The organism is Pseudomonas sp. FW300-N2A2 (assembly GCF_017351735.1).
GTDB lineage: Bacteria > Pseudomonadota > Gammaproteobacteria > Pseudomonadales > Pseudomonadaceae > Aquipseudomonas > Aquipseudomonas migulae.
Genome location: NZ_JACNDU010000032.1, coordinates 1 through 57,080, shown reverse-complemented (window position 1 = coordinate 57,080; position 57,080 = coordinate 1). Strand labels below are relative to the sequence as shown.

Genomic DNA, 57,080 nt, shown 5'->3' with positions numbered 1-57,080 from the left:
CACCAAACAGCACCAGCAGCAGGATCTGCACCAACAGTCGATCGTTATTGATCATCCACGTCTCGAAAAAAGTCAGTCAGCCAATAAGAGTAGGCGAACGCGGCAAGCACGTCCGCCTGTCACAGCTTATCGCAACAGTTCGATGTGCAGGCCAGAGCCTTCGACGCTGCCGGTTTCCATCCTGGCCGTACGCACACCCTGGCCGATCAGGGCCTGGCGCCAGGCTTCGGCCTTCGGCCCAGACACACTGACCCGCAACGTGGTGTCCAGGTTCAGTCCACGGGAGATCAGACGCAGCCAGGTATCGTCAGGGTCGCCGGTCAGCTTGGGGAAATCGAGCTCGCCGGTGCTCTTGAGCTCTCGAAGCAAGGTGGCGGAAGTCGGCAGCAAATCACCCAGCGGTGCTGCGGCGTCGAACTGCTCGACGTGCAAATAGGCTTTGCGATTGCCGCGAGTGATGCTGTAAAGCGCCACCAGGGTGTTGTCCCGCGGCGCCGCCAGACGCAACAACAGGTAGGCCTGCTGATCGTCGGCCCCATAGAGCTTGGCATTGCCGAAGACCTCATTGGCCCACAGGCTGCTCTCGCCGCAATCACGGGCCTGGCACCAGAACAGCAACTGGGCGTCCTGCTTCTGCAAGGCTTCGCGAGCGGCCGTGAAGGCTTCGGTGGAGGAATGCTCCGCAGGCAGCTCGTAGGTCACCGACGTGGTTTGGCCCCGGGCGCTGACCTGACCGTCGAAGCGCAACTGCCCGCTGATCTTGCGGATCGAGCCCAGCGGGTAGATCCGTTCGAGTTCAGCCGTGGGGCGATAGTCGACGATCTGCGAATCGGCCAGGCGCGGCACGATCGGCAGGTCCTGACTGCCCGGCACATCGGCGGCAAACAGCGAAGGACTGAAACAACACAGCATTAGCAGACTGAGTGATCGCATGGACAGGCTCATCGGATCAGCATGGCCTGGGCACCCTTGACGACACTGGCGTCGTCGATGCGCTCGGGCACCAGCAAACCGCGCTGCACCGCCGGGCGCGCCGCCATCGTCGCCATCCAGCGTTGCAAGGCCGACAAGCCGTCCACTGCCACACCGGACCACTCGTGACCACGGACCCACGGATAGGTCGCGATGTCGGCAATGCTGTATTCGTCCGCCAGAAACTCTACGTCTTGCAGGCGCGTGTCGAGCACTTCATACAGGCGTCGGGTTTCATGCTGATAACGGTCGATGGCGCCCTGGAGCTTTTCCGGAAAGTAACGGAAAAACACGTTGGCCTGGCCCTGCATCGGACCGATTCCACCCATCTGGAACATCAGCCACTGCAGCACCACCGAGCGCCCCTTCGGGTCCTTGGGCAACAGCTTGCCGCTCAGTTCTGCCAGATAAATCAGGATGGCGCCGGATTCGAACACGGCAAAATCGCCGTTGGCGCGATCGACAATCGCCGGGATCCGGCCATTGGGGTTGATCTTGAGGAAGTCCGCGGACTTCTGTTCCTTTTTGTCGAAACTCAACGCATGCACCGTGTAGGGCAGGCCGAGTTCCTCGAGCACGATAGAGACCTTGTGGCCATTCGGGGTCGCAGCGGTGTAGAGATCTATCATGGTTGTCTCCCATTTCAACCCGCCCAGCCTCGACAGTTGCCCGGCGCAAGTCAAGGAACGGCGAAGAACCGATTGAAACAGTCTGCGACAAGGTCGGCACCGGATTCGTCATTCAGGTGCAAATGATGACCGCCAGGCAGCTGTTCACGGCTAAAGGGTAGACGCTCCAGCAACTCGGGATGTTTGGCGAGCATGCCGTCGGCCGCGACGACCAGCAGCGCAGGACAACTGACGCGCTGGACGAAGGCCATGGCTTGTTCGGTGGTCAGACGCAGCGGCGATGGCAGCGTCAGACGGCTATCGGTGCGCCAGGTGTAACCGCCCGGCACTGGCATCAAGCCGCGTTGCGCCAGCAATTCGGCGGCCTCGCGACTGACCGCCACCAAACCTTTCATACGCGCTTCGATGGCGCGATCCAGGGTGTTGTAGACCGGTTTGCTTTTCTCTCGCAGGTCCAGTTGCGCTTGCAGGGCCATGCCCATGCGCTCGGCAGCATTTTCGCCTTTGTCTGTAGGAGGAATGATGCCGTCGATCAAGGCCAGGTGCGTAACCCGCTCCGGCAGCGACCCGGCGATGATCAGCGAAGCGATCGCCCCCATGGAGTGCCCCATCAGCGCAAAACGCTTCAAGCCCAGCTGTTCGGCGACTTGCAGCACGTCATGGGCGTAGTCCCACATCGCGTAGCCGGCCCCCGACGGGCGATGCCCGGAATGACCGTGACCGGCCATGTCCAGCGCGATGATGCGCAGCCCTTTGAGCTTCGGCGCCAACCGGGCAAAGCTGTTGGCGTTGTCCAGCCAGCCGTGCAAGGCAATCACCGGCAAACCGTCTTCGGGGCCGAACAGGTGCGCCGCCAGCTCAATGTGCGGCAGGCTCAGGCGGACTTCTTCGACGGCATGGTTCATGCGCAATCCTGCTGATGACGAGCGTCCCAGCGGCTGAACAGGTTTTTCAGCAGCGTGGCGGTGTCCTGGGGACGTTCGAGGGGAAACATGTGGCCGCCGGGCATGGTCAGGGATTCGCCCAACGGCATGCGCCCGACAGAATTGGCGTGATGGCGCATCACCACGCGGCTTTTGTGCCCACGCACCACCGCCAGCGGCACTTTCAGTTGCCGTGCGCGACCGGGACTGGTGTGGGGTACGCCCCGGTAGATGCTGATTTCCGTGGCGGGGTCGAAACGCAGACGCAGTTTGTCGCCAACCTGATGCAGGCCATGTTGCAGGTAAGCATCGAAACATTCAGGGTCGAAACCGCGAAACAGCGTTTTACCGGCGAAATAACGGCGGGCACTCTCGATATCGGCGAACTCTTCGCGACGCCCCAATGTGCGGCCGGCCGGGGTCAGGCGGTCGATAAAACCGAAACGCTTGGCCGCGAGGATCACCCATTGATCGGCGCGGGTCAGCACCGGCGAATCGAGCATCACCACGCCGCGATACAGCTCGGGACAACGCAATGCCGCGTGCAGGTGCAGCACGCCGCCGAAGGAATGGCCGACGCCCCACACCGGTTCCGCCTGTTGCTTGAGGTGATGAATCAGCTCGTCGACCAGGTTGTGCCAGTTGTCATCCGCCGGGAAACGCGGGTCATGGGCATGCTGCTCCAGATGCGTCACCTGATACTCGGGCGCCAGCGCCGCGAACAACTTGCCGTAGGTCCCGGAAGGGAACCCATTGGCGTGGGCGAAAAATATCTGCTGCGACATACCGGTCGTTCCATCAAACGAAAAACAGAACCCGATTGTCCGCAAGCCCACCGGGAACCGCAATGACCGTAACTGCCAGGAATGATGACAGTCGTGCCGTGGCTATGAGCGGCACGTTGGGTCGGACCTGTTATTTATGACAGTTGACAGTCAATCCTCATGACGCGGATAAGAGCACTGTCGCCAAGCCTCAGGCAATGCCTGTCATGACCCACGCCAACACGCCCGCTATTGCAGTGATCGACTCCCGCGGTCTGGGTGTGCGTGCAGTGGCGTATCACCGCCGCGACAACTCTGCAGCCGAAAGCTGCATCACCCAGCAGGTCCACAATGTTGCCGGGCGTGCCGTGCTGAGCCGCGATCCACGGTTGTTTCGTTTACATCAGGCAGGCCAGAGCGCCGCCAATCAAATCAACGCGTTCAGCCTGTCGGGCGCCCTGTTGTTGTCCGAAAACACTGATGCCGGCTGGCGCCTGGGCTTGCTCGGCGAGGACGGACAAGGCGTCGAAGGATGGGATCAGAAGCTCACCCATAGCCGCCTGCACTACGACGGGCAGCGCCGGCCGATCGCTTCATTCGAGAACGCCCACGGTGAAGCGCAACGCTGCATCGCGAGGTTTGCCTACGCGGCTGCCAGCGCCGATGAAAGCCTTAACCTGTGTGGCCAACTGATTCGCCAGGACGACACCGCAGGCACTTTGCGCTACCTCTCGTTCGGCATTGGCGGCACACCGCTGCAACACAGCCGTACTTTTGTCGAAGATCCGCATTGGTCCGTGGATTGGCCCGCGACGGAAAGCGAACGCGATGGTTTTCTGGAGGATGATCCAGCGATCACTCGCCTTCACTGCAACGCCGTGGGCGACCCCATCAGGCAGACCGACGCAAAAGGTAATACTCAAGCGTTCATTCAGACCCGTGCAGCCGAGCTGAAAGAAGTTTGCCTGACACTGGCCGGGCAGACCGAGGAAAAAACCCTGGTCAGTGACATCCAGTACAACGCTTTCGGTCAGGTCGAGCGGCAACGTGCAGGGAATGGCGTTGTTTCGTGTGCGACTTTTCGCCCTGAAGACGGGCGACTGGAACATCTGAAGGCTTACGTGCCAGATCAACCTGCGATCCAGGACCTGACTTACGAGTACGACGCCACAGGCAATATCACGGGCCTGACCGACACTGCCGACCCGACTCGCTATCACCGCAACCAGCGGATCGAACACACCCATCGCTACCGTTATGACAGTCTTTACCGACTGATAGCCGCCACCGGCCGACAGCTTCGCAATGCCAGCGGCGGGCCGCAGTTACCGGCGTTCCAATCTGCACCCGACCCCGGACAACTGGAAAATTACACGCGTATTTACACCTACGATGCCGCCGGCAACCTGCAGGTCATGCAGCATCAGGCCGACAGTGCCAGCCGCACCGAACGTACAGCCATCGCCGCTTTCAGCAATCGCAGCCTGCCTCAAAAGACCAATGGCGAGTTACCCGACGACAACGACATTTCCGCCGGTTACGACCTGAACGGCAACCGCATGACCCTCCAACCGGGACAAGACTTGCTGTGGGATTTACGCAACCAATTGCGCCAGGTCGATCGAGTGGTGCGAGAGGACGAGCCTGACGACACCGAGATTTACCTCTATGACGGCAGCGGCCAACGCCTGCGAAAGATCCGTCAGGCCTACACCGGCACGTTGACCCGCATCCACGAAACCCGCTACCTGCCGGGTGTGGAAATTCGCTCGTGCGCTGACGAAATCCTTCATGTCATCACGGTGGAGGCCGGGCGCGGCAAAGTGCAGGTACTTCATTGGGAGAAAAAACCTGCGTCAGGCATTCCCCAGGACCAGCATCGCTACAGCTTCACCGATCATCTGAAGTCCAGCACCGTCGAGCTGGATGAAGCTGCGCGATTGATCACGTGGGAAAGCTACTACCCGTACGGTGGAACCTGCTGGTGGGCGGGGCGCAGCAAGCTGGAAGCCCGTTACAAAACCATTCGTTATTCAGGGCAGGAACGGGATGCCACGGGTTTGTATTACTACGGGTTTCGCTACTACATGCCTTGGTGTCAGCGGTGGCTGAGTGCGGATCCTGCGGGGACCGCTGACGGGTTGAATCTGTATGCGATGGTTCACGCAAATCCGGTGGGGCATGTAGATATCGCCGGACTGATAGATGACCACACGCTACAAACCAGTAACCTGCGCGATGCGTCTTCATCTGCCTTTGTGCGTGATTTCTTTTCCAGGAGTATGTCCGGCCTGGCGCAAATGTCGACCAATGCGGCGTTGAACACCTTGCCAGCCAGTCGTGCTACCAACGCTGCACTGGAGACAACCGCCGGCCTGCTTGATGGGATTGCCGTCGGGATTGTCGGTGGTGGTTTGGCTGCACGGTTTCATCGCAACGCAATGGTATTCGGTGCCATAGTTGGCTTTTTGACAGGCGCTTTACCGGCCGCGTTGAGTCATGACAGTGATTCAACGGACGAATCAGAGGTAGAACTGAACCAGACAGCCATCAACCGAATAGGCGCAACGGTAGGCGCTGTCACTCGAGAACTCTTACAACAGATACTCAGGGGGCATGGAGCAAACTTTCCCTGGGGCGATGTCAGCCTGGGAGATCGGGCGCCGACCGTTCATCGAACAGTCTTGGCCTATGCGGTAACTAACACACTCAATGGCGCGCTCGGTCGATTTGTCCCAGAGTCCATTCGCAGTTGGCTAGGTCCTTTGATTGAGGGGGCGGATGGCGTTGTTGGCACGTGGCTGCGGGGAAATCATCCAGATACAAACTATACAGCTGGTACTTCGCCGATTCAGAGTCCACCGCTCCTCGATACAGCCTTAGGGGCGACCGGCAGGGTTACCTCCAGCCTGTTCATTTACGGCGTGAATACCGCGGTTGAAGCTGCGACGGCCAGCATCACCGGCCTGAGTGCCTCCGAACGCGGGGATTCGGTGAACATGCTAAGTGGAGCCATCGCCGGAGCCTTCATCGGGCTCGCTGACTATCGAGCTGTGGTCATGCCAGCCGCTCTGGACGGATACAGTGTATTTGATCCGCAGGCCGCAGCTCGCATTAGTCCAGACGTCCAGTCAACGGCGCCTAGATTCAGCAGCCGTTCTGTCGTCCGGCGCCATAGCGTTCATGACATCTGAAGCCGTCAGTCCAGACCCGGTTCGAAAGGATTATCGGGCCGGCGGGCTCTCCCCCAACGGCACCACCGCCATGGTCAACCGCGACACACAACTGGCCTTGCCCTCATCGCTGGTCAACCGAATGTCCCAGACATGGGTCGTGCGCCCGATGTGAATCGGCTTGGCCACCGCCGTCACCCGTCCGCTGCGCAGCCCCCGCAAATGGTTGGCGTTGATCTCAAGGCCTACGCAGTAAAACTTGCTGGCATCGATGCACAGATAACTGGCCATGGAGCCGACTGTTTCAGCCAACACCACCGAAGCACCGCCGTGCAGCAAACCATAAGGCTGGTGAGTGCGGTGGTCGATGACCATGCTCGCGGTCAGGGACTCTTCGTCGAAGGCTTCGAAGCGGATATCCAGCACTTCGCCGATGGTGTTTTTCTGAATCGCGTTCAACTGCTCGATGTTGGGAGTGGTACGCCACAAACTCATTGCACACATCCTTTGTTGGTTTTGTTCGTGGCTCAATCCTGCCACAGCACCGCTTCGCTATGCTCGCTCCATTCTTCGAACCGGGGGCCGTAAGCCGCTTCGATCACGTTGCGCTTGATCTTCAGGGTTGGCGTCAGGAAGCCGTTTTCCACGGCCCAGCTGTCTTTGACGACAACGAGCCGGCGCAGGCGCTCATGTTTGTCGAGGGCGCCGTTGACCTCTTCGAGAAGTTTTTCCAGGCTTGAATGCAGGCCGGCACGCGCGGTTCCGCCGGCGTCCTGCTGCCCGACTGCCGAGAGCACGCACAACCCCAGCGGCGCGCTCAACCCATCGCCGACCACGCACACTTGCTCGATGCGTGAATGCACCGCCAAACGGTTTTCGATCGGTGCCGGTGCCACGTACTTGCCTTTGCTGGTCTTGAAGATTTCCTTCAGGCGGCCGGTCAGGCGCAGGTTGCCTTCGGCGTCCTGTTCGCCCTTGTCACCGGTGCGCAGGAAGCCGTCCTCGGTGATGGTGTCGGCGGTTTTTTCCGGTTCCTTGAAATACCCGAGCATGGTAGCGCCACTGCGCACCAAGACCTCGCCCGATTCGGCGATCTGCACTTCAACGTCGGGGCAAGGCTTGCCGATCCAGCCCGGTTTGTTGTCGCCGGGCCGGCCGATGTGGGAATAACCGCAGCTTTCGGTCATGCCGTAGACCTCCAGCACGTCCAGCCCGAGTTTGCGGTACCACAGCAACAACGTCTGCGGCACCGGCGCGGCGCCGGACAACGCGACGCGCAAGGCGTCCAGCCCCAGCCCGGCGAGCACTTTGTGCCCTACCCGTTTGCCGATGAAGGGCAGCCCGAGCAGGAAGTCGAGGCGTTTTGCCGGGATCTTGCCGTACACGCCCATCTGGAATTTGGTCCAGATGCGTGGCACGCCGAACAGCGCAGTCGGCCGCGCCCGCTGCAAATCAGTCAGGAAGGTGTCGAGGCTCTCGGCAAAGAACACGGTTTGCCCGGTGTAGATAGACGCCAGTTCGACGAACATGCGTTCGGCGACGTGGCACAGCGGCAGGTAAGACAGCAATCGATCCGACTCATTGAGGCCGAACAACTGCGTGCCACGGGTGGTGGCGAACCCCAGATTGCCGAAGCTGTGCATCACGCCTTTGGGCATGCCGGTGGTGCCGGAGGTGTAAATGATGGTCGCCAGTTGGTCAGCGACAGGTTTGGGGTCGTCCTGGATCGGTGAGCAGGCTTGCAGGTCGGACCAACTGAAATCGAAGGTACCCGGCGGGTGCAACGGCAGGCTGATGGTCGGCAAGTCGGGATTGACCCCGCGGGACATGCCGGGCCAGTCGTCGAGTTTGCCGATGAACGCCAGCGCCGCTTCGGAGTGTTCGAGTACTTGCGCGACGGATTCGGCAGTGAGGTTCGGGTACAACGGCACCGACACATGCCCGGCCATCCAGATCGCCAGGTCGGCGATGATCCAGTGGGCGCAGTTTTTCGAGATCAGGGCGATGTGGCTGCCTTGCGGCAGTTCACGGGCGCGCAGCCAGTGCGCGGCGCAGCGAGCCTGATGGCCGACGTCTTCCCAGGTCAGGGTCTCGACCTGGCCACCACCCGTGGGCTGGACCAGAAAGCGCTGGCGGGGATGACGGGATTCGCGCTCGTAGAAGACGTCCAGCGGCAAACGAAAAGCAGCAGACATGCGACTCGCTCCTTTATTTTTGGTCTGGAGCAAGCGTAGTCAACCAAGCGGTTGCTTGGTTGACTATTTCATTACAAAAAATCAGTACTGCAGCCGAACACTGTAGGAGCGAGCGGTGCGGCGGTCCGACTTGCCCGCGAAGGGGCCCTTGAAGGCGCTAAAAGCTTCGCGGGCAAGCCACGCTCCTACAAAAGCAAAAGCAGCAAAAAGTGTTATGGGTGCTTGAGGCTGTTGAGCTTCATCGATCCGATCAACAACTCATTGTGCTCAAGTTCGGCCAGGCCGGCGGTGCTGACTTTTTCCGGTGGATAGCCGGCGCCATGTTGCAGGTAGCTCAACAAGTTACCCACCAGCGGGTTGTGACTGACCAAAAGGACGTCACTCACCGACACCAACTGCTCGGCCACTTTGTCCGGGTCGGTTTCCGGGGTCAGCCAGTCGACTGTACGAATCTCCGGTTCGAAGCCCAGAGCCTCACGGACCAGTTGCGCAGTTTCCTGCGCTCGCAGGTAAGGGCTGGCATAGATCGCGGTGACGGGCTGCCCCATCAACCGCGCAGCGCTGCGCAGCACTTCTTCACGACCGTGGGCAGTCAATGTCCGTTCGGAGTCCGGACGCGAGCCGTAAGGCTCGGCTTCCCCATGACGCAATACCCAGAGTTTCATAGCTTGGGTTCCTCATCTCGGGCCGGATGCGGCGCAGGCGCCACGACGTGTGGCGCTTCACCTTCCGGTGTACGCGGCGTCGGCCAGTCGGCGAACGGCCAGGGTTTCTGGTCGCTGTGAAACGTGCCGAAACGACCGATCTGCGCCAGGAACTGGCTCAGGCTGTCGCCGAAATTCATCAGGCTGGCGCTCGGGGCGCCATAGATCAAACGATAGACCAGTTGCACCAGCACCACGGCGCCGAGGATGAACTGCGCCACCTGCCAGACCAGCAGGAAGACGATCATCCACAACACCCGCAGCAGGATGGATTCGTATTGGGCTTCTGTTTTCGGATCGTTCATGTCTCGCTCTCCTGCTCCTTATGAGGAGCGTGATCAGTTAAAACCACTGGTGGAAATAAAGTCGACGTCGGTTTTCGGTTCGCCACGCATCAGCAGTTCAATGACCTGATTCAGCGTGCGCCCTTCGAACAGGATCGCGTGCAGCCCGGCGACCAGCGGCATGTAGACGCCAACTTCCTGGGCCTTGGCCTTGAGCACTTTCAGGGTGTTCACACCTTCGGCGACTTCGCCCAGGCGTGTCACCGCGTCTTCCAGGCTCAAGCCCTGACCGAGGGCGAAGCCGACCTGGTAGTTACGGCTTTTTGGCGACGAACAGGTGACGATCAAGTCCCCCACCCCGGCCAGTCCCAGGAAGGTCATGGGGTTGGCGCCCTGATTCACCGCGAAGCGGGTCATTTCCGCCAGCGCCCGGGTGATCAGCATGCTCTTGGTGTTTTCGCCCATACCCAGCGCCACCGCCATGCCGGCGATGATCGCGTAGACGTTTTTCAGCGCCCCGCCCAACTCCACGCCGAAACGGTCGGCGCTGGCGTACACGCGAAAGGTGCGCCCGTGCAGCGCTTCCTGAACCCGTTGGCAGAGTTCTTCGTCTTCGCTGGCGACTACCGTGGCGGTCAGCGCGTGCTCGGCGATTTCACGGGCCAGGTTCGGGCCGGACAGCACGCCGATGCGCGCTTGCGGGGCGATTTCTTCGAGGATCTCGCTCATCAGTTTAAAGGTGTGGGCTTCGATGCCTTTGGTCAGGCTCACCAGCAATTTGCCGCTCAAGCGATCGGCGTGCGGAACCAGCACCGCGCGCAGCGCGCTGGAAGGCAGCGCGACAAAACACAGATCGCAGGCGTCCAGCGTGGCTTGCAGGTCGGTGACTGCTTCCACTCCCGGCAGAATCTTGATGCCCTTGAGGTAACGCGGATTCTCGCGATTGACCCGAATGGCCTCGGCCTGCTCGGGGTCACGCATCCACTGCCGGACCTGATGCCCGTTCTCGGCCAGCAGATTAGCCACGGCGGTACCAAAACTTCCGCCTCCCAGGACCGCAATTGGGCGCTGTTCAGTCATATGCAATCCGTTAATCCATACCAATGGCGATGTCGGCATTATACGGAGCGGCCCAGTGGCGGCCAGCCCCCGCGTCAATTACCGGCACTTGTAGAAAGAAGACGGATAAATCCGAGGAAAATGCCGGCATCGTGACTGAAAAAGTCGACCCGCTCGGTTAACATGCGCGCCCATTAATCGCTATCAAGGATGTGTTGTGTCGTTTGGCCCCGCTGCACCTCGCTCTCCGCTGGTCCTGGCGCTGATATTCAGCCCGCCATTGCTGGCCGACGACCTGTTTCTCGACAACGAGCCTGTGCCGCAAGTGCTGACGGCTACGCGTCTTAAACAATCGCCGGCGGCGGTTCCGGGAAGCATGACGGTGATCGACAGCGAACTGATCAACGCCAGTGGCGCCCGTGACATCAGTGAATTGCTGCGGCTGGTGCCGGGGATGATGGTCGGCAACATCAGCGGCAATCAGGCGGCGGTGAACTATCACGGCACCAACGCCAGCGAAGCGCGGCGCATGCAGGTGCTGATCGACGGGCGCTCGGTGTACCGCGCTGGCCTGGCCACGGTCGACTGGAGCGACATTCCGGTGGCCATGGAAGACATCGAGCGCATCGAGGTTTTCCGCGGCCCGAACACCGTCAGCTATGGCGCCAATGCGTTGATGGCGGTGGTCAACATCATCACCCGCAACCCGGCCGACAGCCATGGTACGCGGGTCAAAGTCACCCGTGGCCAGCGCGGCATCGATGACTTTTACGCCAGTCAGGGCGTGGGTTGGGATGGTGGAGACATGCGCCTGTCGCTGTCCGGCCAGCAGGACGACGGCTTTGACTCGGACCGCAGCGGCGCCGATTACCGCGACAGCCGCCGCTTGAACCGCTTCAACCTCGCCGTCAGCCAGACGCTCAACGAACAGCAAAGCCTCGATTGGCAATTGAATGCCAAGGACGGCAGCAACCAGCGGCCTTATACCTACCGCCCGGTGTTTTCGGGGATTACTGCCGCCGGGAACAATTCCGACGTTGTGGCCAAGGACTATGCCGGTTCCCTGCGCTGGAACCTCGATGTTAATCCTGATCACAGCCTTTATATCCAGGGCTCGGCCCAGCACTGGGATCGTCAGCAGACCTGGCGCGCCTGCGACGCCGAGGTTTCGTTCAGTCCTGAACTGACCGAACTCTGGCAGCTCAATCCGAATTACACCGAGCGCCTGGCGCGCAACATCGAGCGCTACGTCGGCCTCGGCGCACCGTCCGGCACGCCGGCAGAAAAAGCCTTGGCCAGTAAAGTGCTGGACCAGTGGCGCAACGGCGCCCGCCAAACCTTGTGCGGCGACATCGACCAGAGTACCCGCGAGACGCGCTACGACCTCGAACTGCAAGACACCCTCAGTCTGTCCGACAGTCTGCGACTGGTCAGCGGCCTGAACTATCGTTACGACCGGGCAGATTCCGAGACCTACTTCAATGGCACGCTCGACGACACGACATGGCGCGCGTTCGGCCAGCTCGAGTGGCGCGCAAGCGAACACTGGCTGTTACAGGGCGGTGCAATGTTCGAAGACACGCAATTGATCGGCAGCTCGCTGACGCCGCGCGTGGCGGTCAACTATCTGATCAATCCGCGCCACGGCTTGCGTGCGGTGTATTCGGAAGCCATCCGCTCGCCGGACATGTTCGAGAACAACGTCAACTGGAGTTACCGGGTGACCAACCTGCAACCCGCTGCCTACGGCCAGAACAGCGCCCGCTATTTCGTCAAGACCCGCGGTCCCGGCAATCTCGACCAGGAACACATGCGCTCGCGGGAATTGGGCTACAACGGCTACTTCGCCGAGTGGAGGCTGGCGGTGGACGTGAAGGTGTTTCACGACGAAATCACCGGCATGATCAGCGAGCCGCTACGCAACAATCAGTACATCGCCAGCAACGCCAACAGCTCGCGCTTCACCGGTACGGAAACCCAGCTCGACTGGCGCCTGAGCAGTGCCGATCGCTTGCGCCTGACCTACGCCTACGTCGATGCCGAGGCGAGCAACCCGCTGGATGCGCAACAGACCGCGCGCAACAGCGGCTCCGCCGGTTGGCTGCACGATTGGGGCCACGGCTGGAACAGCGCGCTCTTCTACTATGGTGACGACGCGCTCAACGGCTATCGTTTTGAGCGGGTCGACACGCGCATCGCCAAGCGCGTTGGCCTGGGCAAGGCCAGCCTGGAACTGGCCGGCGTGCTTCAACAGCGCCTGGACAATCAACCCACGACGTTCATCGACAACCGCTACGACGAGCGGCGAGTGCTCTACTTCAGCGCGGAGCTGGCGTTCTAAATGTTGCGCTCTCTATCACGGATGATGCCAAACCCTGGCCGCCTGCTGGCCGGGTTGTGCCTGGTGTTTGCCGGGTGGCTGGGTAGCCTTTCGGTCAACGCTGCCGAGATTCTGCTGGCCGGCGCCGACGACAGCGCGGGCATGCAGTCTTTCGCCAAGGCCCTGAGCGACCTGCGCCCGGCTGACAACGTTCGCTTTCAGCCACTGGCCAATCTGCCGACACCGGACAAATTGCCCGCCGGCACCCGGTTGATCCTGCTGGATCTGCCGAGCCTCGACTGGCGCCTGCAAGACGCCCGAGGCCCGGCGACGCTGGTGCTGCGCATCAGCCGCCTGCAAGCCCGCCAACGCCTGGGGGCAACTGTGCCGGCGCATTTGAGCCTGTTGTGGAGCGACCCACCGCTGGATCGACAATTACGCCTGACCCGAATCCTGTTGCCTCAGGTCAAACGGGTCGGGGTGCTTTACGACAGCCACAGCGAATTTCTCCTGGGCGAACTGCGCGAGATCGCCAAGCCCCTGGGTTTCGAAATCGTCACCGAGCGCTGGGACAATACCCATGACAGCCGACCGTTGCAGACGCTGCTGAAAAACAGTGACGTGCTGCTGGGCCTCGACGATCCCGACCTGTACAACCCCAAAACCGCGAAAAACCTGCTGCTCAGCAGCTACACACGGCAAACCGCACTGATCGGCCCCAACGCCGGGTTCGTCAAGGCCGGAAGCCTGACCAGCACCTACAGCGACCAGAGCGACTGGCTGGCGATTCTCGACGATCTGCTCGACCGGCCACCGGCCACGTGGCCGCGCACGCACTACGCCAATCGCTTCAAAGTGTTGAGTAACCCACAAGTGGCTCGTTCGTTAGGCATTGAACAGATTAATGAAGCGTTGGTCGCAACACAGCTGGCCGAAGGAGAACGCCGCCCATGACTTTCCGTCGTCGTTGGGACATCAACACGCGAACCCAGATCATCAGCCTCGGCCCTGCCCTGCTGCTGACCTTGCTGCTGATCAGTTTCTTCACCTTCGTGCGGATCCAGGACCTGCGTCAGGAGCTCAATCACACCGGCCAACTGATCGCCAACCAACTGGCGCCGGCCGCCGAGTACGGGGTGATTTCCGGCAACAACGAGGTGCTTGAAAGTTTGCTCAAGGCCACCCTGGCCACGCCCAATGTGCGCTTTCTGGAAGTCCAGGACAGCGCCAACCGGATTCTGGTGTACGTCGAGCACCCCTCGGAAACCTACACCCGTTCGCAGCAGGTCGAAGTGTTCCAGGCGCCGGTGCGCTTGCAACGCATCGCACTGCACAATGATTTCTTCCAGGCCAGCAAAGCCACTGGTGCCGCCCCCGCCGAGGATTATCTGGGGCGGGTGATCGTCGGCCTGTCGAATGACGCCTTCAGCAAGCGCCAACAGGAAATCCTCTTCAAGGCCGGTGTCCTCGCGCTGTTCGCCTTGCTGTTCACCTTCCTGATTGCCCGGCGCCTGGCCGGCAGCCTGTCGCAGCCGATCCGCGACATCGGCAACGCGGTCAAGGCGATCCAGAGCGGCGACTACAAAACGCCATTGCCGATTGTCGACGACACCGAACTCGGCGCGCTGTCGCAGCACATCAACAACCTCGCCAGCGGCCTGGAACAGGCCAGCCGCGAACAGCATCAGGCCATGGCGCAGTTGATCCAGACGCGCGAAGAGGCGGAAAAAGCCAACAACGCCAAATCGGACTTCCTGGCGATGATGAGCCATGAATTGCGCACACCGATGAATGGCGTGCTCGGCATGCTGCAACTGCTGGAAACCACCGATATGACCGCGGAGCAGGTTGAGTACGCGGCGCTGGCCTCGGAGTCCACCGAGCACTTGCTCAAAGTCATCAACGACATTCTCGATTTCTCGCGCATTGAACGTTCGGAGCTGGAACTGGAGCACATCCCGTTCAACCTCGCGGACCTGATCGGCAGTTGCGCCCAGTCGTTCTCGCACAGCGCGATGCAGCGCGGGCTCGACCTGGCGTTGCTGATTCCCGAGGACATGCGTGACTTGCAGGTGCAGGGCGACCCGACGCGGATCCGGCAAATCCTGGTGAACCTGGTGGGCAATGCGCTGAAGTTCACCGAAAAAGGACGCGTCAGCATCGAGCCGCAGTGGCAGTCGCTGGATCACGAGTTGTTGTGGTTCACCTGCACCGTGCGCGACAGCGGGATTGGTATCTCGGCCGAAAGCCTGGAATTGATGTTCAACGCGTTCCAGCAGGCCGACAGTTCTATTTCAAGGCGTTACGGCGGCACCGGGCTGGGGCTGCCGATTGCTCGCACCCTGGCAGAACGCATGGGCGGAACCTTGCGCGCCCAGAGCGAGGAAGGTCGCGGCTCGGTGTTCACCCTGGAAATCCCGCTGGCGCTGTATAAACAGAAGCTGCCGGTACTGACACCGCGCACACCGACCGGCAGCGGTGACGGTGAAGGGCGCAATGTGCTGTTGGTCGAGGACAACCCGGTCAACCAGACCGTTATCGAAGCAATGTTGCGCAGTCTGGGCTTTACTGTCAGCGTCGCCACCGACGGCGCTCAAGCGGTGCGAAGTGCCGAAAGTCTGATTTTCGAAGCGATTCTGATGGACTGCCGACTGCCGATCATTGACGGCTACGAGGCCACCCGCCAGATCCGCCAATTACCCGGCTGCACTGACCTGCCGATCATCGCGCTGACCGCCAACGCCTTGCAGGGCGACCGCGAAGCCTGTTTATCGGCGGGAATGAACGATTACCTGGCCAAGCCCTTCAAACGCACTGATCTGCAGCAGATTCTGCAACGATGGGTGCAGTAGTGCAGGCCTTTCGACCATCTGCGACTGGCGTGAAAGGCGAAAGTGCGGCAGTCTTAGGCACCCGAACAGGCCCGAAAAGGGGCTTGAATAATAATTTCAGTGCACAAGTGTACATTCATGTCCTTGGTGCTGTGACTTTCACCACAACGCAATAGTCTATGAGTAGGCTGCCGATTCGAGGCATGAACGCTTCGATCGGTCGGGAAGATTTGCCCCACCTGCCGCATGGGACTATTGAGGAGCTCGCATGACCAAACAAAACGCCTTTACTCGGGAAGACCTGCTGCGCTGCAGTCGCGGTGAGCTGTTCGGCCCAGGTAACGCGCAACTGCCCGCCCCGAACATGCTGATGGTGGATCGCATCACCCTGATCAGCGAAGAAGGCGGCAAGTACGGCAAAGGTGAATTGGTCGCCGAGCTGGATATCACTCCGGATCTGTGGTTTTTCGCCTGTCACTTCGAAGGTGACCCGGTGATGCCAGGCTGCCTGGGCCTCGACGCCATGTGGCAACTGGTCGGTTTCTTCCTCGGCTGGCAAGGCCTGCCGGGCCGTGGCCGCGCCCTGGGTTCGGGCGAAGTGAAGTTCTTTGGTCAGGTTCTGCCGACCGCGAAGAAAGTGACCTATAACATTCATATCAAGCGCGTCCTCAAAGGCAAGCTGAACCTGGCCATCGCCGATGGTTCGGTGACTGTCGACGGTCGCGAGATCTACACCGCCGAAGGCCTCCGGGTCGGCGTTTTCACCTCCACTGACAACTTCTAAGGGTTATCCGCATGCGCCGCGTCGTTATCACTGGTCTGGGCATCGTTTCGTGCCTGGGCAATGACAAAGAGACCGTCTCCGCTAACCTGCGTGCAAGCCGCCCTGGCATCCGGTTCAACCCGGAATATGCCGAAATGGGTCTGCGTAGCCAGGTTTCCGGCTCCATCGACCTTCCCCTCGAAGAACTGATCGATCGCAAGATCTATCGCTTCGTCGGCCACGCGGCGGCTTACGCCTATCTGGCCATGAAAGACGCCATCGCTGACTCCGGTCTGACCGATGAGCAAGTCTCCAACCCGCGTACCGGCCTGATCGCCGGTTCCGGTGGCGCCTCCACGCTGAACCAGATGGAAGCGCTGGACATCCTGCGCGAGAAAGGCGTGAAGCGCGTTGGTCCATACCGCGTGACGCGGACCATGGGCAGCACCGTTTCCGCCTGCCTGGCCACGCCGTTCCAGATCAAGGGCGTGAACTACTCGATCTCCTCCGCCTGCGCCACCAGTGCTCACTGCATTGGTACTGCGGTCGAGCAGATCCAGTTGGGCAAGCAGGACATCGTATTTGCCGGTGGCGGTGAAGAAGAACATTGGAGCCAGTCGTTCCTGTTCGACGCCATGGGCGCCCTGTCCACCCAGTACAACGAAACCCCGGAAAAGGCCTCCCGCGCCTACGACGCCAAGCGTGACGGTTTCGTCATCGCCGGCGGTGGCGGCATGGTGGTGGTCGAGGAGCTGGAACACGCTCTGGCTCGCGGCGCGAAAATCTACGCGGAAATCGTTGGCTACGGCGCAACTTCCGACGGCTACGACATGGTTGCCCCAAGCGGTGAAGGCGCCATCCGTTGCATGCAGATGGCCATGTCCACCGTTGACGCACCTATCGACTACCTGAACACCCACGGTACCTCGACTCCGGTCGGCGACACCAAGGAAATGGAAGGCGTGCGTGCGGTATTCGGCGACAAGGCTCCGGCCATCAGCTCTACCAAGAGCCTGTCCGGTCACTCCCTGGGCGCCGCTGGCGTTCACGAAGCGATCTACTGCCTGCTGATGATGGAAGGCAACTTCATGGCGGGTTCCGCCAACATCGACGAGCTGGACCCGGCGGTGGCAGACATGCCGATCCTGACCAAGACTCGCGAAGACGTCGCCTTCAACACCGTGATGAGCAACAGCTTCGGCTTCGGTGGTACCAACGCTACTTTGGTACTGAAGCGCTGGCAGGGTAAGTAATACCCCGCCGCTACGCTGCACACAAAAACGCCCCGACTGGTTCGGGGCGTTTTTTTTGTGATTGAAAAATACAGTCAAACACTACCCTGTGGGAGCGAGCCTGCTCGCGATGACGGCTATACATTCGATATCAATGTATCTGTCAGGACCGCTATCGCGAGCAGGCTCGCTCCCACAGGTTCAGTAGTTAACTCGCAAATTTCTTTCTCACGAACATGAAGCTTTTGTCATGAAACTCAAAGCCCTGCGACCGAATGTCGCGTATTACGCGGGCTGCAGCACTTTTACAGAATTGGCAAGAGTGCGTTACCAAATGCAGTCGTTTACTTAGCAAGCTAACCAAACATATAACTGAGTCCTGCACACGCCTTGCTGCAGATATCACAGAGATTGGAGCTAGCAGATGACTGTAAAAGTAACTGAACGCGACGATTCACATAAATCCCACGAAGGCGTAGCCGCCGGCATCCGGATCTGGGACGTGCACCAACAAGGCATGTTGGTTGGGATGTTCCACTCCGAAACAGACGCCCACAGCTACAAGGCCGAACTGGAAACACTGGAGCAACAACGAGAGCTCCGATCCGCATAAGCAACGACAGCATTGAAAACGACAAACCCCGCCATGAGCGGGGTTTGTCGTTGTAGCAGTCGTTAACCGCTTACCACATCAGATCATCAGGAATCTGATAGGCCGCGTACGGATCGTCTTCAGCCGCCGCTTCTTCGGTCTGCACATTCAGCTGCACGATGCGCTGCGGATCGCGTTCCTGGATCTTCAGGGCCGCCTCACGCGGGATCACTTCGTAGCCGCCGGCATGGTGCACGATCGCCAGCGAGCCGTTGCTGAGCTTGTTGCGCATCAGCGCGTTGACCGACAGGCGCTTGACCTTCTTGTCGTCAACGAAGTTGTAGTAGTCCTCGGTGGTCAGCTTCGGCAGGCGCGAGACTTCGATCAATTGCTTGACCTGCGCGGCACGGGCCTTGGCCTCGGCTTTCTCTTGCTGCTGACGGTTCAGCTCCTGGTCACGCTTGACCTTCTCGGCCAGTGCTTCCTGCGCCAGACGCTGCTGGGTGTCATCCTGTTCAATCTGACCTTTATGGACCAGACGCTGCTGCTTCTGCTTCTCTTTGCCGACCTGTTTGGCCTGCTTTTGGTTGACCAGCCCTGCCTTTAGCAACTGGTCGCGAAGGGAAATGCTCATGGTGCTTATTTCTCACTTAGGCCACTGCTCAACCGCAGCTGGGCAAATTCTTTTCCTGACGTTTGGCTTCGCCCCACAAGGCGTCCAACTCTTCGAGGGTGCAATCTTCTATGGGACGGTGGGTGTCGCGCAATGCCTGTTCGATAAAACGGAAGCGTCTTTCGAATTTGCTGTTGGCACCGCGCAAGGCGGTTTCCGGATCGACCTTTAAATGACGCGCCAGATTGACCACGGAAAACAGCAGGTCACCGACTTCATCGGCAATCGCTGCCGAGTCGTTGTCGGCCATGGCTTCGAGCACTTCATCGAGCTCTTCGCGGACTTTATCCAGCACCGGCAACGCATCCGGCCAGTCGAAACCGACCTGCCCTGCGCGCTTTTGCAACTTGGCCGAACGGGATAACGCCGGCAACGCGGCGGGCACGTCGTCGAGCAAGGACAGTTGTTGCGGCGCCGCGGATTTCTCGGCGCGCTCTTCAGCCTTGATTTCTTCCCAGCGCTGCTTGACCTGCTCTTCACTCAGACGCGGAACATCCAGCGGCGCGTACAGATCGCCGGTGGGGAACACGTGGGGATGACGACGGATCAACTTGCGGGTGATGCTGTCGATGACGCCGGCAAATTCGAAGCGCCCTTCTTCCCGGGCCAGTTGACTGTAATAAACCACCTGGAATAGCAAATCGCCCAACTCACCCTGCAGGTGATCGAAGTCACCGCGCTCGATGGCGTCGGCGACTTCGTAGGCTTCCTCAAGGGTGTGCGGGACGATGGTCGCGTAGGTTTGCTTGATGTCCCACGGGCAGCCGAACTGCGGGTCGCGCAGACGGCTCATCAGGTGCAGCAAATCTTCAAGTGAATACATCTTTTATTAATCTCTACGCCCTGTAGGAGCGAGGCTTGCCCGCGAAAGCTGCATGTCTGACACACCGTTTTCGCGGGCAAGCCTCGCTCCTACAGGTATCACCATCAATGTCCGTGAAGATTTCTCACGGCGTGCGGTTACGCCGGGTTTCGATGATGTTCGGCAACTGGGATATCCGCCCCAGCAACCGCCCAAGCGCATCCAGCCCCGGAATCTCGATGGTCAGGGACATCAACGCGGTGTTGTCCTCTTTGTTCGAGCGGGTGTTGACCGCCAGCACGTTGATCCGCTCGTTGAGCAGCACTTGCGAGACGTCACGCAGCAAACCGGAACGGTCGTAGGCACGGATGATGATGTCCACCGGATAGGTGAGCACCGGCACCGGGCCCCAGCTGACCTGGATGATCCGCTCAGGCTCGCGCCCGGCCAGTTGCAGCACCGAGGCGCAGTCCTGACGGTGAATGCTCACGCCACGGCCCTGGGTGATGTAACCGACGATGGCATCGCCCGGCAACGGTTGGCAGCAGCCCGCCATTTGCGTCATCAGGTTGCCGACGCCCTGGATCTGAATGTCACCGCGCTTGCCCGGTTTGTAGCCGGTGGCCTTGCGCGGAATCAGTTCCAGCTGCTCGTTGCCGCGTTCCGGTTCGACCAGTTGCTGCGCCAGGTTCACCAGTTGCGCCAGGCGCAAATCGCCTGCGCCCAACGCGGCGAACATGTCCTCGGCGGTTTTCATGTTGGCCTTGTCGGCCAGCTTGTCGAAATCCACCGCCGGCAAGCCAAGGCGACTGAGTTCGCGTTCGAGCAGGGTTTTACCGGCCGCGACGTTCTGATCGCGCGCCTGCAATTTGAACCAGTGAACGATCTTCGCCCGCGCCCGCGAGGTGGTGATGTAACCCAGGTTCGGGTTCAGCCAGTCGCGGCTCGGGGTGCCGTGCTTGCTGGTGATGATCTCGACTTGCTCACCGGTTTGCAGGCTGTAGTTGAGCGGTACGATGCGCCCATTGATCTTCGCGCCACGGCAGTTGTGACCGATCTCGGTGTGCACGCGGTAGGCGAAGTCCAGCGGCGTCGCGCCTTTCGGCAAGTCGATGGCGTGACCGTCGGGGGTGAAGATGTACACCCGGTCCGGCTCGATATCGACCCGCAGCTGTTCCGCCAGGCCGCCGATGTCGCCCAACTCTTCGTGCCACTCGAGCACCTGACGCAGCCAGGAGATTTTCTCTTCGTAGTGGTTGGAGCCGGACTTGACGTCGGTGCCCTTGTAGCGCCAGTGCGCGCAAACGCCCAACTCGGCCTCTTCGTGCATGGAATGGGTGCGGATCTGCACTTCCAGCACCTTGCCCTCAGGCCCGATCACCGCCGTGTGCAACGAGCGGTAGCCGTTCTCTTTCGGGTTGGCGATGTAGTCGTCGAACTCTTTCGGGATGTGCCGCCACAAGGTGTGGACGATGCCGAGCGCGGTGTAGCAATCGCGCATTTCCGGCACCAGCACGCGAACGGCGCGAACGTCGTAGATCTGGCTGAACTCCAGACCCTTGCGTTGCATTTTGCGCCAGATCGAATAGATGTGTTTGGCCCGGCCGCTGATGTCGGCATCGACGCCGGTGGCCTGCAATTCGACTTTCAGCTGGTTCATCACATCCGCGATGAAACGCTCGCGATCCAGGCGCCGCTCGTGCAGCAACTTGGCGATCTGCTTGTACTGATCGGGCTCGAGGTAGCGAAAGGACAAGTCCTCCAGTTCCCACTTGATGTGACCGATGCCGAGACGGTGGGCGAGCGGCGCGTAGATGTCGAAGACTTCCCGGGCGACGCGGTTGCGCTTCTCGTCGTCGGCGGTTTTCACCGCACGGATCGCGCAGGTGCGTTCGGCCAGTTTGATCAGCGCGACACGCACGTCGTCGACCATGGCCACGAGCATCTTGCGCAGGTTTTCCACTTGGCCCTGAGTGCCCATCACCATGGATTTACGCGGGCTCAGGCTGTCGCTGATCGCCGCCATGCGTTGCACGCCGTCGATGAGTTTGGCCACCACGGGACCAAAGCGCTGGCTGACCGCCGGCAACTGGATCTGGCCTTCGCGCACGCCTCGGTACAGGACCGCGGCGACCAGCGAATCCTGATCGAGCTTGAGATCGGCGAGGATCTCGGCAATTTCAAGGCCGGTGCGGAAACTGGAGTTTCCCTCGGACCACAAATTCTTCGCCGCATTGGCTTGTTGTTCTGCCTCGCGAGCGTACTCGCAGGCTTCTTTCAAGGCTTCGCGATCCAGTGCCAGATCGACACTGACCGCATGATCGAGCCAAGCCTCGAGATTGATACTGCCGTCGGTGTTGATCGGCTGGTGTGCTCTCACCTGTACCATCTTGCTTACCTTCCCTACGACGCAGATTCAATGCGTCAAATCGCTGACCTTCGCTGCCCATGAGCCCACGTCGGGCTGGTACGCGGCTGCACGGGCGGGCCAGTCGGACCAGACGAGCCTTCCTAACTCGCTTCAAATAACGCCATGGCTTCGACATGTGCCGTCTGAGGAAACATATCGAGAATCCCGGCACGTTTTAACCGGTAGCCCTGCTTGATCAATTCCACTGTGTCGCGCGCCAGCGTTGCCGGATTGCATGACACATACACCAACCGCTCGGCACCCATCGACTTGAGCTTGCGCACCACCTCGAAAGCACCGTCACGGGGTGGGTCCAAGAGTACCGCACAAAAGCCTTCGCGCGCCCATTCGGCATCGGTCAAAGGCTGGGATAAATCGGCCTGAAAAAACTTCGCATTATGAAGATTGTTGCTAGCGGCGTTCGCGGCTGCCCGCTCGACCATCGCCTGCACACCTTCGACTGCCACCACTTCGCGAACCGCCTTGGCCAGCGGCAAGGCAAAGTTACCCAACCCACAGAATAGATCGAGAACACGCTCATCCGCTGTCGGCTTCAACCAGTCCAGCGCCTGGGCAACCATCGCTTCGTTGACCGCCGCATTGACCTGAATGAAGTCTCCCGGCCGGTACGCCAGGTTCAAATCCCACTGTTCAAGGCGATAGCCCAAAGACTGATCGGCTTGAACCGGTTGTGGCTCGCCCTCTCCATGCAGCCACAATTGAGCTTCATGAAACGAGCAGAAATCCTTGAGGATCGTCAGATCGGATTCAGACAACGGCGCCATGTGCCGCAGCAAAACCGCCAACGACGAACCACTGAACAATTCCACATGCCCCAACGCCTGAGGCTTGCTCAAGCGGCGGAGCATTTCCGGCAAGCGGGTCATGATCGGTTGCAAGGGCTGTACCAGCACCGGGCATTCGTTGATTGCAACGATGTCCTGACTGCCAGCGGCGCGGAAACCGACTTCGAGCTTTTTCGCTTTCATGTCCCAGCGCACCGCTACACGGGCGCGACGGCGGTAAGCGAATTCCGGACCGCTTAACGGCGCGGCCCATTCTTCGGGCTCGACACCGGCGACCTTCGACAACTGCTCGGCGAGCATGCGCTGTTTCAGGGCAAGTTGTTCGGTGTGCGGCAGATGTTGCACGCTGCAACCGCCACAGCGACCGGCATGCGGACACGGTGCCGGGCGACGCAGTTCGCTGGCCTGGAACACACGCTCGGTGCGCGCCTCGACTACTTTGCCGTGGGCGCCCAACACGCGCGCCTCGACCTCTTCACCGGCCAATGCGCCGATGACGAACCAGGTGCGACCTTCGAAAAACGCGATACCGCGACCGTCATTCGCCAGGCGCTCTATAGTCAGGCGCTGCTTTTTGCCGGTCGGAATTTGCGGGGCCTTGCTGCCGCCGGTGGGCTGGAAGCGCAGGCCTCTCTCGTGCTTGGCCATCAGTTGGGCGCGTCGAAAATGCCGGTCGACAAGTAACGGTCGCCACGGTCGCAGATGATCGCGACGATCACCGCGTTTTCAACTTCTTTGGACAGGCGCAGCATCGCTGCCACGGCACCGCCCGAGGACACGCCGCAGAAGATGCCTTCTTCGCGAGCCAGACGACGGGTCACGTCCTCGGCTTCGCTTTGCGCCATGTCGACGATGCGGTCCACGCGATCGGCCTGGTAGATCTTCGGCAGGTATTCCTGCGGCCAGCGACGGATGCCCGGGATCGCCGAGCCTTCCATCGGTTGCAGACCGATGATCTGCACGTTGTCGTTCTGCTCTTTCAAGTAGCGCGACACGCCCATGATGGTGCCCGTGGTGCCCATCGAACTGACGAAATGGGTGATGGTGCCCTCGGTCTGACGCCAGATTTCCGGGCCGGTGGTGGTGTAGTGCGCTTGCGGGTTGTCACCGTTGGCGAACTGGTCCAGCACCTTGCCACGGCCTTCGGCTTCCATTCGCTGAGCGAGGTCGCGTGCGCCTTCCATGCCTTCTTCCTGGGTCACCAGGATCAGCTCGGCGCCATACGCCGTCATCGCGGCTTTACGTTCGGCGCTGGAGTTGTCCGGCATGATCAGGATCATCTTGTAACCCTTGATCGCGGCGGCCATGGCCAGGGCGATCCCGGTGTTGCCCGAGGTCGCTTCGATCAGCGTATCGCCGACGTGGATCTGCCCGCGCAACTCGGCGCGGGTAATCATCGACAGCGCCGGCCGGTCCTTGACCGAACCCGCCGGGTTGTTCCCTTCGAGCTTGAGCAAAAGGGTATTGCTGGTGGCGCCGGGCAGGCGCTGCAAACGGACCAGCGGAGTGTTGCCGACGCAATCGGCGATGGTTGGGTACTGCAAGGTCATGGCGTATTCGCAATCCAGACTGCGGGGGCGCCTATCATACCGGCAAACGTTGGAAGGCCATATCACGCAAAGTGCGGTGCTTATGGCTTATGGGAATAAGGGACTGATTCAGCCTTCTTTCGCCTGCGCAGCATTCAAGGCATAGAACTCATGCAGCTTGGCCTGCAGCAATTGTTTGTCCGGTAGCTGAACCTGATACTCGGCAATCAGCGCTGGCGACAGACTGCGATTAAGGGCGTACTCGACCACTTCATCTTCCTTGCTGGCACAAAGCAATACCCCAATGGCAGGGTTTTCGTGGGGCTTGCGCTCACCACGATCCAGCGCTTCCAGATAGAAATTCAGCTTGCCCAGGTACTCCGGTTCGAAACGACCGACCTTTAGTTCAATGGCCACCAGACAGTTGAGCCCACGGTGGAAGAACAACAGGTCCAGGGCGAAATCCCGGCCGCCAACTTGCAGCGGGTATTCGGAACCGACAAAGCAGAAATCGCGGCCAAGCTCGATCAGAAACTCCTTGAGGCGTGCCAGTAAACCCTTATGCAGATCGGTTTCGGCGTGGGTGCCGGGCAGGTCGAGAAACTCGATCATGTAAGCGTCGCGGAATATCTCAAGTGCCGAGGGGTGAGTTTGTTTCAGCGCGGCGGAGGCTTTTGCCGGTTGGGTGATACTGCGTTCGAACAGTGCAGCCTTTAACTGGCGTTCCAGCTCGCGCTTCGACCACTTTTCCTGAACGGCCATACGCACGTAGAACTCCCGCTCTTCCTCGCGTTTACACTGGCTGAAAATGATCAGGTTGTGCGACCAGGACAATTGTCGCACCAGTGGTGCGACTTTCTCTTCTCTATGGTAGGTCTCATAGAACTGACACATGCGAAACAAGTTGGACCGGGTAAAGCCACGCAATCCTGGCTGCGTCCGGGCCAGATGCTCGGCCAATTGGCTGACCACCGCATCTCCCCATTCAGCCAGTTCCAGCTTGCGACTGATGTAAGCACCAACCTGCCAGTACAACTCGATCAGCTGGGTATTCACCGTCTGTATCGCCTGTTGCCTGGCACCGTGAATCAGTGCAAGCACTTCATTGAAACGGTCGTCGGTTGTGTTGCCGGGAACGTGGATTGCAGTCATGCCTGATTCCTTGAACATGAGTTAAAGCGTGAGCTTAAACCGCCAAGGAAGCTTGAAATGACCGGTGATACCCTTTGGGAAATGTCGTACAGAATCTCGGGAACGCTCCGGCAAAATCAGAGCGTTGGTGAATGGGAGGGCCTCTTCGCGAGCAGGCTCGCTCCCACAGGGAATCAGGGGGTGATCACACCATTTGCGGTCGGCACATATCCACTGTGGGAGCGAGCCTGCTCGCGATGGCGTCATCAGCCACCAACCGCATGTTCAGCCGCAACCCTGTCCCAGTGTTCTCAGCCCAAAGCCGTCCGCCCTGGCGCTGCACCGCATTCCTCGCAATGCTCAACCCCAACCCGAACCCGCCATTCCCCGGTCGCGAACCATCGAGTCGAGTGAACGGCGAGAAGATCCGCTCAAGATCCTCTTCAGCCACCCCGCCTCCTTCATCCTCCAGCCACAGATGCCAGTAACCGCCTTCACGTCGTCCATCCAGACGCACGATGCCGCCCTTCGGTGAATGGCGAATGGCATTGCGCAGGATGTTTTCCAGGGCCTGGGCCAGCGTGTTGAGATTGCCGCGCACCCAACAGGATGAATCCACCGCGCACTGCAATTGGTCGGTGGGGCAGCAGCTTTCATAGCAGGCGTTGTCCGTGAGCATTTCCCACAGTGCCTGAATCTGGATCGCCTCGTCGGGCAAGGGCGTGCGCTCGGTGTCGAGCCAGGCCAGTTGCAGCGTGTCTTCGACCAACCGTTGCATGCCATCGACTTCGCGGCCAATGCGTTCGCGCAGTTGCACCAGACTTTGCTCGCCCTCGCTCGCCACGCGCAAACGACTCAAGGGTGTACGCAATTCGTGGGACAGGTCGCGCAGCAGCTGTTGTTGCAGGGCCACCGTGCTTTGCAGGCGCTCGGACATGTGATCGAACGCACGGCCCAGTTCACCCAGTTCATCGCAGCGATTGGTCGTGCGGCTCGACAGGCGCACGCCCAACTGGTCGGCGCGCCACGCATTGGCCTGCTCGCGCAGTTGATTGAGGGGCACGACCAGCAATCGATACAGCCCGACGCACAACAGCAAGGTGAACAGTCCGGGAATCACGCCGTTGGTGATGACGCGCCAGAACACCCGGTAGCGCCCCGGCTTGAACCGCTGGGGCAGTTCGATCACCACGCTGCCGACGGATGAGTCGCCGGGAAACGGTACGCGCAGCCACGGCAGGCGTTTTTTGTGAATGGGCCAGTCCAGGCCACGCAGAAAAGTCAGGCGCTGGATTTCCTGGTCCGTCAGCGATTGGCTGCTCAACGACTGCAAATCGCCGCCAATCACACCCACCCAGCCCTTTTCACGCTGTCGCATATCCTGCAGCCAGGCATCGACACCTGCGCTCTGCCCCTGCTCCCATGCCTGTTCGGCTTCGGCGGCATAGCGCGTCAGAGTGCCTCGGGCTTCGTCAGAGAGAAACTGGTTGCGCTGTTCCATGTAGCGGCCCCAGGACCAGCTCAGCCAGATCATCAGCAGACAGAACGCCACCAGCAGACAGGCGAGTTTCCAGAACAGCGAATGCCTGCCCGGCAGGTCAGACCACTTCATGGTCAGCACTCAGGACATAGCCCTTGCCCCACACCGTGCGCACTTCCCGCTCGGTGTAGCCAATGGCCTTGAGCTTGCGACGGATCTGGCTGATGTGCATGTCGAGGCTGCGGTCGTGAGCCGCGTAACCCCGTTGCAACACGTGCTGATAAAGGAAGGCTTTGCTCAGCACCTCATCGCCGTTGCGGTGGAGAGTGTCCAGCAACCGGTACTCGCTGCGGGTCAGGCCGGCGGCGTGTTCGCCATAGAACACCTCGAAGCATTCATCGTCGAAACGCAGACTGTCCGCCACCAAGGCAACCGGCGCCACGGCCGGGCGACGATCCAGTGCAACGCGCCGCAGGATCGCTTCGATGCGCACGCGCAACTCGGCCATGCTGAAGGGCTTGGGCAAATAATCATCGGCACCGAGGCGGAAACCGCTGATGCGATCGGCTTCGGCGCCCAGTGCCGACATCAGCACCACCGGGGTGGAATGGCTCTGGCGCAATTGGGTCAGCACGTTCAATCCGTTCATGCCCGGCAGCAGAATGTCCATCAGCACCACATCGAAGGCTTGCTCACGGGCAATCGCCAGGCCTTCCTGGCCGTTTTGGCACCAGGTCACCTGGAAACCGCTACGACCCAGTTGCTCGTGCACATAAGCACCGAGCACCAGGTCGTCTTCGATGGAGAGGATTCGGGGATAGCCAACAGAGATGGGAGTCATGAGTATCTGCAAATAATTCTCAGTTGATGATTATTCAAGATTGCCTCGCCGGGGGCAACCCAAGGTTTGCCAGCCACGCAAAAGCGCTGGACTGCCCGACGAATGACGTCATCAATTTTACGAGGATTGCCTGCAAGCAAATCGCTACACTGCGCAAGTGGCGTGTACCGGATGTATGCGCAGGTTCTTAAATGGCTGGATGCAGGAGAGAGGCGTGCTCAAGAAACTGGGAATAAAAGGCCGCGTGCTGTTGCTGACCTTGCTTCCGACCAGCCTGATGGCCTTGGTGCTGGGCGGCTATTTCACCTGGATGCAGCAATCCGACCTGCAAACCCAACTCATGCAGCGTGGCGAAATGATCGCCGAACAGCTCGCGCCCCTTGTCGCGCCGGCCATGAGCCACAAGGACACCGAACTGCTGGAGCGCATCGCCACCCAAGCGCTGGAAACGCCCGATGTGCGCGCGGTGACGCTCCTCGCCCCGGACCGCTCGTCGCTGGCGCATGCTGGCCCGACCATGCTCAATCCGGCGCCGCTGGGCAATGGTTCGCAAATGCTGCGCCGCAGCGGCAACGATGCGACGCGTTACCTGCTGCCGGTGTTCGGCAAGCACCGCAACCTGGCCGGTGACCTGATACCCGAGGAATCTGACCGCCTGCTGGGTTGGGTCGAACTCGAACTGTCCCACAACGGCATGTTGCTGCGCGGTTATCGCAGCCTGTTCGCCAGCCTGCTGTTGATCGGCGCGGGCCTCGCCGGTGCGGCGCTGCTGGCATTGCGCATGGGCCGCACGATCAATCGGCCGCTGAGCCAGATCAAACAAGCGGTGGCGCAACTCAAGGACGGTCACCTGGAAACCCGCCTGCCACCGCTCGGCAGTCAGGAGCTCGATGAACTGGCGTCCGGCATCAACCGCATGGCCGGCACCCTGCAGAACGCCCAGGAAGAATTGCAACACAGCATCGATCAGGCCACCGAAGACGTGCGCCAGAACCTGGAAACCATCGAAATCCAGAACATCGAGCTGGACCTGGCGCGCAAGGAAGCCCTGGAGGCGAGCCGGATCAAATCCGAATTCCTCGCCAACATGAGCCATGAAATCCGCACGCCGCTCAACGGCATTCTCGGTTTCACCCACTTGCTGCAAAAAAGCGAACTGACCCCACGTCAGCTCGACTACCTGGGCACCATCGAAAAATCCGCCGACAGCCTGCTGGGGATCATCAACGAGATCCTCGACTTCTCGAAAATCGAGGCCGGCAAACTGGTGCTCGACCACATTCCGTTCAACCTGCGCGATTTGCTCCAGGACACCCTGACCATCCTCGCCCCGGCCGCCCATGCCAAACAATTGGAACTGGTGAGCCTGGTCTATCGCGACACGCCGCTGTCGCTGGTCGGCGATCCGTTGCGCCTGAAGCAGATCCTCACCAACCTGGTGAGCAACGCGATCAAGTTCACCCGCGAAGGCACCATCGTTGCCCGCGCCATGCTCGAAGACGAGCATGAAGACAGCGTGCAACTGCGCATCAGCATTCAGGACACCGGCATCGGCCTGTCGAACGAGGACGTGCGCGCGCTGTTCCAGGCCTTCAGCCAGGCCGACAACTCGCTGTCCCGGCAACCCGGCGGCACCGGCCTGGGGCTGGTGATTTCCAAGCGTCTGATCGAACAGATGGGCGGCGAGATCGGCGTCGACAGCACGCCGGGCGAAGGCTCGGAATTCTGGATCAGCCTGAGCCTGCCGAAAACCCGCGACGACGCCGAAGACCTGCCCGCTCCGCCGTTGCTCGGACGCCGTGTCGCCGTGCTGGAGAACCACGAACTGGCCCGTCAGGCGTTGCAGCATCAGCTGGAAGACTGTGGCCTGGAAGTCACCCCGTTCAACACTCTGGAAAGCCTGACCAATGGCGTGACCGGCGCACACCAGACCGATCTGGCGATCGACCTCGCCGTGCTCGGCATCACCAGCAACGACATGCCGCCGGAGCGCCTCAACCAGCATATCTGGGACCTTGAGCACCTCGGCTGCAAAGTGCTGGTGCTGTGCCCGACCACCGAACAGACACTGTTCCACCTCTCGGTGCCGAACCCACACAGCCAGCTCCAGGCCAAACCGGCCTGCACGCGCAAGTTGCGCCGGGCTTTGTCCGATCTGGTCAATCCGCGCCAGCAACGTAGCGATCCCGGCGAGCCGGTGTCCAGCCGCGCGCCGAAGGTGCTCTGCGTCGATGACAACCCGGCCAATCTGTTGCTGGTGCAAACCCTGCTCGAAGACCTTGGCGCCAAGGTGCTTGCAGTGGAAAGCGGCTATGCCGCCGTCAAAGCGGTGCAGACCGAGACCTTCGATCTGGTGTTGATGGACGTGCAGATGCCTGGCATGGATGGTCGTCAGAGCACCGAAACCATTCGCCAGTGGGAAAGCGAACGGCATTGCACGCCGCTGCCGATCGTAGCCCTCACCGCCCACGCGATGGCCAACGAAAAACGCGCGCTGCTGCAAAGTGGCATGGATGATTACCTGACCAAACCGATCAGCGAGCGGCAATTGGCTCAGGTGGTGTTGAAGTGGACCGGCCTGGCGCTGCGCAATCAGGGGCCCGAGCGTTCCAGCGACAGTCACGGCGGCAGCCACGAGTTGCAAGTGCTGGATCACGAAGAAGGGTTGCGGCTGGCGGCGGGCAAGGCGGATCTGGCGGCGGACATGCTGGCGATGTTGCTGGCATCGCTGGAAGCCGACCGCGAAGCCATCCGCTTCGCCCGGGAAACCAACGATCACAACGCGTTGATCGAACGCGTACACCGCCTGCACGGCGCCACCCGTTATTGCGGCGTGCCGCAGCTGCGCGCTGCCTGCCAGCGCAGCGAAACCCTGCTAAAGCAACAGGACCCGAAGGCTCCGGGCGCATTGGAAGACCTCGACCGAGCCATCAATCGCCTGGCGGCGCATGCCCGTATCAATGCTTGATACAACGCAATGGCGTTGATCACGATCAGCGCTAGTCTCACCGCAATCATTGTAGGAGCCGGCTTGCCGGCGATGGCGGCCTCAAGAGCGACGTAGAATTTGATGACCCCATCGCTGGCAAGCCAGCTCCTACAGGGATCCGGGCGGGCCTGAAGTTTTCGGCGACAGGCATACAGCGTGTTTTTTCCAGGAGGACGCCATGCGTACGATTCTTTTCAGCAGCCAGACCTACGACCGCGACAGTTTTCTCGGCGCCGACCTCCCTGCCGGCATCGAGCTGCACTTTCAATCGGCGCGACTCAGCCTCGACACGGCAGCGCTGGCGGAACATCACGAAGTGGTCTGTGCCTTTATCAATGACGACCTCAGCGCCCCGGTGCTCGAACGCCTTGCAGCGGGCGGCACACGCCTGATTGCCCTGCGTTCGGCCGGCTACAACCATGTCGACCTGGCGGTGGCGAAGCGCCTGGGGTTGTCGATCGTGAGGGTTCCGGCCTACTCGCCCCACGCGGTGGCCGAACACGCGGTGGCGCTGATCCTGGCGCTCAACCGTCGTTTGCACCGTGCCTACAACCGCACCCGCGAAGGGGATTTCAGCCTCCACGGGCTGACGGGGTTCGACCTGGTGGGCAAAACGGTCGGCGTGGTCGGCACCGGGCAAATCGGCGCGACCTTCGCGAAAATCATGAACGGTTTCGGCTGCCGGCTACTGGCCTATGATCCTTACCCCAATCCACAGGTCGAAGCCCTCGGCGCACGTTATTTGAGTTTGCCCGAGCTGCTGGCCGAGTCGCAGATCATCAGCCTGCACTGCCCGCTCAATGAGCAGAGCAAACACCTGATCAACCGCGAGTCACTGGCGCACATGCAAGCCGGCGCCATGCTGATCAATACCGGTCGCGGTGGTCTGGTGGACACGCCGGCGCTGATCGACGCGCTGAAGGACGGCCAACTCGGTTATCTGGGGCTAGATGTGTATGAAGAAGAGGCGCAGCTGTTCTTCGAGGACCGTTCCGACCTGCCGCTGCAGGACGATGTGCTGGCGCGCCTGCTGACCTTCCCGAACGTGATCGTCACCGCGCATCAGGCCTTCCTGACCCGTGAAGCCCTGGGTGCAATTGCCGCGACGACGTTGCAGAACATTGCAGCCTGGGCGGCAGGCACGCCGCAAAATCAGGTCGAGGGCTGAGCGGATCAGATCTTGGACAACAGGATCATCAAGGCCAGCCAGCCAAAACCGAGCAAGCGTTGGCCTGTTGAATGCCCGGGACGCAGCAGGAACCAGACAAAAAACGGTGGCAGAAAGAAAATCATCAGTTTCAGCCAAAGCTCCACCGGACGCGAACCGTTGAGCGTCGGTGCGGGAACCGCGGCCTCGACGTCGGCTTTGCGTTTACGCCCGAACGCGGCCGGCGAAACCTTGGCCACGCTCTCGTCTTGCGGTAAACGTCCGAAAGACAGTGGCGCCTTCGACGTTGCCCCTTGCGCCGTTGTCGGCGCACCGCAATGAACACAAGCAGGCGCCGTTGAACTGATGCGTTGCTTGCACTCAAAACATTCGATTAACGCCATGTCCGTTCCTTAGAAATGCAAAAGCGGCAGTTTGCCATGAGTCGGCAGGTCATTTGAACCTGATCGAAGGTCATCTGCTTGCGCAATGCTGCGTGCAGGCCCGTGCTAGCATACCGCGCATATTTGGAGGACCCATGGTCGAACACGATTTCCGCTATAGCCTGATGAACCCGCAACACACCCTCACCGAATGCCGCGCCCTCGTGCCGGGGCGTTATCAAGTCACCGGCAACGGCGGCTCGATTCGCAACAATGACGTGCTGGTCGTGACCCTAAAAGGTGCCAAGGACTTGTCCATGCGCCTGACCGTCGAAACGGTTCGCCATTTGATCAACCCGCCCGGTCAATGGGTCGCGGTGGCCAGTGGTCCGGTGTTCGGTGAACTGGCGATCCACACCTGGAAAGTCAACTGCGACAGCTGCGCCAAAGAGCTGAGCTTCGAGTTCGCGGTCGACGCCAAACTGGGTAACAAGGCTGAAAAGCCTGCCGCCACCGCGCGGATCGCCGAGTTGGGCTGGACCGCCGTCGGTGAGAAGCACCTGTGCCCGAAATGCCAGGAGCCTGCGTGATGAAACGCCTTGCTCTGACCGCAATGGTCGGCGCCAGCCTGCTGGGCTGTGCCGCCGAGCCGGTAAAATTGCAGCAGAACCGCAGCTACATTCTGGAATGGATCGGCGAACGCCCGCTGATGGATTACAGCCACCTGACCGTCACCCTCGGCGAAGATGGCCGGGCCTATGGCAATGGCGGCTGCAACCACTGGTTCGCAGCGTATACGCTCGAAGACGACAAGCTGAGTTTCGGCAAGGTCGGCAGCACGCGCAAACTGTGCGCGCCGGCGTTGATGGAACAGGAAAAGCGTTTCCTCCAGGCCCTGGAAAACGTGCAGCGCTGGGATGTTTCGCCAATCGACCAGATGCGCTTCTGGCCGGCCGAAGGCAAGCCGCTGCGTTGGTGGCTTGAAGAAGGCTGAACCCTTGCCGGCGATGATGGCGGGTCAATCACCATTAATTCCGCCTGATACACGTTCCCCTGTAGGAGCCGGCTTGCCGGCGATGGCGGTGGATCCATCAACATTGATGGTGTCTGACACCCCGCTATCGCCGGCAAGCCGGCTCCTACAAAGTATTGCGTTCAGTTTTTAGCCTGTAGCGCCTCAAGCTTTGCCATCAGCCCCGCCGCTGTCTGCTCACCCATCAACTGTTCCCGCACCTTGCCCTTGTTATCGATGATGTACGTCACCGGCAACGCCTCGCTGCGCGGCAGTTCAAACAGCTCCGCCGGATCCGAAGCCAATACGGTGAACCTGATCCCCAGTTTCTCGCTGGCGCTTTTCAGCTCTTCGCCCTGCACATTGTCGAAGTTGACCCCGAACACACCGATCTTCTTGTCCTTCAACTGCTCGGCCAGCCCGTTCAATTCCGGGATCTCGGTCCGGCATGGGCCGCACCATTCGGCCCAGTAATTAAGCACCAGCCATTGTTTGTCCAGACGTTCGGCGGCGACTTTTTGGCCGTTCTGATCGATGCCATAGTCATTGCCGCAGCCCCCCAACATCAGCGCACCGATGATCGCCAATGCCGCTGCCAATCGCCTTGTCATGTCGTGATCCTTGTTCAAAATTGAATGCGCCTGCGACCCATCGCCTCCCAAGGTTCTGGATTACGCGCTGCACAGTTAGAATAGCCGTCACCTTACGCAAGATGCGACCCGCACATGACCGATCTGACGCTTTATCACAACCCGCGCTGCTCGAAATCCCGCGGTGCGCTCGAACTGCTCGAAGCCCGTGGCCTGACGCCGACCGTGGTGCGCTACCTCGAGACCCCGCTGGACGCCGCGCAATTGCAGAGCCTGCTGAAAAAGCTCGGCCTCGGCGCCCGGCAATTGCTGCGCACCGGTGAGGACGAGTACAAGACCCTCAACCTCGCCGACGCGAGCCTGAGCGAGGCGCAATTAATTGCTGCCATCGCTGCGCACCCGAAACTGATGGAGCGACCGATTCTCGAAGTCGGCGACAAAGCCGTCATCGGCCGTCCGCCGGAGAACGTGCTGGAGTTGCTGCCGTGAGCGCGCCGTACATTCTGGTTCTGTATTACAGCCGCAGCGGTTCGACCAATGAAATGGCGCGGCAGATCGCCCGTGGTGTCGAGCAGTCCGGGATGGAAGCGCGCCTGCGCACCGTGCCGGCGATTTCCACCGAGTGCGAAGCAGTGTCGCCGGACATTCCGGACGAAGGCGCGCTGTACGCCAGCCTCGACGACCTGAAGAACTGCGCAGGCCTGGCCCTCGGCAGCCCGACGCGTTTCGGCAACATGGCCGCACCGCTCAAATACTTCCTCGACGGCACCAGCAACCTGTGGCTGACCGGCGCCCTCGTCGGCAAACCGGCCGGGGTTTTCACCTCCACCGCGAGCCTGCACGGCGGTCAGGAAACCACGCTGCTGTCGATGATGTTGCCGCTGCTGCACCACGGCATGCTGATCACCGGCCTGCCGTACAGCGAGTCCGCGTTGCTGGAAACCCGTGGCGGCGGCACGCCTTATGGCGCCAGTCATCACGCCGGCGCCGACGGCAAAAGCGGCTTGAATGAACATGAAGTGGCGCTGTGCCGGGCCTTGGGTCTGCGCCTGGCGAAGACCGCACAAAAGTTGGTGAGCTGAGATGGCGAAAAAGCCGAAGATCCTGCCTTCCATTGAATGGCTCGAACCACGGGTTCGGGCGATGCGCGTCATCAGTCTGCTGTGCTACTTCGGCCTGGTGGGATTGCTCTGCGCTTATTACCTGGTGGTCGCCGACCTGCATGGCGCGCGGCCGTGGGTGATTCTGCTGATCGAACTGGTGCCGCTGCTGTTGCTGGCGCCGGGGATGATCGTCGGCAGCGCGCGCGGGCATTCGTGGATGTGTTTTGTGGTGAACCTGTATTTCATCAAGGGCGCACTGGCGGCGTATGACCCGAATCGGCAGCTGTTCGGTTTGCTGGAAATGGGCGCGAGCCTGGCGGTGTTCTGCTCGGCGCTGTTGTATGTGCGGTGGCGGTTTCAGTTGAATCGCAAACTGGCTGGCGAGGGCGAAATCTCCGTCGCCTGACAGATTGCAATCGCTAGCAGGCTAGCTCCCACAGGGGATTTGTGTACGCCACAGATCCAATGTGGGAGCCAGCCTGCTGGCGATTGGCCGGGCGACTCGGTGTCAATGATTGACGGTGTACGCCAGCATCATCGAGATCTGGCTCATCGGCCGCCCGCCGCTTTCTTCATGCCACTGGTTGAACACGCCCTGCACCGTGGCCAGGTCCCGCAGGCTGGTTGGCATTTTGTCGACGATCTTCTGCGCATTCAGCGCCGCCACCACGTCATAACTCGGCACGAAGGTGTCCTTGCCGACCATCCGCAAAAATCTCGGTGCCGACAAGCCACCCAATTGATGACCGTGTTTTTTCAGGTAGGTCCACAAGCCGACGATATCGGTCACCGGCCAATCGGCGATCAACTCGCCAAAGCTGCCTTTCTCATGGGCCACGTCCAGCACGAACTGCGCATTGCGCGGCACGCTCTTGAGCTTGCCCAGGTGGCGGATGATCCGCGCGTCCTGCATCAGGCGTTCAAGGTGTTCGGCGCTCATCAGCACGACTTTTTCCGGGTCGAACTTGAAGAACACTTCTTCGAAGGCCGGCCACTTGGCGTCCACCAGGCTGTGCTTGAGCCCGGCGCGGAACACACGCAGCGCCATGGTCGAGAGGTAGCGATCGTCGCTGATATCGCGCAATTGCGCGGCAGTCTTAGGAACGGGCAGATGGGCTTCCAGTTCGGCTGCGGAACCGAAGCGGTTCAGACAGTATTCGTGCAGCCACTTGTAATCGCGCATGCCCTCTCCTGAGGAGTCAGTGAGTAGACCAATGTGGGAGCCAGCCTGCTGGCGATAGTGGTGGGTCAGTCAACGTCTGACCCATCGCTATCGCCAGCAGGCTGGCTCCCACAGTGATTGTGTTTAGAGATTTACTACGTTAACGAACCGCGACATGGCGGTTTCGTCGATCCGCAGGTTGGTGAAGTCGAACAGGTTGCGGTCCGCCAATTGCGACGGGATCACGTTTTGCAAGCTGCGGAAAATGCTTTCGGTGCGGCCCGGCGTCTTGCGCTCCCACTCCTGCAGCATTTCCTTGACCACCTGACGCTGCAGGTTTTCCTGGGAACCGCAGAGGTTGCACGGGATGATCGGGAATTGCTTGAGGTCCGAGTAGGCCTGGATGTCTTTTTCGTTGCAGTAGGCCAACGGGCGGATCACCACGTTGCGGCCGTCGTCGGCGCGCAGCTTCGGCGGCATGGCCTTGAGCGAGCCGTTGAAGAACATATTGAGGAAGAACGTTTCGACGATGTCGTCGCGGTGGTGACCGAGGGCCATTTTGGTCGCGCCGATTTCGTCGGCAAAGGTGTAGAGCGTGCCGCGACGCAGGCGCGAGCACAGCGAGCAGGTGGTCTTGCCTTCCGGAATCAGCTCCTTGACCACCGAATACGTGTCTTTCTCGACGATGTGGTATTCGATGCCCAGGGTTTTGAGGTACGCCGGCAGCACGTCCTCTGGGAAACCCGGCTGTTTCTGGTCCATGTTCACGGCCACGATCTCGAACTTGATCGGCGCGACCTTCTGCAAATGCATCAGCACGTCGAGCATGGTGTAGCTGTCCTTGCCGCCGGACAGGCAGACCATGACCTTGTCGCCGTCTTCAATCATGTTGAAATCGGCGACAGCCTCACCGGCCTGACGGCGAAGGCGCTTTTGCAGTTTGTTCTGGTTGACCGTGAGAGTGCCCATGACGCGAGATCCGTGAGGTGTGACGAAAGGCCGGCATTTTACGCAAAAACCCGCCTCCGGCGAAGAGCCCCCTATCTCCTGTAGGAGCGAGCCTGCTCGCGATGGCGGTGTGTCAGTCCAAACAGTCATGCCTGATACACCGCCATCGCCGGCAAGCCGGTCTCGCTCCCACAGGGGATTGTTTGTGACAGTCCTAGTGGCGATTAACAGAGGGATTTACAGCGCGATTTGCTCTAACGCCCTACAACCTGCGGGGTTAAGACCTTTCTATACTGCGTCATAAGGTCGCACACATATCCAGACCTTTACTTACTTGGCCACTTTGGCCTGTAGGCGCTCCACTGGGGGGCGACGGTAAAAACAAGAGGAGTGACTGGCATGATCCATCACGTAGTGGGGCTCTTCACCCACCCCGACCAGGAATGGAAAGAAATCCGTGGCGACCAAGAGGAAAGCATCAGCCACATGTACCTGACCCACACGCTGATTCTGGCGGCGATCCCCGCCGTGTCGGCGTTTATCGGCACCACGCAGGTCGGCTGGGTAATTGGCAGCCGGGCACCGGTGATGCTGACGCAGGAAAGCGCGCTATGGATGACGATCATGTCGTACGTGGCGATGCTCGGCGGCGTTGCCGTAATGGGCGCGTTCATCCACTGGATGGCCCGCACCTATGACGCCAACCCGAGTCTGGCACGTTGCGTTGCGTTTGCGACCTACACCGCGACCCCGCTGTTCATAGGCGGCCTTGCGGCACTGTACCCACACATGTGGCTGGGGATGATCGTCGGGACGGCGGCCATCTGCTACACGGTGTACCTGCTGTATGTGGGGCTTCCAACTTTCATGAACATTCCATCTGACGAGGGATTTCTATTTTCAAGTTCGGTGCTCGCCGTCGGTTTAGTCGTACTGGTGGCGATCATGGCGTTCACTGTCATTGTCTGGGGACTCGGCGTGGGGCCGGTCTACACGAACTAGTTACGCTCTCCACCCAAAATCAAGATCTGCCAATACAGGCCGCCGCAAGGCGGCCTTTCAATGTGGGGGGGTAACGACCATTCGGCGCCCTGGCGATTCGCAAGGCCCGAGCGTTGCGGCATACTCGACGTCTCTGGAGATCCATCAAGCATGCCCGAGCAACTCAATACCCGCGTCGAAGACTGTTACCAACAAGCCGAATCCTTTTTCAAACGAACCTTCAAACGCCCCGTGGTGAGCCTCAAGCTGCGCGGGCAAAAAGCCGGTGTCGCGCATCTGCACGAGAACCTGCTGCGCTTCAATCCGCAGCTGTACCGCGAAAACACGGAAGACTTCCTCAAGCAGACCGTGGCCCATGAAGTCGCCCACCTGATCGCTCATCAGCTGTTTGGCGATCGCATCCAGCCCCACGGCGAAGAGTGGCAACTGATCATGCGTGGCGTGTACGAACTGCCGCCCAATCGCTGCCATACCTACGACGTCAAGCGCCGCAGCGTGAGGCGCTATATCTACAAATGCCCGTGCGCCGACAGTGATTTCCCGTTTTCGGCGCAGCGCCACAGCCTGGTGCGGCAGGGGCGGCGGTATTTGTGTCGGCGGTGCCGGAGCACGTTGGTGTTCAGTGGGGAGATGCGGGTCGAGTAAGTCGGATTTGTGGTGTTTTGGCGGGCCCCTTCGCGGGCAAGCCTCGCTCCTACAGGTGATCTCGATGCGTCTGTAGGAGCGAGGCTTGCCCGCGAAGAGGCCGGGTCAGACGCTAGAGAATCACCTTGGCACGCCGCAATTCGGCAATCCGCTCGGCACCAAACCCCAACTCCCCCAACACCTGATCCGTATGCTCACCCAGCGCCGCACCGATATGCCGATGCTCGGGCAACCCATCTGAGAACTTCAACGGACACGCCATCTGCGCCTGGCTCGTGCCATCCCCTCGCGGCACGTCGGTCACCAACTCCCGTGCCTGCAACTGCGGATGCCGAATCGCCTCACCCAAGGTCAGCACCGGCTCGACGCACGCATCGAGCTCGGCAAACAGTGCGCACAATTCGGCAAAGTCGTGTTTCTCGAATTCAGTCTGCAGCGCGTCCTTTAGCTTCTTTTGCTGGGCAGGCTGAGGTGACAGGCCCAACGCCGCCAACTCCTCCAGCCCCAGTGCCGTGCACAGTTGCTTCATGAACGGCGGCTCCAGGCTGCCCACCGATAACCAGCGCCCATCCCGCGAACGGTAATAGTCGTAGAAGCTGCCACCGTTGAGCATCTGGTCTTCCCGGCCCGGCTCCTCGCCACAGGCCAGGTACCCGGCCCCGGCCATGGCGTTCAGGCTGAACGCGCAGTCGGTCATGCTCACATCCAGATGCTGCCCCAACCCGCTTTGTTGCCGGGCGATCACCGCCGCCAGCAGGCCGATGACGCCGTGCAGCGAACCGCCGGCGACATCCGCCACTTGCACGCCCAAGGGCAGCGGGCCGTTGTCGGCGCGGCCGGTGTAGCTCGCCAGCCCCGCCAGCGCCAGGTAATTGATGTCGTGGCCGGCGCGATCCTTGTAGGGGCCGGTTTGCCCGTATCCAGTGATCGACACGTAGATCAGCTTCGGGTTGATGGCCTTCAACGCTTCATACCCCAGGCCCAATCGCTCCATGACACCGGGGCGGAATTGCTCCAGGACGATGTCGTAGTCCTGCACCAGTTGCTTGATCACCGCCAGCGCCTCGGGCTGCTTGAGGTCCAGCGCCAGGCTGCGCTTGTTGCGATTGAGGTATGCGTGGCTGGCCGACACGCCTTGGTCATGGGGCGGCAGCACGCGCAACAGGTCCATGCGGGTCGGCGATTCGATGCGCAAGACCTCGGCGCCCATGTCAGCCAATAACAGCGAGGCGAACGGCCCCGGCAACAATGTCGAGAAATCCAGAACCTTGAGTGATGCCAATGGGCCGGGCATGAGCGATCTCCGTAATCGATGCCACCAGCCTAGGCAGCCAATCGCGTTGCAGCAATCACCTGATGTGTCAGCAACTGTGACCGTTACGCTCAAATTCCAGGCATGAAAAAACCCGCCGAAGCGGGTTTTTTCATGACAACGCGTGTTATTTGACGTTGCTTGGGGTTGGGCCTTCGGCCACACCCAGGTCGTCTACTTCACGTTCATCGGAGATACCGCGACCACCGGAAGCCAGCTCGACTTGCAGCTTGTCTTCGTCCAGCTCTTTCACCCACTTGGCCACGACCAGGGTCGCAACAGCATTACCAACGAGGTTGGTCAGCGCACGGGCTTCGGACATGAAGCGGTCGATACCGAGGATCAGCGCCAGGCCGGCAACCGGCAGGTGGCCGACGGCGGACAGGGTGGCGGCCAGCACGATGAAGCCGCTGCCGGTTACGCCCGCAGCACCTTTGGAGGACAGCAACAGCACCAGCAACAGGGTGATCTGGTGGGTGATGTCCATTTGGGTGTCGGTCGCCTGAGCGATAAACACAGCCGCCATGGTCAGGTAGATCGAAGTACCGTCGAGGTTGAAGGAGTAACCAGTCGGGATCACCAGACCCACTACCGATTTATCCGCACCCAGGCGTTCCATTTTGATCAGCATGCGTGGCAGAGCCGATTCCGACGAGGAAGTGCCCAGTACGATCAGCAGTTCTTCACGGATGTAGCGGATCAGCTTGAGTACGCTGAAACCATGCGCGCGGCAGATGGCGCCCAATACCAGAACCACAAACAGGATGCAGGTGATGTAGAAGCAGATCATCAGTTGACCGAGCTGTACCAGCGAGCCAACACCGTAAGCACCAATGGTGAAGGCCATGGCACCGAAGGCACCGACCGGCGCGAGCTTCATGATCATGTTGATGATGTTGAACATCACGTGAGCGAAGCGATCGATAAAGTCCAGGACCGGCTTGCCGTATGCACCCAGGCGATGCAGGGCGAAACCGAAGATCACCGAGAACATCAGAACTTGCAGGATATCGCCGTTGGCGAAAGCGCCGACGATGGTGTTCGGGATCACATTGAGGATAAAGGCGACGATGCTCTGGTCTTTACCGGCCGAGATGAAGCCAGCGATTTTGCTGGTGTCCAGCGTCGTTACGTCGATGTGCATGCCGGCGCCCGGTTGCACGACGTTGACCACGACCAGACCGATCAGCAAGGCAATAGTGGAAACGATTTCGAAGTACAGCAGCGCATAACCGCCGGTCTTGCCGACCGATTTCATGTTCTGCATGCCGGCGATACCGCTGACGACCGTACAGAAGATGATTGGCGCGATGACCATTTTGATCAGTTTGATGAACCCGTCACCCAGCGGCTTGAGGGCCACACCGGTCTGCGGGTAGAAGTGACCAAGCAGGATGCCGATGGCGATGGCAACGATCACCTGGAAATACAGGGATTTGTACAGTGGCTGACGAGTCGTCATTGCAAAGTTCCTCAAGAGTGCGCGCTAACAACATCCATCTGTTGCCCACGACACCTGAATTGCGAACCCTCCTGCACTGGAGGGATTTGTTTTTTCGAGCTGCACGACGGCAGGCATCTGCTCGTTGTATCGCAAGCGGCGTGCCACTTTTGCAAAACCCGCTGCGAGCCTTTTGACATCAGGGGTTACAGGTTCAACGTGCCGTGGGTGCGCTATAAAACAGTGGCGGATTTCCGCCCATCCGCCAAACCTCGTCCTGCAATTTGGCGGATATCCGCCTTGTCCATTGCCTGACCCGACGACTACCATCCGTCGTTCAATAGACGGACCTGCCTTCTATGCGCGAACGTACCATCGCCAGCCATTTCGCCCGTGCCGCCCTCGGTGGCGCGCGTCGGCTGGGTCATGACTGTTCAAACCTGTTGCAACAACTCGGCATCAGCCCCGAGCTGCTGGAAGAACCGCGTGCGCGCATTGCGCCTGAGCAATTCACCCGTTTGATCCAGGGATTGTGGCTGGCACTCGACGACGAGTACCTGGGCTTCGGGCCGGTCCCGAGTAAAACCGGCAGTTTCGCGATGATGTGCCACGCGGTGATTCACTGCCGTAATCTCGATAAGGCACTGCATCGCGGCTTGTTGTTTTATGGCCTGTTCCCCGGCGGCCCGCGTCTGACCCTGACCCGCGAAAACGAAATGATCCGCCTGAGCCTGGACGATTCACAGTTTCAGGACCCGGACCATTTCCTCACCGAGAGCCAGTTGATGGTCTGGCATCGCCTCGGCAGTTGGCTGATCGGCCAGCGCATCCGCCTGGAACAAGCGACGTTCAGCTACCCGAAGCCCGAGCACGGCGCGGAATACGAGTTGCTGTTCCCCTGTCCGATGGAGTTTTCAGCGGCGCAGAGCAGCCTGCTGTTCCACAGTCGCTACCTGAACATGCCGTTGCTGCAGGACGAGCGGACCCTCAAGCATTTCCTCGAACACTCCCCCGCCGACCTGTTGTCGCGCCCGGATGACGGCGACAGCCTGAGCAGCCAGTTGCGCCGCTTGCTCAGCCGCGACAGTGCGCGCTGGCCGGACCTGGAAGCGGTGGCCGCGCACCTGCACATCAGCCCGCAGACGCTACGCCGGCATTTGCGCGAAGAGGGTTCGAGTTTTCAGGAGTTGAAGGATCAGTTACGCCGGGACATTGCGATTTATCACCTGGGGCGCGCGGACCTGTCGTTGCAACAGATTGCCGAGCAGCTGGGGTTTTCCGAGCCTTCGGCGTTTCATCGGGCGTTCAAGAAATGGACCGGGCTTACACCCGGAGCCTACCGCGCCCAGGAGAATTGAACACATAACCTGTAGGAGCCGGCTTGCTGGCGATGGCGGTGGGACAGTCGACATATTTATCGTCTGACCGGACGCCATCGCCAGCAAGCCGGCTCCTACAGGGGATCGCGGTGTTTTGGCAATCACACCACCGGAAAATGAATCCGGAACGCCGCGCCGCCCATCGGCGAATCGCCCAGCGTCAGTTTCGCGTTGTAACTCTCGATAATGTCCTTGACCACCGCCAACCCGATCCCCTGCCCCGGGTGCTGACGGTCCAGTCGTTCGCCGCGCTGCAGAATCCGCGCACGCTGATCCGGTGGCACACCCGGCCCGTCGTCCTCGACGCACAATTCGACCCCGCTCAAGGTCTCGCGCACGCTGATGCGCACTTCGCCCAGGCACAGGCGATAGGCGTTTTCCAGCAGGTTGCCCATCATTTCCAGCAAGGCGCCCTGCTCGATGGGCACGTAGCATTGCTCCGGCAGATCGAAGGCCACCCGCACGCGTTTGTCGCGGTAGACCTTGTCCAGCGTGTCGCAGAGGCTTTGCAGCACCGGCCGCAGACGCACCTGATGGCGCACCAGGCCACTTTTGCGCAGGCTGGCGCGCTGCAACTGATAGCTGATCTGCTGGCTCATGCGCTCGATCTGGGTTTGCAGCACCCAGGCCTGATCGCGATCCGCCGGGCGTTGCGCCATGTCTTCGCTGACGCCTTGCAGTACGGTCAACGGGGTTTTCAGGCTGTGCGCCAGGTCGCCGAGAGAATCGCGATAGCGGCTGCGCTGTTCGCGCTCGCTGTGCAGCAAGCGGTTGAGCGAGCCGGTCAGGCGCAGCAATTCACGCGGGTGCTGTTCGCTGAGGCTTTCGCGGGTGCCGCTTTCGATTTCGTCGAGCTCCTGACTGAGTCGGCGCAACGCCTGCAAGCCCCAGGTCAGACCGATCCACAGCAACGCCAGCAGCACCAACAAAGCGGCGCCGAAACCCAGATAGAGATTTTCCCGCAGGCCTTCGAGGGTGTCTTCGTACTCGCGCACCGGTTGCAGCGCGACGATGCTGAACGCCGCGCTTTTGCCGCCAAGCAGTTTGACTTCGACGTCATAGACGAAGAATTCCTGGCCGTTGGCTTCGCTGATCCTCGCGAACTCGTTACCGCGCCCGTCGTAACGCGGTTTGTAGTTGATGTCCTCTTCCTGAGTGCCCTTCGAGCGCCAGACCAGGTGACCTTCACGGTCATAGATGTAGCCGAGCAAACGGCTGTCGGTGAGGTTGAAACGCTCGTCCGGCAACTGCGCCGGCATCTGCAAGTGGTTGCCTTCGACCCGGGCGGCGGAAATCAGCGTGGTGACGTCCGACGCCAGGCGCTGCTCGATGGAATCCTGCAACGCCAGGCTGAACGCGCCCTGCATCGCCGGCAGCAACGCCAGCATGAACAACACCGCCAGGATCGTGGCGGCGAGCATCAAACGGACACGAAGCGAACGAATCAAGTGCAGCGCTCATTGAACAGGTAGCCGAGGCCCCGCACGGTGTCGATCGGCTTGAAGCCGGCCGGGCCTTCGAGTTTGCGGCGCAAGCGGCCGACCAGCACTTCGATCACGTTCGGATCGCGCTCGTCGTCATCCGGGTAGAGCTGCTCCATCAAGCGGTCCTTGGCCACCACTTGCTGATGATGGCGCATCAGGTATTCGAGGATCCGGTACTCGTAGGCAGTCAGCGCCAGCGGTTGTTCATCGAGGGACGCCTGCTTGCGATTGAGGTCGAGCAGCAGCGGCCCGGCGACGATGGTCGACTGGGTGAAACCGCTGGAGCGACGCAGCAAGGCATTCAGGCGCGCATCCAGCTCTTCGAACTGGAACGGCTTGACCACGTAATCGTCGGCGCCGGCAGCGAGGCCTTCGACCTTATCCTGCCAGTTGCCGCGCGCGGTGAGGATCAGGATCGGGAAGGTCTTGCCCCGCGAGCGCAGCTGACGGATCAGGTCGAGCCCGCCCATGCCGGGCAGGCCGAGGTCGATCACCGCCAGGTCATGGTTGAATTGCTCGGTCTGGTACAGCGCCTCCTCGGCGTTCGCCACGGACTCGACCACGTGGCCACTGTCCGTCAGGCGGGTTTGCAGGTGATGGCGCAACAGCGCTTCATCTTCGACGACCAGCAATTTCATAACGCTCTCCCGGGCAATTCAACCTCTCCAGAGGTGCAACGGCGTATTTCAAGACAGATCATAGCGGCCCATGAGGTTCTCCTGACGGAGTTTAATGCCATTGTGAAAGACCGACACGTTCGCGTAAGCAGCGCAGTAATCGGCCTGAGGGTTCGGGCGGCCCAACTGCGCGCCCCAGGCACTGTCATGACTGACCACGCCGTTGGTGCCGATGCTGTGCAGGGTGAGGGACTTTTTGGGTCGCTCGCCGGTCTTCCCAAGAGCAAGGCTGGCGACATTATCGTCGGAAGCGAACGCCGCGGTGCTCGCGCTCAAAACGGTGAATGCCAGCAGCAGGTTTTTAAAGCCAGTCATAGGAAAATGTCCTCATGCGCAGATGCTTTGGGTACGGCGCTACATTACGCACCGGCCCCTGAACTCCCCCTGAACGCACTCTGAACCCGAGCTGAACCAGATCGACTAGGCTGTGTTGACGACTTTTTTGCAGGAGATCCGACCATGCGTATATTCCTTGCCCTGTTCTTGCTGGCCGTGAGCGGGCTCAGCCAGGCGGCCATCAAGACCCAGGAAATCCCCTATCAAAGCCCCGACGGCACCAAGCTGATCGGGTATTACGCTTACGACGACGCGGTTAAAGGCCCCCGCCCTGGCGTTGTGGTGGTTCACGAGTGGTGGGGGCTCAATGACTACGCCAAGCGCCGCGCCCGTGACCTCGCCGGTCTGGGCTACAGCGCCTTGGCCATCGACATGTATGGCGACGGCAAAAACACCGAACATCCCAAGGACGCCATGGCGTTCATGCAAGCGGCGATCAAGGACAGCGCCGCCGCCAGTGCGCGGTTTCAGGCCGGGCTGGATCTGTTGAAGAAACAGCCGCAAACCGATCCGGATAAAATCGCCGCGATTGGCTACTGCTTCGGCGGCAGCGTGGTGCTGAACGCGGCACGTCAGGGCTTGCCGCTGGCGGGCGTGGTGAGTTTCCACGGGGCGCTGGCGACCAAAGCACCTGCAACGCCGGGCAGCGTGAAAGCGAAAATCCTTGTGGAGCATGGCGCGCTGGACAGCATGGTGACGGCGGAAAACGTCGCGGCGTTCAAGGCGGAGATGGACAAGGCCGGGGCCGATTATCAATTCGTCAACCTTGAGGGCGCCAAGCATGGGTTCAGCAATCCGGATGCGGATCGCTTGAGCCATGGCGATCATGGCGGGCCGGATATTGGTTACAACAAGGCGGCGGATGAAAAATCGTGGGCGGATATGCAGGCATTCTTCAAGAAGATATTTGGTTGAGCAGGTAGACCGAGGCGCGGCCATCGCGAGCAGGCTCGCTCCCACATTTGAAATGCATTCCAATGTGGGAGCGAGCCTGCTCGCGATGGCCACGCCTCGGTTCTGAACCTTTGCACTACCCAGCTTCAAGGCAACCCGGCAAAATGCCCGACATGAATCCCGTCCCCGCCCTGCCCGCCTGCTGCACCCCACTCGATGCCCATTGGCCGCTGCCGTTCGTATTGCCCGATACGGTGCTGCTGAGCACGCACTTCAACACCTCGCAACTGGCCGCCGATGACTTTCAGCGCAGCGCCATCGAGCCGCCCGCGACCATCCAACGTTCGGTGGCCAAGCGTCAGGCCGAGTTTCTTGCCGGCCGGGTTTGCGCTCGCGCCGCGTTGCAGCGATTGGAAGGGCTGAATTTTACCCCGGCCATTGGCGAAGACCGGGCGCCGGTCTGGCCCGCGCACATCTGCGGCTCGATCACCCACAGCACCGGCCGCGCTGCGGCGATTGTCGCGCAGAAAACCCACTGGCGCGGCTTGGGAATGGACCTGGAAAACCTGCTCAACCCTGAACGGGCCGAGCGCCTGGCCGGGGAAATTCTCACCCCGCCGGAGTTACAACGCATGGCGGCAGGCCATCGCGATCAACTGGCGCTGCTGGTGACGCTGACGTTTTCGGTGAAGGAGAGTCTGTTCAAGGCGCTGTATCCGATTGTTCAGCAGCGCTTCTACTTCGAGCATGCCGAGGTGTTGGAGTGGTCCGAGGCGGGTGAGGTGCGGTTGCGATTGTTGACGGATCTTTCCAGTGAATGGCGCCATGGCACCGAGCTGGATGCGCAGTTCGGGGTGAAGGATGGGCAGTTGTTGAGTTTGGTGAGTATCAAGGCCTGAAGATTTACGGCGTCGGTTCGGGCCTCATCGCGAGCAGGCTCGCTCCCACACTGGATCTATGCCACACCGAAAATCCCCTGTGGGAGCGAGCCTGCTCGCGATGGCGGCAGACCATTCACCGCCAATCTCAACGCTTCTCCTGATTGCGCGGCCAACTCAAACTGAAACACGCCCCACCCAGGCTCTTGCTCTTGCTGATCAACGCTCGCCCGTCATGCCAATGGATGATCCGCCGCACGATCGACAGCCCCAATCCATGCCCGCCCGAAGCACGGGTTCGGCTGTCATCGAGACGCAGGAACGGCGTAAATATTTTCTCCCACGCGGATTCCGGCACACCCGGCCCGTCATCCTCGATGTCCACCCGACAACGCTGCTGCCCGACCTGATAGCTGACGGTCACCCGCGATGAGGCATGGCGCATGGCGTTGCTCACCAGGTTCTGGATCGCCCGGTGCAGGTAACGGGGTTCGGCCTCGACCCAGGCATCATCGCAATCGGCGGCCGAGAGGCACAGACCGCGCTGCACCGTGACGTCGGCGCGCAAGGGCGCCAATTCTTCGATCACTTGATTGACCAACGCATCCAGGTCGATCCGCTGGAAATTCAGCGCGGGCGAACCCTGTTCCAGCCGCGCATAAGTGAGCATCTCGTCCACCAGCCGATCAAGGTCTTCAATATCGTGATCCATGCCCTCACGGTACTTCTCCAACGCCTGCGGCGTGGTGGCCGAGCCGATCATCTCCAGGCCGAAACGCAGCCGCGCCACGGGCGTGCGCAATTCGTGGGACACCGCGCGTACCAGTTCACGCTGGATCGCCAGCAACTGCTGCAAGTGCTCGGCCATGCCGTTGAACGCCGAGGCCAGGCGCCCCACCGAGTCGGCGCCGCGCGCCGGCACGCGGGTTTCCAGGCTGCCTTTGGCGATGCGCGTGGCGGCCGCTTCGAGCCCGCGCAAACGACGCTCCAGTTGCCGCACCAAGAGATAGACGATCAACCCGATCAGGCTCAAGCCCAGCGCCGCGATCAGCACCAGCCACTCCGGCGGGTAAGGATTCATCTGATACAACGGACCGATTTCCAGCACCCACGGCGTGCCGACCATGCCGGCAAACACCCGGATCGAATCGCCGCCCTTGCCCAGCGCCATTACCGTATCGCCTTCGGCCACCCGACGGCTCTGGTCTTCGTCCATGTCCGCTTCGCCGACCGTGACCAGCCGCAAGTCGAAACCAAACCCCTTGTCTTCTTTCAACTGCGCCAGTCGCTTGGGCTGCTCGGCCACCGGCACGCGCACCAGCTCATCGGCGAGCAGGTAAATAGTCGCGCGGGCCAGTTGCTCGCTGATCTGCTGCACCTCCCCCGTGAGCACCAACTGCTCCTTGTCGCTGATCAGTCGATAGACCTTCGCCGCATGCGGACCGGTCTGCTCCACCAGCGCCTGACCGCGCAGCACGCGGGTGCGCTGAGTCAGGTCGAGGTCGGTCTGGGCGAAGGTCTTCAGCGCCAACGGAATCCCGAGCAGGCGTTCCCACACCAGCAAGGCGCGGTGACGCTGGGTTTCGTTCATCGGTTGCAGGTTGTCGGCCATCAACGAGAACGTGCCATGGGCCAGGCGTTCGCGGTACTGCTCGCTGCGCACCTGGTTGAGCATGTGCAGGGCCAGCACGCCGAGCACCGCCACCAGAATCAGCGCCGCGCACATGCCGCCATAGATGCGCAGGAAGATCGAGTTCACAGCGACGGATCTACGCAGGCTTCCGGCACGAACAGGTAGCCTTTGCTGCGGATGGTTTTGATCAGGCGCGGATGATCCGGGTCATCGCCGATCTTCGGCCGGATGCGCGAGATGCGCACGTCGATGGAGCGGTCCTGGCCGTCATAGCCGATGCCGCGCAGTGCGGTGAAAATCTCTTCACGAGAGAGGATGCGCCCGGCATTGGCCACCAACAGCCACAACAGGTCGAACTCGGCGCTGGTCAGCTCGATGCCGTTGTCGTGCAGCCAGGCTTCACGCAAGGCGTTGTCCACCACCAGCGGGCCGAATTGCAGGCGCCGCTGTTTTTCCGGGACGGGTTCAGGCGCTTCACTGCGCCGCAACAGGGCCTGGATGCGGGCCAGCAGCAGGCGTGGGCGAACCGGTTTGCAGACGTAGTCGTCGGCGCCCAGGTCGAGGCCGAGGATCTGATCGGTGTCGTCGGTACGCGCGGTGAGCATCAGGATCGGCCCGTCGTACTTGTCACGGACCTTGCGGCAAATGCTCAGGCCGTCTTCGCCCGGCAGCATCAGGTCGAGGATCACCAGGTCCGGTTTCTCCTTGATGATGCGCGCGGCCGCCAGGGCGCCGTTGCCTTCGATCGACACACGCAGGCCATTGGCCTCCAGGTATTCGCGGGTCAGTTCGGCCAGACGCTGGTCGTCTTCCACTATCAATACCTGCCAGGCTTCTTGCTCCACGGTGACCTCTGCTTGCCAACAACACTAATAAGGAAGGATCCGCCCGTCTTTTTGTAATGATTGGGGAGGATAAGAATGCGTAACCATCGGCCGATTGTATAAACGTCGCCCGCCGAGAACACAAGCCGGCAAATGCGTTCGGACAACCCGGTTTTTTGTGATAGGGTTCGCGCCCTTAAAAATCCGAATGACTGTTTTCAATCGCTGAAAATCAGCGAAAAACAGTCCGCTCCAGCTAGGTCGCGGCCTACACGCTCGTTCCACCTTTCACACACAATTTACGCACAGGTTTATCCACAGGTAGTACGTTGCAACACCCTCCGAAACGCATTATCTTGTACCCCGGCGCGAAAAAAACCCTACATGTAGGGTTTTACGCCAAAAACCAAACACAAACCGGACACCGATTTCAAGCGCTTTTATTGCCTCTTTCCGGTTGAACCAAACGTATTTTCGAAAGACCAAACCGCGCGTGCGGATGGCTACTGTTTTTGAGCCGGAAACGGCGTTAACGGTACGGGTGTTGCAGTCGATTACTGTCACCCAAAAGGATCCTGGTGTCAGGCTCAAGGCCTGGGACCAAAGACTTCGGCATGGAAGCGGCGCCCCAACAGCCCCCTTCCTGATCTGTCCCGAAGTTGGTATGCCCGGCCCAGCCGGTTGTAGTGCTTCAGGACGGAACGGTGGGCACCGTGATGGTGCCCAAACAAACATAGAGAATGTGGAGACAACCCCCCATGCAAACCGACACAACTCGCGAGAACCCGCAGGGCACTTTGCCGCAGGCCGCTGATTCGACTTCGGATCTGTCCGCCACCGCGCCTGGCCAACTGCGCGTGATCAAGCGTAACGGCACTGTCGTTCCTTACACCGATGACAAGATCACCGTCGCGATCACCAAAGCGTTTCTCGCAGTTGAAGGCGGCACCGCTGCCGCTTCGTCGCGAATCCATGACACCGTGGCCCGCCTGACCGAACAGGTCACCGCGACCTTCAAGCGTCGCATGCCGTCGGGCGGCACCATCCACATCGAAGAAATCCAGGACCAGGTCGAACTGGCCCTGATGCGTGCCGGTGAGCAGAAAGTGGCTCGCGACTACGTGATCTACCGCGACGGTCGTTCGAAACAACGCGCTGCCCACGCTCCGGCAGAAGAAGCGGTCAACGCTCACCCGTCGATCCGCATCACCCGCGCCGACGGCACTTTTGCACCGCTGGACATGGGTCGCCTGAACACCATCGTCACCGAAGCGTGCGAAGGCCTGGAAGAAGTCGACGGCGACCTGATCCAGCGCGAAACCCTGAAAAACCTGTACGACGGCGTGGCCCTGACCGACGTCAACACCGCTCTGGTGATGACCGCTCGTACCCTGGTCGAGCGTGAGCCGAACTACTCGTTCGTGACCGCCCGCCTGCTGATGGACACCCTGCGTGCCGAAGGCCTGAGCTTCCTGAACGTTGCCGAAAGCGCGACCCACCACGAAATGGTCGACCTGTACGCCAAGGCATTGCCTGCGTACATCGCCAAGGGTATCGAATTCGAATTGCTGAACCCGGTCCTGGCCACCTTCGACCTGGAAAAACTCGGCAAGGCGATCAACCACGAGCGCGATCAGCAGTTCACCTACCTGGGCCTGCAAACCCTGTACGACCGTTACTTCATCCACAAGGACGGTATCCGCTTCGAACTGCCACAAATCTTCTTCATGCGCGTGGCCATGGGCCTGGCGATCGAAGAGAAGCAGAAAGAAGACCGTGCGATCGAGTTCTACAACCTGTTGTCGTCCTTCGACTACATGTCGTCGACTCCGACCCTGTTCAACGCCGGCACCCTGCGTCCACAGCTGTCCAGCTGCTATCTGACCACCGTGCCGGATGACCTGTCGGGCATCTACCACGCGATCCACGACAACGCCATGTTGTCGAAATTCGCCGGCGGCCTGGGCAACGACTGGACCCCGGTTCGTGCACTCGGTTCGTACATCAAGGGCACCAACGGCAAATCCCAGGGCGTGGTTCCGTTCCTGAAAGTCGTCAACGACACCGCCGTTGCCGTTAACCAGGGTGGCAAGCGCAAAGGCGCTGTATGTGCCTACCTGGAAACCTGGCACATGGACATCGAGGAGTTCATCGAACTCCGCAAGAACACCGGTGATGATCGTCGTCGTACCCACGACATGAACACCGCCAACTGGATCCCTGACCTGTTCATGAAGCGCGTCTTCGATGACGGCAAGTGGACCCTGTTCTCGCCGTCCGAAGTACCGGACCTGCACGACCTGACCGGCAAGGCTTTCGAAGAGCGTTACGAGTACTACGAAGCCCTGACCGAGTACCCGGGCAAGGTCAAGCTGTTCAAGACCATCCAGGCCAAAGACCTGTGGCGCAAAATGCTGTCCATGCTGTTTGAAACCGGCCACCCATGGCTGACCTTCAAAGACCCGTGCAACCTGCGCAGCCCGCAGCAGCACGTTGGCGTGGTCCACAGCTCGAACCTGTGCACCGAGATCACCTTGAATACCAACAAGGACGAGATCGCCGTTTGCAACCTGGGCTCGATCAACCTGCCGAACCACATCGTCAACGGCAAGCTGGACACCGCCAAGCTGGAACGCACCGTGAACACCGCTGTTCGCATGCTCGATAACGTTATCGACATCAACTACTACTCGGTGCCACAAGCGAAGAACTCCAACTTCAAGCACCGTCCGGTCGGTCTGGGCATCATGGGCTTCCAGGACGCTTTGTACCTGCAGCACATTCCTTACGGTTCCGACGCTGCCGTCGAGTTCGCCGACAAGTCGATGGAAGCGGTCAGCTACTACGCGATCCAGGCGTCCTGCGACCTGGCCGACGAGCGCGGCGCGTACGAGACGTTCCAGGGTTCGCTGTGGTCCAAAGGCATCCTGCCGCTGGATTCGCAACAGATCCTGATCGAGCAGCGCGGCCAGAAGTACATCGACGTTGACCTGAACGAATCCCTGGACTGGGCACCGGTTCGCGCCCGTGTACAGAAAGGCATTCGTAACTCCAACATCATGGCCATCGCACCGACCGCGACCATCGCCAACATCACTGGCGTCTCGCAGTCGATCGAGCCGACCTACCAGAACCTCTACGTGAAATCGAACCTGTCGGGCGAATTCACCGTGATCAACCCGTACCTGGTTCGCGACCTGAAGGCTCGCGGCCTGTGGGACTCGGTCATGATCAACGACCTGAAGTACTACGACGGTTCGGTGCAGCAGATCGAGCGCATCCCGCAAGAACTCAAAGAGCTCTACGCGACTGCCTTCGAAGTGGACACCAAGTGGATCGTCGACGCGGCAAGCCGTCGTCAGAAGTGGATCGACCAGGCTCAGTCGCTGAACCTGTACATCGCTGGCGCCTCGGGCAAGAAGCTGGACGTGACCTACCGCATGGCCTGGTACCGTGGCCTGAAAACCACTTACTACCTCCGTGCCCTGGCCGCGACCAGCACCGAGAAGTCGACCATCAACACCGGCAAGCTGAACGCTGTTTCCAGCGGCGGCAACCACGGTGAAGATTCGGTCCTGGCAGCTCCTGCCGGTCCTGCTCCAGTGCCGAAGGCTTGCGCCATCGACGAGCCGGATTGCGAAGCTTGCCAATAAGCCGAGCCGGTAGGCGCTGAAAGGCGCTTACCCGACAACCCCCGATCGGTCCTCTGGATTGGTCGGGGGTTTTCTTTTGCCCATGGAAATGTGGTGACTGGTATGACGCCTTCGCGGGCAAGCCTCGCTCCTACAAGGTTTTGTGAACGACAAAGAGCTTTGTAGGAGCGAGGCTTGCCCGCGAAGAGGCCCTCCCTGACAACACAAAATCCCGGGCATAAAAAAACCCCTCTTACGAGGGGCTTTTTATGCAGCGCTATCCAGCATCAGGTCATCTGAATGATGGTCTGCATGATGGTGCTTTGAGTCGAGATGGTCTTGGCGTTCGCCTGGTAGTTGCTCTGCGCCTTGATCAGGTCGACCAGTTCGCTGGTCAGGTTGACGTTGGACTCTTCCAGGGAGTTGGAGTGGATCTCGCCCAAGGTGCCGGTGTTCGGCGCATCGTAGCCCGGGATACCCGACGCGTAGGTTTCTTTCCAGCTGGTGCCGCCTACTGGCTGCAGACCTTGCTCGTTGGTGAAGCTGGCGAGCGAGATCTGGCCGATGGCCTTGGTCTGGCTGTTGCTGAAGTTGGCCAGCATGATACCGCTACCATCGATGGTCAGGTTGGTGATCTGGCCGGTGGCGTAGCCGTTCTGCGTAGGAATCGAACGTGCGGTGTCAGCATTGTATTGCGAGGTTTTGGCCATGGAGACCGTAACGACGCCGGAAGTAGCGCCGTTCGCTGTCCACACGCCATTTTTCACGTCACCGGGAATCCAGCCGGTGACCCTCAGGTCAGGGCTGACGATCGGCGTCGGAACGGCCGGAGTGGTAACCGAAACCAGATTGCCCGAGGTATCGAACACCATGGTCGAAGCGACCGGCAGGTTCAACGGAACCGCGGTAGGACTAGGGTCGGTGCCATTCGGGTTGCGACCATCAATCAGGGTGTAGGTTTTCCAGGTGTTCGCCCCGGTCTTGACCATGTATTGGTCCATGACGTGCTTGTTACCCTGAGTGTCATAAATCGGGGTACTGAACTGTTTGGTGAAGGTGGCTTCTTTGGTCGAATCAAACGGGGTGGCAACCTGATCGATAACCGGTGCGGTGGAGTTCAGGTTGATCGTCGACGACACCGTGGAGGTGTTTTTTGGCGCCAGGTTCGAAGTATCGATACGCAGGTCGGTCAACACGCCGTTGATGATCTTGCCGTTGGCGTCCACGCCGTAACCTTGCAGACGCGAAGTGCCGTCGGTGTTGGTGACGTAACCGTCCTTGTCGACCTTGAACGTACCGGCACGGGTGTAGGACAGCGAGCCGTTGTCGTTCAGCACGAAGAAGCCGGAACCGTTGATGCCCATGTCCAGCACGTTGCCGGTGTTGTTGACGTCGCCCTGGGTGAACTGCTGGGAAACGTTGGCCAGGCGCACGCCGTTACCAATGGTTTTGCTGCCGGAACCCAGCTTGGTCGCCGAGTAAACGTCCGAGAATTCCGCACGGGACGATTTGAAACCGGTGGTCGCGACGTTGGCGATGTTGTTGCCGGTCACGTCCAGTTGTTTGTTGGCTGCATAGAGACCGCTAAGGCCGATATTGAAAGACATATTCCACTCCTTTGTGCCGTGTTAGTCGGCTCTACATACCAATTGTTTGTACTTTGGACAGGGCGATGCTGCCCCCACCGGCGAGATTGAGCATCAACTCACCGCCGGTCTGGCTGATGGTCACGCTGCTGACGGTCGCCGGCAGGTACGTCACCAGCGAAGTCGCCTTGCCGTCGTAAGTCGCGGTAGCGCCGAAGGTGTACGTACCCGCCTTGGCCACTTCGCCCGCATCGTTCTTGCCGTCCCAGATGAAACTGGCGCTGCCGGCTTTTTGGCTGCCCAGGTCGATGGTGCGGATGACCTTGCCATCGGCGTCGGTAATCTTCACTTTCACCGGGTCCACCGAGGCCGGAACCGCGACGGTCCCGTTGAAGCTCTTGGAGGTATCGACCACGGCCTTCTCGCTCGGCGCGATGACCGAACGCCCGACCAGCGACGAAGCCTGCAGGGCCTGGGACGAGTTGTAATTGCTGGCCAGGCCACTCACGGTGGTGTTGAGCGTGGTGATGCCTTCCAGGCTGCTGAACTGCGCCAGCTGGGCAACGAACTCGCCGTTGTCCTGCGGCTCCAGCGGGTTCTGGTTCTTCAGCTGTGTCACCAGCAACTGCAGGAACGCGTCCTTGCCCAGGGCCTTTTTGCCGGTTGCGCTGTTCGTGGCGGACGCCAGGCCATCGGCGCTGGTGTTGGTCTTGATCGAGGAGTTGGCCAGGATGTCTTTGAGGCTAATGCCGCTAGTGGTATCGGTAACACTCATCTGAGTCGCCCCTTATCACTGACCGAGGGTCAGGACCTTCTGCATCATGGTTTTGGCGGTGTTCATCATTTCGGCGTTGGTCTGGAACGAACGGCTCGCGGAAATCATGTCGGCCATTTCTTCAACCACGTTGACGTTCGGGTAGTAGACGTAGCCCTTGGCGTCGGCCGCCGGGTGGTTCGGCTCATAGCGCGCTTCCAGATTGCTCTGGTCTTCGACCACGCCCAGCACTTGCACGCCCTGACCGGCCGCGTCCTGGTTCTGGAACAACGAATCACTGCCGCCGCTCTGCCCGCCCTGGAACATGGTGGCGAACACTGGATGACGTGCGCGATAGGTCTGGTCGATGCTCGACGAGACGGTCTCGGCGTTGGCGATGTTCGAGGCCACGGTGTTCAAGCGCGTGGTTTGCGCGCTCATGCCGCTACCGGCAATGTTGAAAACACTGGATAGAGACATGACTTACTCTCCGCGAATGGCTGACATCAGCCCTTTGAATTTGCTGTTGAGCAGGGTGAAGCTGGCCTGGAAGTTGATCGCGTTTTCCGCGTAGTTCGACTGTTCCAGCTGGGCGTCCACGGTGTTCTGGTCAATCGACGGTTGCATCGGCGTGCGATACAGCAGCGACTCGTCGCCATTGCCCATGCCTTCGGCTTCGATATGACGGTTGTTGGTCATGTTCAAGGCGAATGTGCCGCTCTTGGTTTTCTCGTTCTGCTCGGCGAGCACTTTCGAGAAGTCCAGATCCCGAGCCTTGTAGTTCGGGGTGTCGGCGTTGGCGATGTTGTTGGCCAGGACTTCGGCACGCTGGGCGCGGAAGCCCAGGGCTTGTTCGTGGATACCGAGCGCTTTATCGAAGCTGATGCTCATGTCGGGAAACCTTCGGGTGACCTGATTTTTCGTACGATGGATATAGCAAGCGGCGTGCCAATTCAAAAAAGCCCGTAAACCGGGGCTTTGCGGGCTTGGGCAAGGCGGCAATGCCAGAAAAGCGGCAACGGGTTTCCGCCGTCTGCCGCTTTTCTGCCGCTTTCGGTTTTGGGCTTGGGTTGTGTGCATATCCGTTTTTGCGGTAACGGCGGCTATTGGTTTCGCCCTTACGGCGAGTCACTTTGGAAAAGCCCCAAAGTAACCA

Annotated in this window: 54 protein-coding genes (1 of these 54 running past the window's edge); 20 read left to right on the top strand and 34 right to left on the bottom strand. The window is 60.4% G+C overall.

Annotated elements, in window-relative coordinates:
• The 5 genes from J4E42_RS25645 to J4E42_RS25625 form a co-directional block, all read right to left on the bottom strand.
• On the bottom strand, positions 1-55 hold the 5' portion of the coding sequence (locus J4E42_RS25645; protein WP_207286463.1) for an AI-2E family transporter. Its footprint begins 1,001 nt before the window's first position; 55 of the gene's 1,056 nt are visible here — the first part of the coding sequence; its start codon is at positions 53-55; the stop codon falls past the left edge of the window.
• Between the two features lie 71 nt (positions 56-126).
• Positions 127-933 (bottom strand): DUF4892 domain-containing protein, encoded by an 807-nt coding sequence (locus J4E42_RS25640; protein WP_008029299.1) that lies wholly within the window; start codon positions 931-933, stop codon positions 127-129.
• Between the two features lie 8 nt (positions 934-941).
• Positions 942-1,601, bottom strand: coding sequence for a glutathione S-transferase family protein (locus J4E42_RS25635; RefSeq protein ID WP_008029301.1), 660 nt, complete (start codon positions 1,599-1,601; stop codon positions 942-944).
• A 50-nt stretch (positions 1,602-1,651) separates the two neighbouring features.
• On the bottom strand, positions 1,652-2,506 hold the full coding sequence (locus J4E42_RS25630) for an alpha/beta hydrolase (RefSeq protein ID WP_207286462.1): 855 nt from the start codon (positions 2,504-2,506) through the stop codon (positions 1,652-1,654).
• Positions 2,503-3,309 (bottom strand): alpha/beta fold hydrolase, encoded by an 807-nt coding sequence (locus tag J4E42_RS25625; RefSeq protein WP_008029305.1) that lies wholly within the window; start codon positions 3,307-3,309, stop codon positions 2,503-2,505. The genes J4E42_RS25630 and J4E42_RS25625 overlap by 4 nt, the downstream gene beginning before the upstream one ends.
• A 206-nt stretch (positions 3,310-3,515) precedes the next feature.
• Here J4E42_RS25625 and J4E42_RS25620 point away from each other — a divergent pair, with 206 nt between their 5' ends.
• On the top strand, positions 3,516-6,482 hold the full coding sequence (locus J4E42_RS25620; RefSeq protein ID WP_207286461.1) for an RHS repeat-associated core domain-containing protein: 2,967 nt from the start codon (positions 3,516-3,518) through the stop codon (positions 6,480-6,482).
• 30 nt (positions 6,483-6,512) lie between these two features.
• On the opposite strand, the gene J4E42_RS25615 is transcribed toward J4E42_RS25620, so the two are convergent.
• The 5 genes from J4E42_RS25615 to J4E42_RS25595 all read right to left on the bottom strand — a co-directional run bounded on the left by J4E42_RS25615 (position 6,513) and on the right by J4E42_RS25595 (position 10,724).
• The gene (locus J4E42_RS25615) at positions 6,513-6,956 is read right to left on the bottom strand and encodes a hotdog fold thioesterase (RefSeq protein ID WP_207286460.1); all 444 of its coding nucleotides are present in this window, start codon (positions 6,954-6,956) and stop codon (positions 6,513-6,515) included.
• A 32-nt stretch (positions 6,957-6,988) separates the two neighbouring features.
• On the bottom strand, positions 6,989-8,656 hold the full coding sequence (locus J4E42_RS25610) for an AMP-binding protein (protein WP_207286459.1): 1,668 nt from the start codon (positions 8,654-8,656) through the stop codon (positions 6,989-6,991).
• A 212-nt stretch (positions 8,657-8,868) separates the two neighbouring features.
• Positions 8,869-9,321: a phosphohistidine phosphatase SixA gene (gene sixA / locus J4E42_RS25605; protein WP_207286458.1), complete on the bottom strand. Its 453-nt coding sequence runs from the start codon at positions 9,319-9,321 to the stop codon at positions 8,869-8,871.
• Entirely contained in the window at positions 9,318-9,665 is a 348-nt protein-coding gene (locus tag J4E42_RS25600) for a DUF4389 domain-containing protein (protein WP_008029309.1), read from the bottom strand. Before J4E42_RS25600 ends, sixA begins: the two co-directional genes overlap by 4 nt.
• A 33-nt stretch (positions 9,666-9,698) precedes the next feature.
• The gene (locus J4E42_RS25595; RefSeq protein WP_008029310.1) at positions 9,699-10,724 is read right to left on the bottom strand and encodes an NAD(P)H-dependent glycerol-3-phosphate dehydrogenase; all 1,026 of its coding nucleotides are present in this window, start codon (positions 10,722-10,724) and stop codon (positions 9,699-9,701) included.
• A 196-nt stretch (positions 10,725-10,920) separates the two neighbouring features.
• On the opposite strand from J4E42_RS25595, the gene J4E42_RS25590 reads away from it, so the two are divergent.
• The 6 genes from J4E42_RS25590 (at position 10,921) to J4E42_RS25565 (ending at position 18,462) form a co-directional block, all read left to right on the top strand.
• Positions 10,921-13,044, top strand: coding sequence for a TonB-dependent receptor domain-containing protein (locus tag J4E42_RS25590; RefSeq protein WP_207286457.1), 2,124 nt, complete (start codon positions 10,921-10,923; stop codon positions 13,042-13,044).
• On the top strand, positions 13,045-13,977 hold the full coding sequence (locus tag J4E42_RS25585) for an ABC transporter substrate-binding protein (protein ID WP_192227934.1): 933 nt from the start codon (positions 13,045-13,047) through the stop codon (positions 13,975-13,977).
• Positions 13,974-15,875, top strand: coding sequence for an ATP-binding protein (locus J4E42_RS25580; protein ID WP_207286456.1), 1,902 nt, complete (start codon positions 13,974-13,976; stop codon positions 15,873-15,875). Before J4E42_RS25585 ends, J4E42_RS25580 begins: the two co-directional genes overlap by 4 nt.
• 247 nt (positions 15,876-16,122) lie before the next feature.
• The gene (gene fabA / locus J4E42_RS25575; protein ID WP_003179264.1) at positions 16,123-16,638 is read left to right on the top strand and encodes a 3-hydroxyacyl-[acyl-carrier-protein] dehydratase FabA; all 516 of its coding nucleotides are present in this window, start codon (positions 16,123-16,125) and stop codon (positions 16,636-16,638) included.
• An 11-nt stretch (positions 16,639-16,649) separates the two neighbouring features.
• A complete protein-coding gene (gene fabB / locus J4E42_RS25570; RefSeq protein WP_008029314.1) occupies positions 16,650-17,870 on the top strand; it encodes a beta-ketoacyl-ACP synthase I in 1,221 nt (406 codons plus the stop codon).
• A 403-nt stretch (positions 17,871-18,273) separates the two neighbouring features.
• Entirely contained in the window at positions 18,274-18,462 is a 189-nt protein-coding gene (locus tag J4E42_RS25565; RefSeq protein WP_192420389.1) for a hypothetical protein, read from the top strand.
• Positions 18,463-18,532: 70 nt separating this feature from the next.
• Here J4E42_RS25565 and J4E42_RS25560 read toward each other — a convergent pair whose 3' ends face one another.
• The 8 genes from J4E42_RS25560 to J4E42_RS25525 all read right to left on the bottom strand — a co-directional run bounded on the left by J4E42_RS25560 (position 18,533) and on the right by J4E42_RS25525 (position 28,113).
• Positions 18,533-19,075, bottom strand: coding sequence for a DUF2058 domain-containing protein (locus tag J4E42_RS25560; RefSeq protein WP_008041629.1), 543 nt, complete (start codon positions 19,073-19,075; stop codon positions 18,533-18,535).
• Between the two features lie 28 nt (positions 19,076-19,103).
• On the bottom strand, positions 19,104-19,937 hold the full coding sequence (mazG, locus tag J4E42_RS25555; RefSeq protein WP_032828758.1) for a nucleoside triphosphate pyrophosphohydrolase: 834 nt from the start codon (positions 19,935-19,937) through the stop codon (positions 19,104-19,106).
• A gap of 124 nt (positions 19,938-20,061) precedes the next feature.
• Entirely contained in the window at positions 20,062-22,305 is a 2,244-nt protein-coding gene (gene relA, locus J4E42_RS25550) for a GTP diphosphokinase (protein ID WP_008029318.1), read from the bottom strand.
• Between the two features lie 122 nt (positions 22,306-22,427).
• Positions 22,428-23,780, bottom strand: a complete 1,353-nt coding sequence (gene rlmD, locus J4E42_RS25545) for a 23S rRNA (uracil(1939)-C(5))-methyltransferase RlmD (RefSeq protein ID WP_207286455.1) — start codon at positions 23,778-23,780, stop codon at positions 22,428-22,430.
• Complete coding sequence (gene cysM / locus J4E42_RS25540) at positions 23,780-24,682, bottom strand: cysteine synthase CysM (RefSeq protein ID WP_207286454.1); 903 nt, start codon at positions 24,680-24,682, stop codon at positions 23,780-23,782. Before cysM ends, rlmD begins: the two co-directional genes overlap by 1 nt.
• A 108-nt stretch (positions 24,683-24,790) precedes the next feature.
• Positions 24,791-25,813, bottom strand: coding sequence for a YhcG family protein (locus J4E42_RS25535; protein ID WP_207286453.1), 1,023 nt, complete (start codon positions 25,811-25,813; stop codon positions 24,791-24,793).
• Positions 25,814-25,997: 184 nt separating this feature from the next.
• Positions 25,998-27,404 carry a sensor histidine kinase gene (locus tag J4E42_RS25530; RefSeq protein ID WP_207286452.1) on the bottom strand — a complete coding sequence of 469 codons (1,407 nt, stop codon included), beginning with the start codon at positions 27,402-27,404 and terminating at the stop codon, positions 25,998-26,000.
• Positions 27,391-28,113, bottom strand: coding sequence for a response regulator transcription factor (locus J4E42_RS25525; protein ID WP_207286451.1), 723 nt, complete (start codon positions 28,111-28,113; stop codon positions 27,391-27,393). The genes J4E42_RS25530 and J4E42_RS25525 overlap by 14 nt, the downstream gene beginning before the upstream one ends.
• A 214-nt stretch (positions 28,114-28,327) precedes the next feature.
• On the opposite strand from J4E42_RS25525, the gene J4E42_RS25520 reads away from it, so the two are divergent.
• Together J4E42_RS25520 and J4E42_RS25515 are read left to right on the top strand one after the other, a co-directional pair.
• Positions 28,328-31,081, top strand: coding sequence for a response regulator (locus J4E42_RS25520; protein ID WP_008029326.1), 2,754 nt, complete (start codon positions 28,328-28,330; stop codon positions 31,079-31,081).
• 199 nt (positions 31,082-31,280) lie between these two features.
• Entirely contained in the window at positions 31,281-32,270 is a 990-nt protein-coding gene (locus J4E42_RS25515) for a 2-hydroxyacid dehydrogenase (protein WP_207286450.1), read from the top strand.
• 5 nt (positions 32,271-32,275) lie between these two features.
• Here J4E42_RS25515 and J4E42_RS25510 read toward each other — a convergent pair whose 3' ends face one another.
• The gene (locus tag J4E42_RS25510; protein ID WP_008041639.1) at positions 32,276-32,653 is read right to left on the bottom strand and encodes a hypothetical protein; all 378 of its coding nucleotides are present in this window, start codon (positions 32,651-32,653) and stop codon (positions 32,276-32,278) included.
• A 134-nt stretch (positions 32,654-32,787) separates the two neighbouring features.
• Between J4E42_RS25510 and J4E42_RS25505 the strand changes: the two genes are divergently transcribed.
• The gene (locus tag J4E42_RS25505; protein WP_008041640.1) at positions 32,788-33,222 is read left to right on the top strand and encodes a hypothetical protein; all 435 of its coding nucleotides are present in this window, start codon (positions 32,788-32,790) and stop codon (positions 33,220-33,222) included.
• Positions 33,222-33,626 carry an META domain-containing protein gene (locus J4E42_RS25500; RefSeq protein ID WP_008041642.1) on the top strand — a complete coding sequence of 135 codons (405 nt, stop codon included), beginning with the start codon at positions 33,222-33,224 and terminating at the stop codon, positions 33,624-33,626. Before J4E42_RS25505 ends, J4E42_RS25500 begins: the two co-directional genes overlap by 1 nt.
• Before the next feature lie 161 nt (positions 33,627-33,787).
• Here the strand turns inward: J4E42_RS25500 and J4E42_RS25495 are convergent, their stop codons facing one another.
• The gene (locus J4E42_RS25495) at positions 33,788-34,255 is read right to left on the bottom strand and encodes a TlpA disulfide reductase family protein (protein ID WP_192420403.1); all 468 of its coding nucleotides are present in this window, start codon (positions 34,253-34,255) and stop codon (positions 33,788-33,790) included.
• A 114-nt stretch (positions 34,256-34,369) separates the two neighbouring features.
• Between J4E42_RS25495 and arsC the strand changes: the two genes are divergently transcribed.
• From arsC to J4E42_RS25480, 3 genes are read left to right on the top strand one after another with little or no spacing between them, the layout of a single operon-like run.
• Positions 34,370-34,723: an arsenate reductase (glutaredoxin) gene (gene arsC / locus J4E42_RS25490; RefSeq protein ID WP_008029340.1), complete on the top strand. Its 354-nt coding sequence runs from the start codon at positions 34,370-34,372 to the stop codon at positions 34,721-34,723.
• A complete protein-coding gene (wrbA, locus tag J4E42_RS25485) occupies positions 34,720-35,316 on the top strand; it encodes an NAD(P)H:quinone oxidoreductase (RefSeq protein ID WP_008011647.1) in 597 nt (198 codons plus the stop codon). Before arsC ends, wrbA begins: the two co-directional genes overlap by 4 nt.
• Before the next feature lies 1 nt (position 35,317).
• On the top strand, positions 35,318-35,743 hold the full coding sequence (locus J4E42_RS25480) for a DUF2069 domain-containing protein (RefSeq protein WP_008029342.1): 426 nt from the start codon (positions 35,318-35,320) through the stop codon (positions 35,741-35,743).
• A 102-nt stretch (positions 35,744-35,845) separates the two neighbouring features.
• Here J4E42_RS25480 and J4E42_RS25475 read toward each other — a convergent pair whose 3' ends face one another.
• Positions 35,846-36,520 (bottom strand): DNA-3-methyladenine glycosylase I, encoded by a 675-nt coding sequence (locus J4E42_RS25475; protein ID WP_207286449.1) that lies wholly within the window; start codon positions 36,518-36,520, stop codon positions 35,846-35,848.
• Positions 36,521-36,643: 123 nt separating this feature from the next.
• Positions 36,644-37,468, bottom strand: a complete 825-nt coding sequence (ttcA, locus tag J4E42_RS25470) for a tRNA 2-thiocytidine(32) synthetase TtcA (protein ID WP_008029346.1) — start codon at positions 37,466-37,468, stop codon at positions 36,644-36,646.
• A 378-nt stretch (positions 37,469-37,846) separates the two neighbouring features.
• Between ttcA and J4E42_RS25465 the strand changes: the two genes are divergently transcribed.
• Positions 37,847-38,449 carry a Yip1 family protein gene (locus J4E42_RS25465; protein WP_008029348.1) on the top strand — a complete coding sequence of 201 codons (603 nt, stop codon included), beginning with the start codon at positions 37,847-37,849 and terminating at the stop codon, positions 38,447-38,449.
• 150 nt (positions 38,450-38,599) lie between these two features.
• Positions 38,600-39,094, top strand: a complete 495-nt coding sequence (locus J4E42_RS25460) for a SprT family zinc-dependent metalloprotease (protein ID WP_207286448.1) — start codon at positions 38,600-38,602, stop codon at positions 39,092-39,094.
• A gap of 112 nt (positions 39,095-39,206) precedes the next feature.
• Here J4E42_RS25460 and J4E42_RS25455 read toward each other — a convergent pair whose 3' ends face one another.
• Positions 39,207-40,388 (bottom strand): CaiB/BaiF CoA-transferase family protein, encoded by a 1,182-nt coding sequence (locus J4E42_RS25455; protein ID WP_207286447.1) that lies wholly within the window; start codon positions 40,386-40,388, stop codon positions 39,207-39,209.
• A gap of 145 nt (positions 40,389-40,533) precedes the next feature.
• Positions 40,534-41,868 (bottom strand): dicarboxylate/amino acid:cation symporter, encoded by a 1,335-nt coding sequence (locus J4E42_RS25450; protein WP_207286446.1) that lies wholly within the window; start codon positions 41,866-41,868, stop codon positions 40,534-40,536.
• A 338-nt stretch (positions 41,869-42,206) separates the two neighbouring features.
• Between J4E42_RS25450 and J4E42_RS25445 the strand changes: the two genes are divergently transcribed.
• The gene (locus J4E42_RS25445) at positions 42,207-43,205 is read left to right on the top strand and encodes an AraC family transcriptional regulator (RefSeq protein ID WP_207286445.1); all 999 of its coding nucleotides are present in this window, start codon (positions 42,207-42,209) and stop codon (positions 43,203-43,205) included.
• A gap of 122 nt (positions 43,206-43,327) precedes the next feature.
• Here the strand turns inward: J4E42_RS25445 and J4E42_RS25440 are convergent, their stop codons facing one another.
• Genes J4E42_RS25440 through J4E42_RS25430 form a run of 3 tightly spaced genes read right to left on the bottom strand, consistent with a single transcriptional unit; the run spans position 43,328 to position 45,702 of the window.
• Complete coding sequence (locus tag J4E42_RS25440) at positions 43,328-44,674, bottom strand: ATP-binding protein (RefSeq protein ID WP_008041754.1); 1,347 nt, start codon at positions 44,672-44,674, stop codon at positions 43,328-43,330.
• Positions 44,671-45,348, bottom strand: coding sequence for a response regulator (locus tag J4E42_RS25435; protein WP_008029360.1), 678 nt, complete (start codon positions 45,346-45,348; stop codon positions 44,671-44,673). Before J4E42_RS25435 ends, J4E42_RS25440 begins: the two co-directional genes overlap by 4 nt.
• Before the next feature lie 48 nt (positions 45,349-45,396).
• The gene (locus J4E42_RS25430) at positions 45,397-45,702 is read right to left on the bottom strand and encodes a hypothetical protein (protein ID WP_008029361.1); all 306 of its coding nucleotides are present in this window, start codon (positions 45,700-45,702) and stop codon (positions 45,397-45,399) included.
• Between the two features lie 144 nt (positions 45,703-45,846).
• Here J4E42_RS25430 and J4E42_RS25425 point away from each other — a divergent pair, with 144 nt between their 5' ends.
• Together J4E42_RS25425 and J4E42_RS25420 are read left to right on the top strand one after the other, a co-directional pair.
• Positions 45,847-46,638, top strand: a complete 792-nt coding sequence (locus J4E42_RS25425) for a dienelactone hydrolase family protein (protein ID WP_207286444.1) — start codon at positions 45,847-45,849, stop codon at positions 46,636-46,638.
• 152 nt (positions 46,639-46,790) lie between these two features.
• On the top strand, positions 46,791-47,516 hold the full coding sequence (locus tag J4E42_RS25420) for a 4'-phosphopantetheinyl transferase (protein ID WP_202949196.1): 726 nt from the start codon (positions 46,791-46,793) through the stop codon (positions 47,514-47,516).
• A 127-nt stretch (positions 47,517-47,643) separates the two neighbouring features.
• Here J4E42_RS25420 and J4E42_RS25415 read toward each other — a convergent pair whose 3' ends face one another.
• Both J4E42_RS25415 and J4E42_RS25410 read right to left on the bottom strand, forming a co-directional pair.
• On the bottom strand, positions 47,644-49,254 hold the full coding sequence (locus tag J4E42_RS25415) for an ATP-binding protein (RefSeq protein ID WP_008041763.1): 1,611 nt from the start codon (positions 49,252-49,254) through the stop codon (positions 47,644-47,646).
• A complete protein-coding gene (locus tag J4E42_RS25410) occupies positions 49,251-49,973 on the bottom strand; it encodes a response regulator (RefSeq protein ID WP_008041764.1) in 723 nt (240 codons plus the stop codon). Before J4E42_RS25410 ends, J4E42_RS25415 begins: the two co-directional genes overlap by 4 nt.
• A 737-nt stretch (positions 49,974-50,710) precedes the next feature.
• Here J4E42_RS25410 and J4E42_RS25405 point away from each other — a divergent pair.
• A complete protein-coding gene (locus J4E42_RS25405) occupies positions 50,711-53,605 on the top strand; it encodes a ribonucleoside-diphosphate reductase subunit alpha (RefSeq protein WP_008029373.1) in 2,895 nt (964 codons plus the stop codon).
• A 266-nt stretch (positions 53,606-53,871) separates the two neighbouring features.
• Here the strand turns inward: J4E42_RS25405 and flgE are convergent, their stop codons facing one another.
• The 5 genes from flgE to J4E42_RS25380 all read right to left on the bottom strand — a co-directional run.
• On the bottom strand, positions 53,872-55,191 hold the full coding sequence (gene flgE, locus J4E42_RS25400; RefSeq protein WP_008041765.1) for a flagellar hook protein FlgE: 1,320 nt from the start codon (positions 55,189-55,191) through the stop codon (positions 53,872-53,874).
• A gap of 31 nt (positions 55,192-55,222) precedes the next feature.
• On the bottom strand, positions 55,223-55,945 hold the full coding sequence (flgD, locus tag J4E42_RS25395) for a flagellar hook assembly protein FlgD (protein WP_008041766.1): 723 nt from the start codon (positions 55,943-55,945) through the stop codon (positions 55,223-55,225).
• Between the two features lie 15 nt (positions 55,946-55,960).
• Positions 55,961-56,404, bottom strand: a complete 444-nt coding sequence (gene flgC, locus J4E42_RS25390) for a flagellar basal body rod protein FlgC (protein ID WP_007937507.1) — start codon at positions 56,402-56,404, stop codon at positions 55,961-55,963.
• 3 nt (positions 56,405-56,407) lie between these two features.
• Positions 56,408-56,815, bottom strand: a complete 408-nt coding sequence (flgB, locus tag J4E42_RS25385; protein WP_008041767.1) for a flagellar basal body rod protein FlgB — start codon at positions 56,813-56,815, stop codon at positions 56,408-56,410.
• A partial coding sequence (locus J4E42_RS25380; protein ID WP_207286443.1) for a hypothetical protein occupies positions 56,796-57,080 on the bottom strand: 285 nt, incomplete at its 5' end. The genes J4E42_RS25380 and flgB, both read right to left, overlap by 20 nt.

Bases quoted from the DNA above. Each gene is read 5' to 3' on its own strand.
- J4E42_RS25455 (WP_207286447.1), bottom strand. From the start codon at position 40,388: ATGCCCGGCCCATTGGCATCACTCAAGGTTCTGGATTTCTCGACATTG.
- J4E42_RS25610 (WP_207286459.1), bottom strand. From the start codon at position 8,656: ATGTCTGCTGCTTTTCGTTTGCCGCTGGACGTCTTCTACGAGCGCGAA.
- flgB (WP_008041767.1), bottom strand. From the start codon at position 56,815: ATGAGCATCAGCTTCGATAAAGCGCTCGGTATCCACGAACAAGCCCTG.
- J4E42_RS25510 (WP_008041639.1), bottom strand. From the start codon at position 32,653: ATGGCGTTAATCGAATGTTTTGAGTGCAAGCAACGCATCAGTTCAACG.
- J4E42_RS25480 (WP_008029342.1), top strand. From the start codon at position 35,318: ATGGCGAAAAAGCCGAAGATCCTGCCTTCCATTGAATGGCTCGAACCA.
- J4E42_RS25420 (WP_202949196.1), top strand. From the start codon at position 46,791: ATGAATCCCGTCCCCGCCCTGCCCGCCTGCTGCACCCCACTCGATGCC.
- ttcA (WP_008029346.1), bottom strand. From the start codon at position 37,468: ATGGGCACTCTCACGGTCAACCAGAACAAACTGCAAAAGCGCCTTCGC.
- J4E42_RS25475 (WP_207286449.1), bottom strand. From the start codon at position 36,520: ATGCGCGATTACAAGTGGCTGCACGAATACTGTCTGAACCGCTTCGGT.
- flgD (WP_008041766.1), bottom strand. From the start codon at position 55,945: ATGAGTGTTACCGATACCACTAGCGGCATTAGCCTCAAAGACATCCTG.
- rlmD (WP_207286455.1), bottom strand. From the start codon at position 23,780: ATGGCCAAGCACGAGAGAGGCCTGCGCTTCCAGCCCACCGGCGGCAGC.
- J4E42_RS25505 (WP_008041640.1), top strand. From the start codon at position 32,788: ATGGTCGAACACGATTTCCGCTATAGCCTGATGAACCCGCAACACACC.
- J4E42_RS25435 (WP_008029360.1), bottom strand. From the start codon at position 45,348: ATGAAATTGCTGGTCGTCGAAGATGAAGCGCTGTTGCGCCATCACCTG.
- J4E42_RS25640 (WP_008029299.1), bottom strand. From the start codon at position 933: ATGCGATCACTCAGTCTGCTAATGCTGTGTTGTTTCAGTCCTTCGCTG.
- J4E42_RS25620 (WP_207286461.1), top strand. From the start codon at position 3,516: ATGACCCACGCCAACACGCCCGCTATTGCAGTGATCGACTCCCGCGGT.
- fabA (WP_003179264.1), top strand. From the start codon at position 16,123: ATGACCAAACAAAACGCCTTTACTCGGGAAGACCTGCTGCGCTGCAGT.
- J4E42_RS25530 (WP_207286452.1), bottom strand. From the start codon at position 27,404: ATGAAGTGGTCTGACCTGCCGGGCAGGCATTCGCTGTTCTGGAAACTC.
- J4E42_RS25500 (WP_008041642.1), top strand. From the start codon at position 33,222: ATGAAACGCCTTGCTCTGACCGCAATGGTCGGCGCCAGCCTGCTGGGC.
- arsC (WP_008029340.1), top strand. From the start codon at position 34,370: ATGACCGATCTGACGCTTTATCACAACCCGCGCTGCTCGAAATCCCGC.
- J4E42_RS25595 (WP_008029310.1), bottom strand. From the start codon at position 10,724: ATGACTGAACAGCGCCCAATTGCGGTCCTGGGAGGCGGAAGTTTTGGT.
- cysM (WP_207286454.1), bottom strand. From the start codon at position 24,682: ATGACCTTGCAGTACCCAACCATCGCCGATTGCGTCGGCAACACTCCG.
- J4E42_RS25635 (WP_008029301.1), bottom strand. From the start codon at position 1,601: ATGATAGATCTCTACACCGCTGCGACCCCGAATGGCCACAAGGTCTCT.
- J4E42_RS25450 (WP_207286446.1), bottom strand. From the start codon at position 41,868: ATGACGACTCGTCAGCCACTGTACAAATCCCTGTATTTCCAGGTGATC.
- J4E42_RS25430 (WP_008029361.1), bottom strand. From the start codon at position 45,702: ATGACTGGCTTTAAAAACCTGCTGCTGGCATTCACCGTTTTGAGCGCG.
- J4E42_RS25535 (WP_207286453.1), bottom strand. From the start codon at position 25,813: ATGACTGCAATCCACGTTCCCGGCAACACAACCGACGACCGTTTCAAT.
- sixA (WP_207286458.1), bottom strand. From the start codon at position 9,321: ATGAAACTCTGGGTATTGCGTCATGGGGAAGCCGAGCCTTACGGCTCG.
- J4E42_RS25405 (WP_008029373.1), top strand. From the start codon at position 50,711: ATGCAAACCGACACAACTCGCGAGAACCCGCAGGGCACTTTGCCGCAG.
- J4E42_RS25600 (WP_008029309.1), bottom strand. From the start codon at position 9,665: ATGAACGATCCGAAAACAGAAGCCCAATACGAATCCATCCTGCTGCGG.
- flgC (WP_007937507.1), bottom strand. From the start codon at position 56,404: ATGTCTCTATCCAGTGTTTTCAACATTGCCGGTAGCGGCATGAGCGCG.
- J4E42_RS25465 (WP_008029348.1), top strand. From the start codon at position 37,847: ATGATCCATCACGTAGTGGGGCTCTTCACCCACCCCGACCAGGAATGG.
- J4E42_RS25525 (WP_207286451.1), bottom strand. From the start codon at position 28,113: ATGACTCCCATCTCTGTTGGCTATCCCCGAATCCTCTCCATCGAAGAC.
- J4E42_RS25625 (WP_008029305.1), bottom strand. From the start codon at position 3,309: ATGTCGCAGCAGATATTTTTCGCCCACGCCAATGGGTTCCCTTCCGGG.
- fabB (WP_008029314.1), top strand. From the start codon at position 16,650: ATGCGCCGCGTCGTTATCACTGGTCTGGGCATCGTTTCGTGCCTGGGC.
- J4E42_RS25460 (WP_207286448.1), top strand. From the start codon at position 38,600: ATGCCCGAGCAACTCAATACCCGCGTCGAAGACTGTTACCAACAAGCC.
- J4E42_RS25560 (WP_008041629.1), bottom strand. From the start codon at position 19,075: ATGAGCATTTCCCTTCGCGACCAGTTGCTAAAGGCAGGGCTGGTCAAC.
- flgE (WP_008041765.1), bottom strand. From the start codon at position 55,191: ATGTCTTTCAATATCGGCCTTAGCGGTCTCTATGCAGCCAACAAACAA.
- J4E42_RS25495 (WP_192420403.1), bottom strand. From the start codon at position 34,255: ATGACAAGGCGATTGGCAGCGGCATTGGCGATCATCGGTGCGCTGATG.
- J4E42_RS25515 (WP_207286450.1), top strand. From the start codon at position 31,281: ATGCGTACGATTCTTTTCAGCAGCCAGACCTACGACCGCGACAGTTTT.
- mazG (WP_032828758.1), bottom strand. From the start codon at position 19,937: ATGTATTCACTTGAAGATTTGCTGCACCTGATGAGCCGTCTGCGCGAC.
- J4E42_RS25630 (WP_207286462.1), bottom strand. From the start codon at position 2,506: ATGAACCATGCCGTCGAAGAAGTCCGCCTGAGCCTGCCGCACATTGAG.
- J4E42_RS25565 (WP_192420389.1), top strand. From the start codon at position 18,274: ATGACTGTAAAAGTAACTGAACGCGACGATTCACATAAATCCCACGAA.
- J4E42_RS25580 (WP_207286456.1), top strand. From the start codon at position 13,974: ATGACTTTCCGTCGTCGTTGGGACATCAACACGCGAACCCAGATCATC.
- J4E42_RS25425 (WP_207286444.1), top strand. From the start codon at position 45,847: ATGCGTATATTCCTTGCCCTGTTCTTGCTGGCCGTGAGCGGGCTCAGC.
- J4E42_RS25445 (WP_207286445.1), top strand. From the start codon at position 42,207: ATGCGCGAACGTACCATCGCCAGCCATTTCGCCCGTGCCGCCCTCGGT.
- relA (WP_008029318.1), bottom strand. From the start codon at position 22,305: ATGGTACAGGTGAGAGCACACCAGCCGATCAACACCGACGGCAGTATC.
- J4E42_RS25615 (WP_207286460.1), bottom strand. From the start codon at position 6,956: ATGAGTTTGTGGCGTACCACTCCCAACATCGAGCAGTTGAACGCGATT.
- J4E42_RS25585 (WP_192227934.1), top strand. From the start codon at position 13,045: ATGTTGCGCTCTCTATCACGGATGATGCCAAACCCTGGCCGCCTGCTG.